Genomic DNA, 57,181 nt, shown 5'->3' on the forward strand with positions numbered 1-57,181 from the left:
ACCCGGAAGCTAAGCCTTACAGCGCCGATGGTACTGCAGGGGGGACCCTGTGGGAGAGTAGGACGCCGCCGAACAATCTTTGGGAAGGACCCCTGGTCACCAGCGTTCAGCTGGGACCAGGGGTCCTTTCGTTTTTACAATGCTTGCGGTACCGAAGACAGGAGCCACCGATGTCCACCAACTCTCCCGACGACCGACCGGAGCGCGACCAGCGGCGACGGGACGGTGGCGACCGCGGTGGCTACCGAGGAGACCGTGGTGACCGTGGCGGCTTCCGCCGCGACAACGACCGTGGTGGCTACGGGCGTCGGGACGATCGACGTGACGATCGCCGCGGTGACGACCGGGGCGGCGACCGCGGTGGCTTCCGCCGCGATGACCGCCGTGACGACCGTCGGGACGACCGTCGCGGTGATGATCGCGGTGGCTTCCGGCGTGACGACAATCGCGGCGGTGGCTACGGCCGGCGCGACGACCGGCGCGAAGGCGACCGGGGCTCCCGTCCCCCGTTCCGCAGGGACGACCGGTCCGGTGGACCTCGCAGGGATGACCGCGACCGTGGTGGCTTCCGGCGTGACGGCGATCGTCCGGCCTACCGCCGTGACGATCGTGGGGAGCGTCGCGACGCCGAGCGCGGAGGCTTCCGGCGCGATGACCGCCGGGACGAGCGCCGGGACGAGCGCCGGGATGACCGTCGCGACGACCGGCGTGGCGATGAGCGGGGTGGCTTCCGGCGCGACGACCGTGACCGTGGTGGCTTCCGGCGTGATGACAGCCGCGGTGGTGGCTACGGCCGGCGTGACGACCACCGGGGCGGGGACCGTCGTGGCGACGACCGTCGTGACGGTGACCGTAGTGGCTTCCGCCGTGACGATCGGGATCGTGAGTACCGCGGCGACGACCGTGACCGTGGTGGCTTCCGGCGTGATGACAGCCGCGGTGGCGGTTACGGCCGGCGTGACGACCGCCGTGACGACCGCCGTGGTGACGACCGTGAGCGTGGTGGCTTCCGGCGGGATGACCGTCGGGACGACCGTGGAGGTTTCCGGGGGCGGGACGACCGTGGCGGTCGTGGGCCCCGTCGAGACGACCGTGGTGGGCGGCCCGGAGGGTTCCGTGGGCGTGATGACCGGCGGGACGACCGACGCGGCGGTGGGCGGTTCCGTGACGAGCGGGACCGGGACCGTGACCGCGATCGGGATCGCGAGCCGATCAAGCGGCTGCCGATTCCCGAGGACGTCACGGGCGACGAGATCGACAAGGACGTCAAGCAGGAGCTCCAGAGCCTGCCCAAGACGCTCGCGGACGACGTCGCCAGGAACCTGGTGATGGTCGCCCGGCTCATCGACGAGGACCCCGAGGGCGCGTACGGCTACTCCAGGGTGGCCCTGCGGCTGGCGTCGCGTGTCGCGGCCGTACGAGAGGCGGCCGGGTTCGCGGCGTACGCGAACCAGAAGTACGGCGAGGCGCTCGCCGAGTTCCGGGCCGCTCGGCGGATGACCGGTCACACCGAACTGTGGCCCGTCATGGCCGACTGCGAGCGTGGGCTCGGGCGGCCGGAGAAGGCGCTGGACATGGCGGGGGCGCCCGAGGTGCAGAAGCTGGACAAGGCGGGGCAGGTCGAGATGCGGCTCGTCGCGGCCGGCGCCCGGCGGGACATGGGGCAGCTGGACGCGGCCATCGTGACGCTGCAGAGCCCCGAGCTCGCCTCCAACGCCGTACAGCCGTGGACCGCGCGGCTGCGGTACGCCTACGCGGACGCGTTGCTGGCCGCCGGGCGGCAGGGTGAGGCGCGTGAGTGGTTCGCCAAGGCTGTCGAGGCCGACAAGGACGGCAGCACGGATGCCTCCGACCGGCTCGCCGAGATGGACGGTGTCGAGTTCGTCGACGCCCTCTCGGAGGACGAGGCCAAGGATGGCCGCGACGGTGACGAGCAGGCCGAGGCCGGCTCGGACGAGAGCGCCGAGGACTGAGCGAAGCCTCAGGTGAGGGGCGGGATCCCGGACTGGGGTCCCGCCCCTTCGGCGTTCACAGGTCGAGGGCGCGCAGCACCAGGCCGGAGGCCGGCTTCGGACCGAACGATGTGGATTTGCGGGGCATCGTGACGCCCTGCCGGGCGAGGTCGCGTACGACGTCCTCGCGGACCGGGTGCATCAGGACGGCCGTACCGCCGTCGCGTTCCGCCTTGCTGACGGTGGCCGCGGTGTCGTGGATGTAGGCGATACGCGTGGGGTCGTCCTCGGGGATGTGCCAGATGTGGGCGAGGAGTGTGGCGTGCAGGACCGTCGCGTCCAGGGTGCGCCACGCGGGGGGCCGGTCGGTGGGGACCGTGCGGGCCAGAAGTCCCGGGTCGGGGTCGTCGACCAGGTGGAAGGCGCCGTCTCCGGCGAGGAGATAGGCGTTGCCCGTGCAGGCGGCGTCGGCCAGCGTCTCCAGGGCCTCGGCGAGCGGGACTTCGAGGCGGCGTACGCGGAACAGTCCGTCGAGGGCGGCCAGGGCGTCCGGTACGGGCAGGTCGTGCAGGAGGCGGTGGATGGCGCGGACGCGCAGGGGGTAGCGGGCCGTGTCGACCAGGAGGACCAGGCCGTGGTCCCAGGGGCTGGGTGAGGGGTGCTCCGCGCGTAGACGGCGATACGTCGCCCAGCGGTGGTGGCCGTCGGCGATCAGGGCCTGGCGGTGGCTCAGGTCGGACTGGACGAGGTCCAGATCGGCGGGGTCGGTGATCGACCACAGGCGGTGGCTGTAGCCGTCCTCGGTGGTCGTCGACAGCAAGGGCGGGCCCTCGGCCGTCCGCTCGATGACGGCTGTCGTGTCGGCTGTCGTGCCGTCGCCGCGGTAGGTCAGGAGCAGTGGTTCCAGGTTCGCGGAGGTCGCGCGCATCAGGGCGGCGCGGTCGGCGACCACATGGGGCATGACGTCCTCGTGCGGCAGCACCAGGCCCTCTGCCGGTTCCGAGACCCGCAGGGCGCCGATGACGCCGCGCTGGAGCATGCCGTCGCCGTCACGTTGCTCGTAGACGTAGAGGCCGGGTTCGGGATCGGCGGCCAGGACGCCTTCGGACAGCCAGTGGCGCAGGGTGGCCGCCGCCTGTTCGTTGCGGGCTCCGGCGGTGGCCGCCTGGGGGAGGATCAGGCGGACGATGTTGTACGGGTCCGCGTCCTGGAGGTGGTGCAGGCCGTCGGGGCGGACGACGACGTCGTACGGAGGAGAGGTGACGGCGGCCAGGCTGCCGACCCGGTCCGGGTCGTAGCGAAGCCCTCGGAACGGGGTGAGTTCGAGGCCTCGGCGCGCCGTTGCTTCCGGGTGACCTGCTGTGTTCATCCCGGCATCGTACGGGTGTCAGTGGCATGGGGGATGATCGGGGAAAGCCGTCGAACGAGGAGCGATGCGTAATGAGCCAGAGCGTCAGGACGAGGCCGGAGGGCAGTGGCCGTGCCCTGAGCGAGGCGTACGACACGGCGCTGCTCGACCTCGACGGTGTGGTGTATGCGGGCGGCAGTGCGATCGAGCACGCCGTGGAGTCGCTCGCCGTCGCTCGTGAGGGCGGGATGCATCTCGCGTACGTCACGAACAACGCCCTGCGGACTCCGGACACCGTGGCCGGGCATCTGACGGAGCTGGGGATACCGACGGGGGCGGACGACGTCATCACCTCGGCTCAGGCGGTCGCGCGGCTGATCAGTGAGCAGATGCCCGCCGGTGCCAGGGTGCTGGTGATCGGCGGGGAGGGGCTGCGGGTGGCGCTGCGCGAGCGCGGGCTGGAGCCGGTGGAGTCGGCGGACGACGATCCGGCGGCGGTCGTGCAGGGGTACGGCGGGCCCGAGCTGCCGTGGGGGCGGTTCGCGGAGGCCTCTTACGCCGTCGCGCGCGGGGTGCCCTGGTTCGCGTCCAACACCGACCTGACGATTCCGAGTGGGCGTGGGATCGCGCCCGGCAACGGGGCGGCGGTCGAGGTCGTGCGGATCGCCACCGGTGCCGAGCCGCAGGTGGCGGGCAAGCCGTTGCCCCCCATGCATCGGGAGACGATCCTGCGCACCGGTGCCGAGCGGCCGTTGGTGGTCGGGGACCGGCTGGACACGGACATCGAGGGGGCGTTCAACGGGGGAGTGGACTCACTGCTGGTGCTGACCGGGGTGACCGACGGCGCGCTGCTGCTCGCGGCGCCGCCCCAGCACCGCCCGACGTATGTCGACGCCGATCTGCGTGGGCTGCTCACCGGGCAGCCGGAGGTCGTCGCGGCCGGGGAGGGGTTCCGGTGCGGTGGCTGGACGGCGACGGCCGGTGCCGAGCGGCTTGAACTCGATGGTGAGGGGGAGTCCTTGGACGGGCTGCGGGCGCTGTGCGCGGCGGCCTGGAGCTCGGCCGGGGAGGGTGTGTGCACGCTGGAGACGGGGAAGGCGCTGGCTCGGCTGGAGCTGTGAGGGGCCCTTACGGCGGGGTCAGGAGCGGGATCGTGGCCGAATGGCAGGGTAGGCTAACCTAACTGCGTGTTGGTCGACAGTCCCCCCGAAAAGCGCGCGGAGCCCGGGTCCGCGCCGTCAACCCGACAGGCGATACGCGCCGTTGGGCTGCTCGTCTCTGTCCTGATCCTGGTGGTCGTCGCATCGGCGAGCATCGCGGTCGGCGCGAAACAGCTGTCCGTCGGCGAGGTCTGGCACGGACTGTTCCAAGCCTCCGGCACCTACGGCGACGTGGTGGTCGACGACCGGATCGCCCGCACCGTGCTGGGACTGCTCGTCGGAGCCGCCCTCGGCCTCGCCGGGGCCGTGCTCCAGGCCCTCACCCGCAATCCGCTCGCCGATCCCGGACTGCTCGGCATCAACGCGGGCGCGTCCGCCGCGGTCGTCACCGCCGTCACCTTCTTCGGCGTCACCAGCCTGCGCGGCTATGTCTGGTTCGCCTTCCTCGGTGCCGCCACGGTCGGCGCCATGGTGTGGTTCCTCGGCGGCAGCCGGGGCGCCACACCGGTACGGCTCGCGCTCGCGGGTACGGCGATCAGCGCCGCGCTCTACGGCTATCTCCAGGCCGTGATGATCATGGACAGTGCCGCGCTGAACAAGATGCGCTTCTGGACGGTCGGCTCGCTGTCTTCGGCGACGGACGCGACCATCGAGCAGGTGCTGCCGTTCCTCGTCATCGGCATGCTCCTCGCGCTCGCGCTCGCCCGGCCGCTGAACGCCATGGAGATGGGTGACGACACCGCCAGGGCCCTCGGCGCCAACCTGAACCGCACCCGCGTGCTGTCGATGCTCGCCGCGACGGTCCTGTGCGGTGCCGCGACCGCGGCCTGCGGACCGATCGTGTTCGTCGGCCTGATGGTGCCGCACGTCGTGCGGTCCTTCACCGGCCCGGACCTGCGCTGGATCCTGCCGTACGCGGCCGTCCTGTCGCCGGTGCTGCTGCTCGGTGCCGACGTCATCGGCCGGCTCGTCGCCCGGCCCTCCGAGCTCCAGGTCGGCATCGTCACCGCGATCGTCGGCGGACCGGTCTTCATCTTTCTCGTACGACGGCGGAGGACGGCCCAGCTGTGAGGACCGTACGGAAGAGCGAGGCGAAGGGCGTCGTGAAGAGCGAAGCACGGGACGAGGCCGTCGAGGGCGCGAAGGACGAGGTGAACGAGGCGAACGGGGCGAACGGGCGCGCGAAGGGTGGGGCGCGGGCCGCGGTGCGGACCGGACGTGGCAGCCGTACCGTGCGGACGCCGGGCGGGCTCTCGGTCCGGCTGGATGTGCGGGCGCTGACCGCCGTCGTCCTGCTGCTCGTCGCCGCGCTCGCGGCGAGCGTGCTGCTGATCGGCACCGGCGACTTCCCGATCACTGCGGGCGACGTACTCAAGACGCTGCTCGGCGACGGGAACGCGGGGCAGGAGTTCATCGTCAAGGACCTGCGGCTGCCGCGGGTCCTCGTCGGGCTCCTGGTCGGCGCCTCCCTCGGCCTCGGCGGCGCGCTGTTCCAGGCGCTGTCCCGCAACCCGCTGGGCAGCCCCGACATCCTCGGCCTCGGACAGGGGGCCACGGCCGGGGCGCTCCTGGTGGTCGTGATCTTCTCCGGGGACGCCAGGCAGATCACGGTCGGTGCGCTCGTCGGCGGACTCGCGACCGGACTCGCCATCTATCTGCTCGCGTGGAAGCGGGGCGTGCACGGTTATCGGCTGGTCCTGGTCGGTATCGGCATGTCCGCGATCATGACGGCCGTCAACGGCTATCTGCTGACCAAGGCCGACCTGGTCGACGCGGCCCGTGCGGTCGTATGGATGACCGGGTCCCTCAGTGGCCGGGACTGGGAGCAGGTCTGGCCGCTGCTCGCGCTGTGCGCCGTGCTCGTGCCGCTCGTCCTCGCCAACGGGCGCGGACTGCGGATGATGGAGATGGGCGACGACGTCTCGTACGCCCTCGGCGTGCGCGTCGAACGCGTACGGCTGCTGCTGATGGTGTGCGCCGTGCTGCTCACCGCCGCCGCCACCGCCGCGGCCGGCCCCGTCAGCTTCGTGGCGCTCACCGCCCCGCAGCTGGCCCGGCGCCTGACCCGCTCGCCCGGCCCGAACCTGCTGCCCTCGCTGTGCATGGGCGCCGCTCTCCTCGTCACCGCCGACTGGATCTCCCAGCGCGTCTTCGGCGCCGACCAGCTGCCCGTGGGCGTGGTCACGGGTGTCCTCGGTGGGGTGTACCTGCTGTGGCTGCTGGTCACCGAGCGCAGGGCGGGCCGGATATGAGCGCCGACAGCCGCATCGGCAGCGCGTCGAAGAACGGACTGAACCATCGAAGGAGCACAAGGAGCACTGTGAACCGCCTGTCCGCCGACAACGTCACCCTCGCCTACGACCAGCGGGTCATCGCCGAGCAGCTGTCGGTGGAGATACCCGACAACTCCTTCACCGTGATCGTCGGCCCGAACGCCTGCGGCAAGTCGACGCTGCTGCGGGCGCTGTCCCGGATGCTCAAGCCCAGCCAGGGCCGGGTCCTGCTGGACGGGCAGACCATCCAGTCGATGCCGGCGAAGAAGGTCGCCCGCACGCTGGGCCTGCTGCCGCAGTCCTCGATCGCGCCCGACGGGATCACCGTCGCCGATCTCGTCGGCCGCGGCCGGTATCCGCACCAGGGGCTCCTGCGCCAGTGGTCCACCGAGGACGAGCGGGTCGTCCAGGAGTCGATGGAGCAGACCGGGGTCGCCGAGCTCGCGGATCGCTATGTCGACGAACTGTCCGGCGGGCAGCGCCAGCGGGTGTGGATCGCGATGGCGCTCGCCCAGCAGACGCCGCTGCTGCTGCTCGACGAGCCGACGACGTACCTCGACATCCAGCACCAGATCGACGTCCTCGACCTGTGCGCCGAGCTGCACGAGGAGCAGGGGCGGACCCTGGTCGCCGTGCTCCACGACCTCAACCACGCCGCCCGGTACGCCACGCATCTCATCGCGCTGCGCGGTGGGCAGGTCATCGCCGAGGGCGCCCCGAACGACATCGTCACGGCCGAGTTGGTCGAGCAGGTCTTCGGGCTGCGCTGCCAGGTGATCGACGACCCGGAGACGGGCACACCGCTCGTGGTGCCGGCGGCGCGGCAGGCACGCAGAGAGGTCGAGAAGGCAGCGGCTGCGAAGGCTTACTGAAGGGCCTTCGGTACGGGGGCTTCCTGAAGGGCTTTCAGTACGAGGCTTCCTGAGCCCGCGGCTACAGCAGCTTCCTTAGGTGCAGCAGATCACGCACGCCCGCGTGCAGTTTCACCCGGCCCGAGCCCCACGCCTTGGCGAAGTGGAGATCGCCGTCGACCAGGGCGATCAGGTCGTCGCCGGTCATGCTGAGTCTGATCTGGGCCTTCTCCCGGGGCGGTCCCTGGAGCGTGTCGTGGACGTGGATCCGGCCGCCCGCCATACGGCCGGCGAACGTCACGTCCAAGTCGGTGATGTGGCAGCTCACCGAGCGGTCCAGCACCGCGGCGTCGCGGACGTCCCCTTCGGCGTTCTGCATGTTGGCGGAGAGCTTCTCGAGTGCGGCGCGGCACTCCTCGGTCGTGGCCATCGAGATCGACGGTACCCCAGGGCTTCGGGGTAGCGTCTGGGCATGAGCGACGCAGTTCCGGAGACGGAGATCCGGGAGACGCAGATCCCGGAGACGGCGATCCCGGCGGCGGAGATCGCGGTGGCGGAGGCCGAGGCCGTGGCGGTGGCGGTGGTCGAACCCGAGTACGACCCCGGCGCCCCCGAGTACGACCCCGGCGCCCCCGCCCCCCTGAGCGTCCCCCGCACCCCCACCGGCCACGCCGATGTCGACGCCCAGCTGGAGCGGCTGGGTGACGCCGACCACCTGGCCACCGACGGGCACATCGAGGTGTACGAGGATGTACACCGGGGGCTGCGCGACGCGCTCACCGCGCTCGACGCCCGCCCGGGACCTCCGGCGCCCTCACCGTCGTACGGACATAGGAGCTGAACCGAACGTGGCAGGAGTCGCACGCCGTCGTCTCGACGCGGAGCTGGTCCGCCGGAAGCTCGCGCGTTCGCGTGAGCACGCCGGCCAGCTGATCGCCGCCGGCCGGGTGACCGTCGGCAAGACCGTCGCGACGAAGTCGGCCACGCAGGTGGAGACCGCGGCGGCCATCGTCGTCACCGCCGACGACAGCGACCCCGACTACGTCTCACGCGGCGGGCACAAGCTGGCGGGCGCGCTAGCGGCGTTCGTGCCGCAGGGGCTGGTCGTCGAGGGGCGGCGGGCGCTCGACGCCGGCGCGTCCACCGGGGGCTTCACCGACGTCCTGCTGCGGTCCGGGGCCACGCACGTCGTCGCCGTCGACGTCGGCTACGGACAACTCGCCTGGACTCTCCGCAGTGATGAACGCGTCACCGTCAAGGACCGTACGAACGTACGCGAGTTGACGCTCGAGGCGATCGATGGGGAGTCAGTGGATCTTGTCGTGGGGGATCTGTCCTTCATCCCGCTCGGACTGGTGCTGCCCGCTCTGGTGCGGTGCGTCAAGCCGGACGCCGACCTGGTGATGATGGTCAAGCCGCAGTTCGAGGTGGGGAAGGAACGGCTGGGCAGCGGCGGGGTCGTCCGCAGCGCCCAGCTGCGGGCCGAGGCCGTGCGCGGCGTGGCCGAGAAGGCGTGGGAACTCGGGCTCGGGGTGAAGGGGGTCACGGCCAGCCCGTTGCCCGGGCCGTCGGGGAATGTCGAGTACTTTCTGTGGCTGCGTGCCGGGGCGCCCGCCCTGGACCCGGCCGACGTTGACCGTGCAGTAGCGGAGGGGCCGCGTTGACACAGGACCGAGCTCGTACTGTTTTTCTGCTCGCCCACACCGGGCGCCCCGCGGCCATTCGCAGCGCCGAGCTGGTGGTCAGGGGACTGCTGCGGTCGGGGATCGGCGTGCGCGTCCTGGAGGCCGAGGCGCAGGATCTGCCGCTGCCGGACGAGGTGCAGCTGGTCAAGGAGGCGACTGCGCAGTGCCTCGACGGATGCGAGCTGCTCATCGTGCTGGGCGGTGACGGGACGCTGCTGCGCGGCGCCGAGTTCGCGCGGGCGTCGGGGGTGCCGATGCTCGGGGTCAACCTCGGGCGGGTCGGGTTCCTCGCGGAGGCCGAGCGGGACGATCTCGACAAGGTCGTCGACCGGGTGGTGACCAAGGCGTACGAGGTCGAGGAGCGGATGACCGTCGACGTCGTGGTGCATCAGAACGGCGACATCGTGCACACGGACTGGGCGCTGAACGAGGCGGCCGTGCAGAAGGCCGGGGCGGAGAAGCTGCTCGAGGTCGTGCTGGAGATCGACGGACGGCCGGTGACGGGGTTCGGGTGCGACGGCATCGTGCTGTCCACGCCGACCGGGTCGACGGCGTATGCCTTCTCCGCGGGCGGACCGGTGGTGTGGCCCGAGGTGGAGGCGTTGCTGATGGTGCCGATCAGCGCGCACGCCTTGTTCGCGAAGCCGTTGGTGACGTCGCCGGATTCGGTGCTGGCGGTGGAGGTGCTGCCGCACATCCCACCGGGGGTGCTGTGGTGCGACGGCCGGCGGACCGTCGAGTTGCCGCCCGGCGCGCGGGTGGAGGTGCGGCGCGGGGCCGTGCCGGTGCGGCTGGCCCGGTTGCATCACGCATCGTTCACGGATCGGCTGGTCGCGAAGTTCGCGTTGCCGGTTTCCGGTTGGCGGGGAGCACCGCATTAGGGCGCCTGCGGGCCTTGCACTCGCCTGGGTGACATGTGCGGCCGGTACACATTCGTCACCTGGACCTTCACAGGACTGGGACCGGGGGGCGTCGCACTCCCGGCCCCTGACCTCGTAAGGTCGTGTCCGTGTTGGAGGAGATGCGGATACGGTCGCTCGGAGTCATCGACGACGCGGTCGTCGAGTTGTCGCCCGGGTTCACCGCCGTCACGGGTGAGACGGGTGCCGGCAAGACCATGGTGGTCACGAGCCTGGGGTTGCTCCTCGGTGGGCGGGCGGACCCGGCGCTGGTGCGGATCGGGGCCAAGAGCGCGGTCGTGGAGGGGCGGATCAGCGTCGCCGCCGACGCGTCGGCCGTGGTGCGGGCCGAGGAGGCGGGTGCCGAGCTCGACGACGGTGCGTTGCTGATCAGCCGTACCGTTTCCGCCGAGGGCCGGTCGCGGGCGCATCTGGGCGGACGCAGCGTCCCGGTCGGACTGCTCGCCGAGCTCGCCGACGACCTGGTGGCCGTGCACGGGCAGACCGATCAGCAGGGGCTGCTGAAGCTCTCCCGGCAGCGGCAGGCGCTCGACCGGTACGCGGGGGACTCCGTCGCCGTGCCGCTCGCCAAGTACACCGAGGCCTACCGGCGGCTGCGGGCCGTCTCCGTCGAGCTCGACGAGATCGTCACACGCGCGCGTGAGCGGGCCCAGGAAGCCGACCGGCTGCGCTTCGGGCTGGAGGAGATCGCCGGGGTCGAGCCCCGGGCCGGGGAGGACGTGGAGCTCGCGGAGGAGGCGGAACGGCTCGGGCACGCCGAGGCGCTGTCGTCCGCCGCCACGGCCGCGCACGCCGCCCTGGCCGGCAACCCGGAGGACCCCGAGGGCATCGACGCCGCCACGCTCGTCGCGGGGGCGCAGCGGGCTCTGGACGCGGTGCGGGCGCACGATCCGGCGCTGGCGGCGCTGGCCGACCGGATCGGGGAGATCGGGATCCTGCTGGGCGATGTGGCCGGGGAGCTCGCGGGATACGCCGACGACCTGGACGCCGATCCGCTGCGGCTCACGGCCGTCGAGGAACGCCGGGCCGCGCTGACCACGCTCACCCGCAAGTACGGCGAGGACGTCGCCGCCGTGCTCGCCTGGGCCGAGGAGAGCAGCAGCCGGCTGACCGAGCTGGACGGCGACGACGAGCGGATCGACGAGCTGACCGCCGAGCGGGACGGGCTGCGCGCCGAGCTGGGCGGGCTGGCGCAGGCGCTGACCGACGCGCGCACCGAGGCCGCCGAGAGGTTCGCCGCCGCCGTGACCGCGGAGCTGGCCTCGCTCGCCATGCCGCACGCGCGCGTGTCCTTCGACATCCGGCAGACCGAGGACCCGCAGGGCGTTCAGGTCGGGGGCCGCACGGTCGCCTACGGGGCGTCGGGTGCGGACGAGGTGGAGTTGCTGCTGGCTCCCCACCCGGGAGCGCCGCCGCGGCCGATCGCCAAGGGAGCCTCCGGTGGTGAGCTCTCGCGCGTGATGCTGGCCGTCGAGGTCGTGTTCGCGGGGACCGACCCCGTGCCGACCTACCTCTTCGACGAGGTCGACGCCGGTGTCGGTGGCAAGGCAGCCGTGGAGATCGGGCGGCGGCTGGCGCGGCTGGCGAGGAGCGCGCAGGTCGTGGTGGTGACGCATCTGCCGCAGGTCGCGGCCTTCGCCGACCGGCAGTTGCTCGTCGAGAAGACCAATGACGGGTCGGTCACCCGGTCCGGGGTGAAGGTCCTGGAGGGCGAGGAACGGATCCGGGAGCTGTCCCGGATGCTCGCCGGGCAGGAGGACTCCGAGACGGCGCGGGCCCATGCGGAGGAGCTGCTGGAGACGGCCCGGGCGGACCGGTAACCGGCACCGCGGCGCCTGGTCGCCGGGGCGGACGACAACCGTCACCTCGGGCTGACCCTGGCCGGCGCTGCGGGCGGTCCGGCAGACGTCCGTGCCGGGCGGGGATGTCAGTGGCGGGCCGTAGGGTGGCCGCATGATCGAACGTGCCCCGAGGTTCCGCTCCTTCGGCCTCTGTGCCGCTCTCACTCGTGCCGCCGTCGCCGGACTGCGTGCCGCGGCTCCCGGTGGTCGTGCGCGCTGGGAGCGGAAGAACTACGCCGGTGGCACCGTGGAGTTGTACGCCGGTGCCGCCTGCGCGCTGGCCGCTGCCGTGGGTGCGGGGCGGATACGGCCGGCCGCCGGGGCCGCGGTCGCCGTCGCGGCAGCCTGCGGGGCGTACGACGACGTCGCCGGGGCCGGGAACCCCCGCCGCGGCTTCCGGGCGCACCTCGGCACTCTGCGGGACGGCGAAGTCACCAGCGGGGCGGTCAAGTTGATCGGGATCTCCGCCGCGGGGCTCGTGGCGGGCGCGTTCCTGAAGGAGCGGCCGGTGGACAAGGTGCTCGCGGGCGTGGTGATCGCCGGGGCCGCCCACTTCGTCAACCTCGTGGACGTACGCCCGGGCAGGGCCGCCGCAGCGGTCCTCGCGCTCGGTGCGCCGGGGCTGCTCCGGGCGGGGTCCGGCGCCGGGATCGCCGCCGCGGCCATGGGTGCCGCGGCTGCAGTACTGCCCGACGACCTCGGGGAGCGGGCGATGATCGGTGACACGGGCGCCCATGCGCTGGGCGCGGCCCTCGGCGCCGCCGTCGTCGCCGGGAACGGCCGGACCGGACTGGCCGTGCATGCAGCGGCCCTCGTGGCCGCCGCGGCGTACGGCGACAAGGTGAGCGAGGTGGCGCGGAGAGGGGGCGGGCGTTGACGTGGGGCGGCCCGACGGGGCGGCGCTGACGGGCGGCGCTGACGGGGGCGGGCAGGGCGGCAGGTCGGCCGAGGCGGGCCCGGTGAAGCAGTGGGTCCGGGCCGCCGGCGTGGCGCGCCTCCGCATTCGAACGGAACCTTGCGGACTTCACCCACGTGGGTGACTCCCCGTGCCGTCTCACCCGCCCCGCGCCCACCCGCTCTCCTCCCGCCGTTCCCTGAACGCCCGCGGCTCCTGGCATCCTTGGCGTAAAGACGTCGTACGCGTAGGGATCCTCGCGGTACACCCCCTCCGCCCGATCCTTCTGTACGTTCTTCGTGACCGCCCGACCCGAACCAGGAGCCCCGGCCACGTGACCCCCGTGAGCAGCCACGCACCGCACGGCCAGTCCTCGCTGCGCACCGTGCAGGTGCTGGGCGGCGGCAACGCCGGCAGCAGCGCGCATGTGCGATCGCTGGCGTCGGGGCTGGTCGCGAGGGGCGTGCGGGTCACCGTGTGCGCCCCCGTCGAGGCCGATCACCGCTACGACTTCAGGGGTACCGGCGCCGACCATGTGCACGTGCCGCGCAGCAGTGACCCCGCCTCGGTCGCCGCCCTGCGCGCCGCCTGCGCCGAAGCCGACCTGGTGCACGCGCACGGCCTGCACGCCTCCTTCCGTACCGTGCTGGCGCTCAGCGGGCGGCGTACCCCGCTCGTCGTCACCTGGCACGACCGGGCGCAGGCCGAGGGCGCCGCCCGCGCCCATCTCGTAGGGCTGTTGGAGCGGCGAGTCGTCAAGACCGCCTCCGTCGTGCTCGGGTCCACCTCGACGCTCGTGGACCGGGCCCGTCGCACCGGTGCCCGGGACGCGCGCCTCGCCGCCGTGGCCATGCCGGCGCCCCGCCGGGTCGTCGAGCCGGACGACCCCGACCGGCTACGCCCCAAGGTGCGTGCCGAACTCGGCTCCACCGGACGCCCGTTGCTGATCGCCGTCGGCTCGCTGGAGCGGCATCGCGGGTACGACGTGCTGCTGGACGCCGCGCGCGCGTGGCTGCGGCTCGATCCCGTGCCGCTGGTCGTGATCGCGGGCGAGGGCGCGCTGCGGGCGGCTCTGCAACGCCGGATCGAGGACGAGGGGCTGCCCGTACGGCTCATCGGGCGGCGCGACGACGTCTGCGAGCTGCTCGCCGCGGCCGACGTGGCACTCCTGACCAGCAGTTGGGAGTCCCGCTCGCTGCTGGCGCAGGAGGCCCTGCACGCGCGCGTGCCGCTCGTCGCCACCGACGTCGGCGGCATCCCGGAACTCGTCGGAGACGCGGCCGAACTCGTGCCGTACGGCGACGCGAAGGCCCTCGCCGACACCGTCGTACGGCTGCTCGCCGACCCCGAGCGGCAGGAACTGCTCAGGGAGCGGGGCGCGCGGCAGGCGGCGACCTGGCCGACCGAGGACGAGACCGTCGCCCAAGTCCTCAGCGTCTACGACGAGTTGACGCAGCCCCAACCCATGATCTGACCGCCCGCTACGGCACGTGCCGACGTGCCCGCAGCGCCAGGCTCAACGCCAGCACCGTCTGCGGGTCGTCGAGGTCCGTGCCCAGCAACTCGCCGATGCGGGCGAGGCGGTTGTAGAGCGTCTGCCGGTTCAGGTGCAGTTCGCGGGCCGTCTCCGCCTTCCGGCCCGCGTGCGCCAAGTACGTCTCGAGCGTGGGCAGCAGCGGCGGCCTGGACCGGTCGTCGTGGTCGCGGAGCGGGCCGATCGCGCGGTCCACGAAGGCAGCGAGGTCCGGATGGTCGCGCAGCCGCCACAGCAGCAGGTCGATGTCCAGGCGCCGGGCGTCGTACCAGGGGCGGTCCGACAGGCCCTGGGCCGCCGTCGCCGTCTCCGCCGCGTGTCTGAGGCCCGCCGAGGCCGCCGTCCAGCCACCGGCCACCCCGACGACCACGACCGGCGGCTGCGCCCCGTGCCGCTGGACCCCGGCACGTTCCACGCCCGCCCGCAGCGCCGTCGCGACCCGGTCCGCGACCGTCGACCGCTCCGACTCCGCGCGCAGCCCCAGCAACACCAGGACCCGGCCCTCCACGGGCCGTACGCCGAGCAGCACCGGAACCCCGACCGAGGCCAGCTCCTCCGCGACCGCGCGCGCCAGCACCGCCCAGCCTCCCCCGCTCTCGGCTCCGCCCGAGCCGCCGGCACCCCCACCGGCCGACAGCACGTCACCCAGCCGCATCACCACCGGCAGCAACGGGCTCCGGCCCGGCTTGAACCCCAGCACGCGCGCCTGCGCCGGGGCGTCCTCGGCCGTGATCCGGCCCTCCGCGAGGTCGGTGAGGAAGTCGCCACGCCCCCGTGCCGCCAGCTCCTCCTCCTGCCGGGCCTGCATCAGCACCACGGCCATGATGCCCGCGGCACGCTCGGCCGCCATCCGGTGAACGGGTGCGAGCGGGCCCCGGACCGGCAGGAGAACGAGCCGGGCACGCACCGAGCCCGTGCCCGGCCCGCCGCCCGGCACATCCACCAGCACTGACCCGACGGGCGGCGGCGCGTTTTTGTGCTGCCCCCGCAGCCCCTCCCACACCTGCAACGGGTCCGCGCCCTCGGGGCCCGCCCCGGCGGCATACAGCAGCAGACCCTCCGTCGTCTCCAGGAAGACCGGGTTTCCGCAGAAGTCGGCCAGGATCCCGAGCACTTGGGGCACCCCACCGCCGCCGAGCAGAGCCTGCGTGCACCGGCGGTGCACCTCCTCCGCCCGTTGCAGCAGTGCGTAGTGGCCGTTGACGATCTCGGTGTGGATCTCCTCGGTGACCGTCACGAACGGCACCTCGCGGTGCAGCTGCACCAGCGGCAGACCCGCCGTGCGGGCCGTGTCGATCAGCGCCGCGGGCAGCCGTGTGAAACGCGGGCCGAGCTCGACGACAAGGGCGGCGATGCCGCGCTCGGCCAGGGTGCGCACGAACGCGCGCTGGTCGGCCGGCCGGGTGCCGAGGCCGTAGCCGGTGGTCAGCAGCAGCTCGCCGCCCTTCAGCAGGGACGCGATGTGGGGCACCTCGCCCGCGTGCACCCAGCGCACGGTACGCCCCAGCCGGTCGCCGCCCGCGAGGATCTCCGGGAGCCCGCTGCGCAGGCCGGGAAGCTCCAGCGCCCGCCGCACGGTGATCCCGGCGCCCTGGGTGCCGAACCCGCTCTCCATACCGCCCGTACCGCCCGTACCGCTGTCCATAGGCGGACGCTACCCGGGGCGTGGCCCGATGACATATCCGGAAGGGGGGAGGGCCCGGGAAGTGCTCGTGAGCGGGGTGTTCGGCGGGCGGAGCGCTCACCCCGGCCGGACCGGGCCGGGGCGCGTGCCTGGCCCCCGGTGCCGCAGGAGAACGGCCGTCGGGCGGGGCATCGCAGAGGCTCTGTCAGCCGCCGTACGCCCCGGACGCCGTCAGTCGCAGTGCGGTGTCGATCAGCGGGACGTGGCTGAATGCCTGCGGGAAGTTGCCGACCTGGCGCTGGCGGACCGGGTCCCACTCCTCGGCCAGCAGACCGAGGTCGTTGCGCAGCGACAGCAGCTTCTCGAACAGCTTGCGGGCCTCGTCGACACGGCCGATCATCGCCAGGTCGTCCGCCATCCAGAACGAGCAGGCCAGGAAGGCGCCCTCGTCACCGGGAAGGCCGTCGACGCCCTCGTCCTCGCCCTCCGTCGGGTAGCGCAGGATGAAGCCGTCCGGCGTCGACAGCTCGCGCTGGATCGCCTCGATGGTGCCGATGACGCGCTTGTCGTCCGGCGGCAGGAAGCCCATCTGAGGGATCAGCAGCAGGGAGGCGTCCAGCTCCTTCGAGCCGTACGACTGCGTGAACGTGTTGCGCTCCTTGTCGTAGCCCTTCTCGCACACGTCCCGGTGGATCTCGTCGCGCAGTTCCTTCCAGCGCTCCAGCGGGCCGTCCGCGTCGCCGGACTCGATGAGCTTGATCGTCCGGTCGACGGCGACCCAGGCCATCACCTTGGAGTGCACGAAGTGGCGGCGCGGGCCGCGCACCTCCCAGATGCCCTCGTCCGGCTCCTGCCAGTGGTCCTCCAGGTAGCGGATCAGCTTCAGCTGGAGCAGGGAGGCGTAGTCGTTGCGGGCCAGGCCCGTCATGTGCGCCAGGTGCAGGGCCTCGGTGACCTCGCCGTACACGTCCAGCTGAAGCTGGTGCGCGGCGCCGTTGCCGACCCGCACGGGGGCGGATTTCTCGTAGCCGGGCAGCCAGTCCAGCTCGGCCTCGCCGAGCTCGCGCTCGCCGGCGATGCCGTACATGATCTGGAGGTTCTCCGGGTCGCCCGCGACGGCCCTGAGCAGCCACTCGCGCCAGGCTCGCGCCTCCTCGCGGTAGCCGGTGCGAAGCAGCGAGGACAGGGTGATCGCCGCGTCGCGCAGCCAGGTGTAGCGGTAGTCCCAGTTGCGGACGCCGCCGATGTCCTCGGGCAGCGAGGTCGTCGGGGCGGCCACGATGCCGCCCGTCGGGGCGTACGTCAGTGCCTTGAGGGTGATCAGCGAGCGGATGACCGCCTCGCGGTAGGGCCCGTGGTACGTACAGTGCTCGACCCACTCGCGCCAGAAGTCCTCCGTCGCCACCAGCGACTGCTCCGGCTCCGGCAGGGCCGGCGGCTGCTTGTGCGAGGGCTCCCAGGAGATGGTGAACGCGATCCGCTCGCCCGGGGCGACCGTGAAGTCCGAGTACGTCGTCAGCGACTTGCCGTACGTCTCGGTCTCCGCGTCGAACCACACGGAGTCCGGACCGGCGACGGCGACCGTACGGCCCTCGTGCTTGTGCACCCACGGCACGACCCGGCCGTAGGAGAAACGCATCCTGAGCGCCGAGCGCATCGGCACCCGGCCGGAGACGCCCTCCACGATCCGGATCAGCTGGGGCGCGCCGTCACGCGGCGGCATGAAGTCGATCACCCGGACCGTGCCGCGCGGCGTGTCCCACTCGGACTCCAGGATCAGGGAGTCACCGCGGTAGCTGCGCCGGGCCGCGGTGGGCGGCGGGGCGTCGGAGGCATGGGCGGGGCCGAGCCGCCAGAAGCCGTGCTCCTCGGTGCCCAGCAGGCCGGCGAAGATGGCATGCGAGTCGAAGCGGGGCAGGCACAGCCAGTCGACTGTGCCGTCCCGGCAGACCAGTGCGGCGGTCTGCATGTCTCCGATGAGTGCGTAGTCTTCGATGCGCCCGGCCACGTGCAACTCCAGTCGAACGGCCACGTCACCCCCTTCTGGCAAGGGGGCTCTCGCTAGTGCGGTCAAGGGGTGGGTTTTGTGATGCGTCGTTGAGCCGTGAAGCAAAGCAGTCGTCTCGGCCGTGAGGCAAAACGACAGTCTCTTCTCGGCGATCTCTGCTCAACGAACTGACGAGCTCTTGTTGTTCCGGTGGTTACGGGCGAGGGGTGGTGCCGTGTTGCCGGCCGGGCTCGGCAGCGAATGTCCGAGCAGGATACGACGCACGTAGATGATCTGCGTGCCGCTCCGGGCAACCCGGGTCGGCCGAACGGGTGAGCAATGGGTGACCGATGCGCGGGAAATCGGTGAAGCGTGCGGATCCGTGCCCACTCGTGCGCGGAGCGTGGCCGGAAGCCATCGGTCCCCGTCGCTGATACCCTGGTAGCCCGTGGACCGGTGGGCGTGAAGACCCCCGAACCGCACTTCAAGATCGCGACCACGGGAGCCCCCTCTTGGCCATGCCGCCCGCTGCTTTTCGAAACAGCACCACGACGACCAAGCACATCTTCGTCACCGGGGGTGTCGCCTCCTCGCTCGGCAAGGGCCTGACGGCCTCCAGCCTCGGCATGCTCCTCAAGGCGCGGGGTCTGCGCGTCGTCATGCAGAAGCTGGACCCGTACCTCAATGTCGACCCTGGCACGATGAACCCCTTCCAGCACGGTGAGGTGTTCGTCACCAACGACGGCGCCGAGACCGACCTGGACATCGGCCACTACGAGCGATTCCTCGACCGCGACCTGGACGGATCCGCGAACGTCACCACCGGTCAGGTGTACAACACCGTGATCGCCAAGGAGCGGCGCGGCGAGTACCTGGGCGACACCGTGCAGGTCATCCCGCACATCACCAACGAGATCAAGCACCGCATCCGCCGCATGGCGACGGACGAGGTCGACGTCGTGATCACGGAGGTCGGCGGCACGGTCGGCGACATCGAGTCGCTGCCGTTCCTGGAGACCGTCCGCCAGGTCCGTCACGAGGTCGGCCGGGACAATGTCTTCGTCGTCCACATCTCGCTCCTGCCGTACATCGGCCCCTCGGGTGAGTTGAAGACGAAGCCGACCCAGCACTCGGTTGCGGCTCTGCGCAACATCGGTATTCAGCCAGATGCGATCGTGCTGCGCTGCGACCGTGAGGTGCCCACCGCGATCAAGCGCAAGATCTCGCTGATGTGCGACGTCGACGAGGCGGCCGTGGTGGCCTGCCCCGACGCCCGCTCGATCTACGACATCCCGAAGACCGTGCACGGCGAGGGCCTGGACGCCTATGTCGTCCGCAAGCTCGACCTGCCGTTCCGCGACGTGGACTGGACGACCTGGGACGATCTGCTGGACCGCGTCCACAACCCCGACCACGAGATCACCCTCGCGCTGGTCGGCAAGTACATCGACCTGCCCGACGCCTACCTCTCGGTCACCGAGGCACTGCGCGCCGGCGGCTTCGCCAACCGGGCCCGCGTGAAGATCAAGTGGGTCACCTCCGACGACTGCAAGACCCCGGCCGGTGCCAAGCAGCAGCTGGGCGACGTGGACGGCATCTGCATCCCGGGCGGCTTCGGCGACCGCGGTGTGCTCGGCAAGGTCGGCGCGATCAAGTTCGCCCGCGAGAACCGGATCCCGCTGCTCGGCCTGTGCCTGGGTCTTCAGTGCATCGTGATCGAGGCGGCCCGCAACCTCGCCGGCATCTCCGACGCCAACTCCACCGAGTTCGACCCGGCCACCGGCCACCCGGTCATCTCCACGATGGCCGAGCAGCTCGACATCGTCGCCGGTGAGGGCGACATGGGCGGCACGATGCGGCTCGGCATGTACCCGGCCAAGCTGGCGGAGGGCTCCATCGTGCGCGAGGTGTACGACGGCAAGGAGTACGTCGAGGAGCGGCACCGTCACCGGTACGAGGTGAACAACTCCTACCGGGCGGAGCTGGAGAAGAAGGCCGGCGTCCTGTTCTCCGGGGTGTCGCCCGACGGCAAGCTCGTCGAGTACGTCGAGTACCCGCGCGACGTCCACCCCTACCTGGTGGCCACGCAGGCCCACCCCGAACTGCGCTCGCGTCCGACGCGCCCGCACCCGCTGTTCGCCGGGCTCGTGAAGGCCGCCGTCGAGCGTCAGCTGGGTGAGGGGGCCCGGCCGCAGGGCGAGGGCGCCGACAAGAATTCGAAGTAACACGAGAGTTGTACGGTGGCCGGGGTGCAAACCTTCAAAGGTGGGCACCCCGGTTTTCCTTTGGCGGGTTCTTTTTGAAAGCGTGTGGAAGGGCAGGGCATGACGATCAAGGACACCCCGCAGGAGTGGGAGATCCGGGCGACGGACACCCCCTTCGTGGGCAACAAGACCTCCGTCCGCACGGACGACGTGGTCATGCCCGGTGGCTCGGTGGTGCACCGCGACTACCAGGTCCACCCCGGCTCGGTGGCCGTCCTCGCCCTCGACGCCGAGGACCGCGTCCTGCTCATCAAGCAGTACCGCCACCCCGTACGGCACAAGCTGTGGGAGATCCCGGCCGGACTGCTCGACGTCCCCGGTGAGAACCCGCTGCACGCCGCCCAGCGCGAGCTGTACGAGGAGGCGCACGTCAAGGCCGAGGACTGGCGGGTGCTGACGGACGTGTACACGACTCCCGGCGGCTGCGACGAGGCCGTACGGATCTTCCTCGCCCGTGATCTGTCCGAGGCGGACGGGGAGCGCTTCGAGGTGGAGGACGAGGAGGCCGACATGGAGCACGCGCGCGTGCCGGTCGACGAGCTCGTCCGAGGCGTGCTCGCGGGCGAGCTGCACAACAACTGCCTCGTCGTGGGCGTCCTGTCACTGGTCGCCGCGAGGAACGGCGACGGCCTCGACGCGCTGCGCCCGGCGGAGGCGCCTTGGCCGGCGCGCCCCTTCGACTCCTGAAGGCGGCCGCCCGAGCCGGCACGTCCGCATCACACTCGGACCGCTGCGCATCGCACTCGACCACCGCGCATCGCACTCGGACGACCCCACATACCCCCTCCGGTGTGAAGATCGGCTGATCCGATCGGGGGACCCGTCCGCCGTGCTCCGCACGGAACGTAGCAGAGCGTGAACTAGGCTCTGAACACGCCCGAACCGGAGTCCCGGCGGGCCGGTGCGTGTGGTGGGACGGGAGCGTGGCCCGTGACGGATCAGGTGGTGGACACAGGCGGCGTAAAGGTGTCGGCGCATTCCTCGGCCGACTACCAATTCCTGGGCCGGACGCGTGAGTTGAAGGAGCTGCGCGCCGACATCGAACGGGCCGGCCTGGACACCCTCTCCGGACGCAAGGCGCCACGCGCGCGCGTCCTGCTCATCGCGGGCCGCCCCGGCTCGGGCCGCACCGCGCTCGCCGAGGAACTCGTACGGCAGGTGGCGGACCGCTACGAGGACGGTGTGCTGCGCGCCCGGCTGAGTGAACCCGACGGCACCCCCGTTCCGGTCGGCCGGGTCGCCCGTGAGCTGCTGGCCGCCCTGGACCGGCCGACCCCGCCCGGCGCCGCCGAGGACGACCTCACGGCGTCCCTGCGCAAGGCCCTGGCAGACCGCCGGGTGCTGCTCCTGCTGGACGACGCCGCCGAGGCGGAGCAGGTCGACGCCCTGTTGCCGGACAGCCCCGGGTGCCTGGTCGTCGCCGTCTCCGGCGGGCCGCTCACCGGGATCTCGGACGTACGGCCCTGCACGCTCGGCGGCATGGACACCAAGTCGGCCGTCGAGCTGCTGTCCCGGCGGGCCGGCTCGGTCCGCATCACCGTCGACCCGCGTTCCGCCGAGGGCCTGGTCGAGGTCTGCCAGGGGCAGCCCGCCGCCCTGGTGCTGGCCGCCGGCTGGCTCGCCGCCCGCCCCAAGTCGACCGTCGCCGACCTCGCCAAGCACCTACGCGCCGAGGGCGAGGAGGGCGCACCGCTCGCCCGGATGTTCCGGCTCGTCCACGGGGCCCTGCCGACCACCGCCGCCCGGATACTGCGCCTGCTCTGTCTCGCCCCGGGCGGCTTCGTCGACCCGCACGTCGCCTCCGCCCTCGCCGGCTCCTCGGTCGACGGCGCCCGCACCACGCTGGACGAACTGGTCCTGCTCGGCCTCCTGCGCGCCGTCGACTCCCCGCTGCCGCAGTACCAGGTGCCGGCCTGCCTCCACCCCCACCTCAAGGCGCTCACCGAGAGCCAGGACCGCCCCGCCGAGCTCCAGCTCGCCTACGCCCGGATGCTGGAGCGCACGGTACGGCTGCTGCAGTCCTGCCGGGCGATCACCGAGACGGACAGCCCCGAGACCCGGCAGAAGCTCCTGGAGATGCCCCGCGCCCTGCGCTTTCCCAACCCCAGGGCCGCCGCGGACTGGCTGAGCATCCGCAGGCCCGCCCTGCTGGCCGCGGCCCGCGCCGCGGTCGCCGACGGGGAGCTGGACACCCTCGCCCGACGCCTGATGTCCCAGCTGGTCAGGGCGCTGGTCGTGCATGTCGGCACCCAGGCCGCCGCCGGTGATCTGTACGACATCCACGGCCTGGTCCTGGACGTGGCCGAGCGGCAGAACCTGCCCCGCGAGAAGGCCGCGGCCCTGCTGAACCTCGGGGACGTCGACGCCCGGACGGGGCGCACCCGGGCGGCCCTGGTGCGCTACCGGGCCGCGCTGGACGCCGGTCGGGAGGCCGAGGACCCCTATGCGGCCGGCCGCGCGATGGAATCCGTAGGCGGTGCCCACCTGGAGCTCGGGGACTACGACCGGGCGGCCGACTGGTTCGGCCGGGCGCTGGCCCAGCGGCTGGCCCGCGGCGAGCGCGCGGACGCCGCCAGGCTGTACGGCCGTATCGCCGCCGCGCACACCTTCGCGGGCCGCTACGGCGAGGCGATGCGCAACTGGCGGGCCGCGATCGCCGGGCACCGCAAGAACGGCGATGTCGCCGGGCATGCCCGGGCCTTGAGTGAGCTGGCGCGGGTCCAGGAGTACGCGGGGCGCCCCGAGGAGTCGCTGCGCACCTGCCAGGAGGCGGTGGACTGGGCGCGGCGTGCCGAGGACCCCCGGTTGCAGGCGGCGCTGTATCTGCGGCTCGCCGACACCCTGGAGCACCTGGGCGATCCCGCGGCGGCGCAGCTGCACCGGAGCGCCGCCGGGCGGATGCTGGGAGAGGAGCCTGAGGAGCTCGATGTGGCCGGGTCCGGGCCCGAGCAAGACGCTTTCGAGCCGGAAGCCGACTCTAACGCCTGCGAAATCCGTAGTGCATCCGCTGAAGATTGATGCAATGAAAGGCTAGACAGCGGGAACACCTTCATTAGACTGGCTCTGCCGCACCTTCTCCTGCGGTGTCTCCTGGTGTGCCCCCGCATGCCTGGATATGTCTTGCAATGCCCCACACCCCCTGAGTCAAGGACCGTGATCGACGTGAAGGTCGGCATCCCCCGCGAGGTCAAGAACAACGAGTTCCGGGTGGCCATCACCCCCGCCGGCGTGCTCGAGCTGGTACGCCACGGCCACCAGGTCGTCATCGAGCAGGGCGCCGGTATCGGCTCGTCCATCCCGGATGCCGAGTACGTGGCCGCCGGAGCGCAGATCCTGCCGACCGCCGACGAGGTCTGGGCCACCGCCGACCTGCTGCTGAAGGTCAAGGAGCCCATCGCCGAGGAGTACCACCGCCTCCGCAAGGACCAGACGCTCTTCACCTACCTGCACCTGGCCGCCTCCAAGGAGTGCACGGACGCCCTCATCGAGTCCGGCACCACGGCCATCGCCTACGAGACGGTCGAGCTGCCCTCCCGCGCCCTGCCGCTGCTCGCCCCCATGTCCGAGGTCGCGGGCCGGCTGGCCCCGCAGGTCGGCGCCTACCACCTGATGCGCGCCAACGGCGGGCGCGGTGTGCTGCCCGGCGGAGTCCCCGGCGTGCTCGCCGGCAAGGCCGTCGTCATCGGCGGCGGTGTCTCCGGCTGGAACGCCGCGCAGATCGCCATCGGCATGGGCTTCCACGTGACCCTGCTCGACAAGGACATCAACAAGCTCAAGGAGGCCGACAAGATCTTCGGTACGAAGATCCAGACCGTCGTCTCCAACACCCTCGAGCTGGAGAAGGCCTGCCTGGAGGCCGACCTCGTCATCGGCGCCGTGCTCATCCCGGGCGCCAAGGCCCCCAAGCTGGTCACCAACGAGCTGGTCTCCCGGATGAAGCCCGGAAGTGTCCTTGTCGACATCGCGATCGACCAGGGCGGTTGCTTCGAGGACTCCCGTCCCACGACGCACGCCGAGCCGACCTTCCCGGTCCACAACTCGGTCTTCTACTGCGTCGCCAACATGCCCGGCGCGGTGCCCAACACCTCGACCTACGCGCTCACCAACGCCACGCTGCCCTACATCGTCGAGCTCGCCAACAAGGGCTGGGCCGAGGCGCTGCGCCGTGACCCCGCGCTGGCCCGGGGCCTGAACACGCATGACGGCAAGGTGGTTTACCGCGAGGTGGCGGAGGCGCACGGCCTGGAGCACGTGGAGCTCACCTCGCTGCTCGGCTGAGCCGTTCCGCTAAGTCACTTTCTGGTAAAGGCGATACGTCAACACGAGTCGTCAACCGTACGCACCCGGCCGGACCTTGCCCGAAAAGGTCCGGCCGGATGTGTGTATGGTCACTTTGCGACTCTCGGTCAACTCGCCTCGAACGCAACCCTTCGACCGATTCGCACACCGGTGAAACCTGCTGTGCGACGGCCGTACGCCCTTGACAGCGGGATGTTTCATTGTCGACACATCTGCCCGGTGTGGCGGATTGTGTTGCTGCGGACCGCCGACACGCCATAGAGTCGCCAACCGTCGGCATGGTGCCACGCTGACCTGTCTAGAAATTTCCTGGTCACCAAGGAGGTAAGACGACTTGTGAATGAGTCGACATTTTCTCCCGGGGGTGGTCAACCAGGAATGCCTGTACGGGGCCAGGGTCCCGCGGGATTCGAGGCTGTCGGCTCCGTCGCTGTCCGAACCTTCGCAGCCCAGCAGAGCCAGACCAGCCCCCACACGGCTCTGTCAGCAAACCAGAGCATGGATGGCCATCACGTGAACGCCATGGCCGGCGACGGAAGTGGCGCGCCCCACAACCACTTCGCCGACTACGACGAACTGCCCGAAGGGCACTTCTACGACCCCGACGCGGAGTACGAGCCCGACCCGGAGTACGCGGCCACGCTCGCGCCCGACGCCGCCCGGCAGCGCCGCGAGCGCGTCGGCCCGACCGGACGCCCGCTGCCGTACTTCCCGATCCCGGGTCCGCTGACCGACCACGGTCCCGCGAAGATCATCGCGATGTGCAACCAGAAGGGCGGCGTCGGCAAGACCACGTCGACCATCAACCTGGGTGCCGCGCTCGCGGAGTACGGACGCCGGGTGCTGCTCGTCGACTTCGACCCTCAGGGCGCGCTCTCGGTCGGCCTCGGCGTCAACCCGATGGAGCTCGACCTCACCGTCTACAACCTGCTCATGGAGCGGGGCATGTCGGCCGACGAGGTGCTCCTGAAGACGGCGGTCCCCAACATGGACCTGCTGCCCAGCAACATCGATCTGTCCGCCGCCGAGGTCCAGTTGGTGAGCGAGGTCGCGCGCGAGTCGACGCTCCAGCGGGCCCTGAAGCCGCTGCTGCCCGACTACGACTTCATCGTGATCGACTGTCAGCCCTCGCTCGGCCTGCTCACCGTCAACGCGCTGACGGCCGCGCACAAGGTGATCGTGCCGCTCGAGTGCGAGTTCTTCGCGCTGCGCGGTGTGGCGCTGCTGACCGAGACCATCGAGAAGGTCCAGGAGCGGCTGAACCCGGAGCTGGAGCTCGACGGGATCCTCGCCACGATGTACGACTCGCGCACCGTGCACAGCCGTGAGGTGCTCGCGCGTGTCGTCGAGGCGTTCGACGACCACGTCTACCACACGGTCATCGGGCGCACGGTCCGCTTCCCGGAGACCACGGTCGCCGGTGAGCCGATCACCACGTACGCCTCCAACTCCGTCGGTGCCGCCGCCTATCGTCAGCTCGCCAGGGAGGTGCTCGCCCGGTGTCACGCCGAGTGAGTCTGCCGGGGGCCGACGAACTGTTCCGCACGACAGGGGGTACGGCGCTCCAGCCGTCCACTCCCCGGCGCCCGGCCAACGGCGAGGCCCGGGTGCCGGCTCCCGCGGGGGAGAGCGACGCCGCTGCCGCCGCCGAGGACGCGCCGCAGTCGGTGCCCGCGCAGGGCGGCGACGGTGACGGCGCGGAACATGTGGCGGCCGACGCGGAGTCCGTCGACGCCGGGGAGTCGCGCAGCCGGGCCGAGCGCTCCGCTCGCCGCCAGGGCGCGCAGGAAGGTTCTGGCGGCCCGTCCGCGGGTGCCGCCGGCGGGCCCGGCTCCGCCGCTCAGCCGCGCAAGCGGGGGCGTTCGGCCTCGCGCCGTCCCAGTGGCCGCGAACGGCACGACGAGAAGATCACCGTGTATGTGTCGGCCGAGGAGCTCATGGATCTGGAACACGCGCGCCTGGTGCTCCGGGGCGAGCACGGACTGGCCGTCGACCGCGGGCGGATCGTCCGCGAGGCGGTGGCCGTGGTGCTCGCCGATCTGGAGACCCGAGGAGACGCCAGCATCCTCGTACGACGGCTTCGCGGGCGGTAGCGGTAGCCTGCGGGGGCTATGACCTCGAACAACGTTCCCGTCCCTGGCGCCGGTACCTCCGGCGGCCGGCGGCGTGCGCTGGGGCGGGGGCCGGGCGCGACGCCGATGGCTCCGCCGGTGGAGCCGGAACTCGAGGTCGCCGTAGCGGAACCCGAGGCCCTCCAAGCGGTACCGAAACGTGTCGTGCCGGAACCGCGCACGGTCGAGCCGGAGCCGGAGCCGGAACCCGAGGTCGCGGAACCGGAGCACGAGGTCGCGGAACCGGAATCCGTCGTACCGGAGCCAGGGCCCCTGGTACCGGAACCCGTCGTACCGGAGCCGGAACCCGTCGTACCGGAGCCGGAACCCGTCGTACCGGACCCGGCGGCTCAGGTCGATGAGCCCGGCGGTGTCTTCAAGGTCCGCCTCTCCAACTTTGAGGGGCCCTTCGATCTGCTCCTCCAGCTGATCTCCAAGCACAAGCTGGACGTCACCGAGGTCGCGCTGTCCAAGGTGACCGACGAGTTCATGGCGCACATCCGGGCGCTGGGGCCGGACTGGGACCTGGACGAGACCACCGAGTTCCTGGTCGTCGCCGCCACCCTGCTCGATCTCAAGGCGGCCCGCCTGCTGCCCGCGGCCGAAGTCGAGGACGAGGGTGACCTGGCCCTCCTCGAAGCCCGGGACCTGTTGTTCGCGCGGCTGCTCCAGTACCGGGCGTACAAGCAGATCGCCGACATCTTCAGCCGGCGGCTGGACGACGAGGCCCGGCGCTATCCACGGACCGTCGGACTGGAGCCGCACCACGCCGAGCTGCTGCCCGAGGTCGTCATCAGCATCGGGGCGGAAGGATTCGCCAGACTCGCGGTCAAGGCGATGCAGCCCAAGCCCAAGCCGCAGGTGTACGTCGACCACATCCACGCCCCGCTGGTGAGCGTGCAGGAGCAGGCGGGCATCGTCGTCGCACGGCTGAAGGAACTCGGCGAGGCGAGCTTCGGCGCCCTCGTCGAGGACACCGACGACACCCTCACCGTCGTGGCGCGCTTCCTCGCGCTGCTGGAGCTGTACCGGGAGAAGGCCGTGGCCCTCGACCAGGAGACGGCGCTCGGGGAGCTCCTGGTCCGCTGGACCGGCGGGGACGGGGACGAGACGCCCAGGGTGACCGACGAGTTCGACCGGCCCCCGGAGCTGCCGAAGGAGGAGAAGAAGGCGTGAGCGAGCAGACCACCGAGCTTCCGGCAGGGCTGCGTACCGTGGCCGACCTCGACCTCAAGCCCGCCCTCGAGGCGATGCTCATGGTCGTGGACGAGCCGGCGACCGAGGAGCGCCTGGCGAAGCTCCTGGAACGTCCGCGCCGGCAGATCGCCGACGCCCTGCGGGAGCTTGCCGACGAGTACGCCGTGCAGGGACGGGGCTTCGAGCTGCGGTTCGTCGCGGGCGGCTGGCGTTTCTACACCCGCCCCGAGTACGCGGCGGCCGTGGAGCGCCTGGTCCTGGACGGCCAGACGGCCCGTCTCACGCAGGCCGCCCTGGAGACCCTCGCGGTGGTCGCCTACCGCCAGCCGGTCAGCCGCAGCCGCGTCTCCGCCGTACGCGGAGTCAACTGCGACGGTGTCATGCGGACCCTCCTTCAGCGCGGACTGGTCGAGGAGGAGGGCACGGAACCCGAAACAGGTGCGATCCTGTACAGGACGACGAACTACTTCCTGGAGCGGATGGGCCTGCGGGGTCTGGACGAGCTCCCGGAGCTCGCGCCCTTCCTCCCGGAGGCGGAGGCGATCGAGGCCGAGACCCAGGAGGGGGTGCCGTCGTTCGACCCGGACGCTCCCGATGACGGTCCGGGCGCCCCGGCCCCCCGGGGCACCGACGACGTAGACGACCAGACGGAACTTTGATGCGAAGCAGCGGCAGCGGCAGCGGCAAGAGCGGCGGGCGCGGTAACCACCGCGGTGCCGGCAACAACAGGGACCAGAAGCAGGGCGGCCAGGGCGGCCGTCCGCGCAAGCCCCGTCCCGAGGAGCGCCGCTACGACGTGGGCCCCGGGGCGACGAAGGACGGCCCGAAGTCGGGGCGGGGCGCCTCCGCGCGCGGCGGTGCCAAGGGCGGGCCCAAGCAGTCCCAGCAGGGCGGTCGCGGCCGTACGGCGCCGGCGCGCTCGCGTGAGTACGAGGCGCGGGCCGAGGAGCGCAACCGCGAGCGGTACGCGGGCAAGGAGGACGTCAAGCTCCCCAAGACCTTCCCCGGCGCCGAGCAGGAGGGCGAGCGGCTCCAGAAGGTGCTCGCGCGCGCGGGCTACGGGTCCCGGCGTGCCTGTGAGGAGCTGATCGACGAGGCGCGTGTCGAGGTCAACGGCGAGATCGTCACCGAGCAGGGCCTGCGCGTCGACCCCGAGAAGGACGAGATCAAGGTGGACGGCCTGACCGTCGCCACGCAGTCGTACCAGTTCTTCTCGCTGAACAAGCCCGCCGGTGTCGTCTCCACGATGGAGGACCCCGAGGGCCGTCAGTGCCTCGGCGACTACGTCACCAACCGCGAGACGCGACTGTTCCACGTCGGCCGGCTCGACACCGAGACCGAGGGTGTCATCCTGCTCACCAACCACGGCGAGCTGGCCCACCGCCTCACCCACCCCAAGTACGGCGTCAAGAAGACCTATCTGGCGGCCATCGTGGGCCCGATCCCGCGCGACCTGGGCAAGCAGCTCAAGGACGGCATCCAGCTGGAGGACGGGTACGCGCGCGCCGACCACTTCCGGGTCGTCGAGCAGACCGGTAAGAACTATCTGGTCGAGGTCACCCTGCACGAGGGTCGCAAGCACATCGTGCGCCGCATGCTGGCGGAGGCGGGCTTCCCCGTCGAGAAGCTGGTGCGTACGTCCTTCGGGCCGATCACCCTCGGCGACCAGAAGTCCGGCTGGCTGCGACGGCTGTCGAACACCGAGGTCGGGATGCTGATGCAGGAAGTCGATCTGTAGTCCCGCCCGTGTACGCACGCGCGTGCAGGCCGGTCCCGGATCCGATCCGGGGCCGGCCGATGTGTTTTCGCCGCCGCGTCGGTCTGTATCGACGACGGAGGGAGCGGGGATGGACACGACCACGGGCATGGACTGCGGGGAGCTGCTGGAACGGTCGCTCGGCTATGCGCTGGGCAGCGTCGCCGGCGTGGAGGCCGCGGGGCTGGGGCGCGGGACGCCATGCGCCCAGTGGGATCTGGGGGAGTTGCTGGGGCATCTCGACGACTCGCTGGACGCCCTGTACGAGGGCCTGACCGGCGGGCGGATCGGGCTGTTCCCCCGCGCCGACCGGGCCTGCGGCTTCCGCACGCGCGCGTGCGCGGTTCTCGGCGCCTGGGCGTCCGGGCCGCGGCAGTCGGCGCTGGTGGGGGATCGGGCGCTGGATGTGCGGACGATGGCCGCCGTGGGTGCCGTGGAGATCGCCGTGCACGGATGGGACGTCGCCCAGGCCGGAGGCCGGCCGCGGCCACTGCCCGACGCGCTCGCGGCCGATCTGCTGCCCGTCGCGCGGTACGCGGTCGGCGAGGCGGACCGGGGCGTGCGGTTCGGTGAACCGGTCGCCGTACCGAAGTGGGCCGGTCCCGATGTGCGGCTGCTCGCCTACCTGGGCAGGCGCGCCTGCCTCCCCGAGTGACAGAAGGTTGCGGCAGGGGGTTGCGGCCGTGCATCCGCCCTATTTATGGTCGAGTTGACTATTAAGAGGGTGGGTTCGCATGGGCCACGACACGAGGGGCCACGACACGACGGCCTACGACGCGATGGACTACGACAAGTACGCGTACGAGCCCTTCGCCGTCACCGCCGACCTCGCCGTCCTCACCATCCGTGAGGGCGTCCTGCACGTCCTGCTCGTCGAGCGCGGACAGGAGCCCTACCGCGGTCACTGGGCGCTGCCCGGTGGCTTCGTGCAGTCGGACGAGTCGGCGGAGACGGCGGCCCGGCGTGAACTGGCCGAGGAGACCGGCCTGTCGGACGTCTCCGGGCTGCATCTGGAGCAGCTGCGGACCTACAGCGAGCCCGACCGCGACCCCCGCATGAGGGTCGTGACCGTCGCCTTCACGGCCCTGCTGCCCCACCCGCCCGAACCGCGCGGCGGCAGCGACGCCGCACAGGCCCGCTGGGTGCCCTACGCCGGGGCCGGGCCGCTCGCCTTCGACCACGACCGGATCCTCGCCGACGCCCACGACCGCGTCGGCGCCAAGCTGGAGTACTCGAGCCTCGCGACCGCCTTCTGTCCGCCCGAGTTCACGCTCGGCGAGCTCCAGCGCGTCTACGAGGTGGTGTGGGGCACGGCCCTCGACCGGCCCAACTTCCGCCGCAAGGTGCTCGCCACACCGGACTTCGTCGAACCCGTCCCCGGCGCCGCCCGCCTCACCGGAGGCCGCGGCAAACCGGCGGCGCTGTACCGCGCGGGCACCGCCACCGCCCTCCACCCACCCTTGCTCCGGCCGACTCCGGAAGGACCCCTCGCATGACCCCGCCCACGACCACCGTCCGCAAGCGCGCCGCCACCGGCTCCCTGATCGGGCTCGCCCTCGGGGACGCCCTGGGGTTCCCGACCGAGTTCGCCGACGTGCCCTCGATCCTCGCCAAGTGCGGGCCGTGGCGCGAGATGGAGCTGCCGGCACCGGCGATCGTCACCGACGACACCCAGATGACGCTGGCGCTCGGGCGAGGGCTGCGGACGGCGATGGACCGCGGGACGCTCGTGCCCAAGCGGCTGGAGCGGCCGGTGCGGGAGGAGTTCGTCGACTGGTACCGGTCACCGGAGAACAACCGTGCGCCAGGCCGCACCTGCCTGGTCGCCTGCAATCTGCTGAAGGACGAGAGCAGGCCCTGGCAGGACGCCAGTCAGATCGGCTCCAAGGGCTGCGGCGCCAACATGCGCGTCGCGCCGATCGGGCTCGTCCCCGGCCTCAGCGACGAACAGCGCGCGGGCGCCGCCCAGTTGCAGTCCGCCCTCACCCACGGTCATCCGACGGCCCTCGCCGCGTCCGACCTGACCGCGCACGCCGTACGCCTTCTCGCGCAGGGCGCCGAGCCGACCGGGCTGGTCGGGCTGCTGCGGTCGTACGCCTACGACAACCGCACCCGCTACCACGAGCGCTGGCTCGGTGACCTGTGGACCCGCAGCCAGGACCCGAGCCCCGGGCACTTCATCGCGCGCGGCTGGGACGAGTGCCTGGGGGTCCTGGACCGTCTCCAGGACGCCGTGCGGTCCGTCTCGCCGGAGACCGACCCCTGTCAGGCCACCGGCGAGGGCTGGATCGCCGAAGAGGCCCTGGCGAGCGGTCTGCTGTGCTTCCTGTGGTTCGTCGACGAGCCGCTGACGGCCCTGCGGCGGGCCGCCTGCACCGCCGGTGACTCGGACTCGATCGCCTGCCTGGCGGGCGCGTTCGCGGGTGCCTGGCTGGGAGCCGACGCCTGGCCCACGACCTGGGCCGACCGGATCGAGTACCGGGGCGATCTGCTGGCCCTCGGCGCACTCTGGGACGCTTGACGGATGATCGACGCCCTCGACATCGACCTCGCGCCCGTCGTCGCCGAGCAGCCCGACCCGGTGCTGTTCGCGACCGTCTCCGGCGCGCATCTGTACGGCTTCCCGTCGCGCGACTCCGACGTGGACCTGCGCGGCGTTCACCTGCTGCCGGCCGCCGACCTCGTCGGGCTGCGCGAGCCCGACGAGACGCGGTCACGGATGTGGGTGCGCGACGGCGTCGAAATGGACTTGGTCACGCACGACCTGCGCAAGTTCGTACGGCTGATGCTGCGCCGCAACGGCTATGTGCTGGAGCAGCTGCTCTCCCCGCTCGTCGTGCACACCACGGACGCCCACCGGGAGCTGGCCGCGCTCGCGCCCGGGGTCCTGACCGGTCATCACGCCCACCACTACCGCGGGTTCGCGGGCACCCAGTGGCGGCTGTTCGAGAAGACCGGGGAGCTCAAACCGCTGCTGTACACCTTCCGGGTGCTGCTCACCGGCATTCACCTGATGCGCAGCCACGAGGTGCAGCCGCATCTGCCGACGCTGATCGGACACGTCGACGCCCCCGCCTATCTGCCGGAGCTGATCGCCGCGAAGGCGGAGCAGGAACACGGGGCCGCCGATGTCGACCACGCGCGTGCGGGCCGACGTCGAGCGGCTGCACGGTGTGCTGGACGAGGCGCAGGCGGCCTCAGCCCTGCCCGACGCCCCGAGCGTCCACGACGCCCTGCACGCCTTCCTCGTACGGAGCCGGCTGGAGGGCTGAGGCACGGCGGACCCGGATCAGGAAGTCCTCGACCCGGCGGCGGTCCGGCCCGGCCGGGAGCGGACTGTGCCGGGCGGCCTCCTCGGCCTCGCCCGCCAACCGGGTCATCCGGGACTCGAACTGAGCCCATGGGACGTCACCGCGCTTGACCTCCAGCAGCGCCTCGCGTTCGACGCCCACGTCGATCGTCAGGCGTCCGGTGCGCAGCAGGTCGCGGGCGCCGGCCAGAAGGCGCAGCAGGTGCATCGCGTGCTTCCAGCGGGGGGCGCCGTGGCGGCGGACGTCGGCCTCGAGCTTCTTGCGCTGGCCGAGCGCATAGCGCGTGAACGTCTCATGGGCCTGGCGGGACAGAAACGCCTCACGCAGGGCGAGCAGCTCACGGCCGGTGTCGTCGACGTACTCCACGATCGGGGAGTGCAGGCACTCCAGGATGTTCGGGTTGGCACGCAGCGCCAGCTCGCAGAAACGCTCCAGTTCCCAGCTGAACTGCTCCGCACGGGGGCCGTCGACATGCGTCGGCGGCTTGTCGAAGCGCCAGAAGAGGGGAGTGGGGGCCAGGAACACGCCCCGGCGGTCGGTGTCGCTGTCGTCCGTCGCCAGACCGAAGGCGCGCGAGCCCATCACACAGGCGTAGATCGTGTGGTCGCGTACCAGGGTCTCGGGATGCATGCCCCGGAGCGTACGCGGCGGATCACGCCAGCCGGATCGAATTTCCCTCCACCACGATGTTCTTCTCGGGCAGCGGCCGGGTCGCCGGCGGGTTCTCCACCGCCCCGTCCGTGATGCTGAACTTGCTGCCGTGGCAGGGGCAGTTGATCGTGCCGTCCGTGACACTGCCCACCGTGCACCGCTGATGCGTGCAGATCGCGGAGAAGGCCTTGAACTGGCCCTGCTCCGGCTGGGTCACCACCACCTCCTCGGCCTTGAAGATCTTCCCGCCGCCCACCGGGATCTCGCTGGTGGTGGTCAGCTCCCGGCCGGGGGTGGCGGTCGTGGGCGAGGCCGTCTCGCCGCTGTCGTCGGAATCGCCGCAGCTCACGATGAACGCCGAGGCGCTCGCCGCGCCCGTCGCGATGAGGATCGTGCGCCGCGTCGGACGGTTGGTCATGTCGTCACTCCGAAGGTGCCGGGCAGTCGCTCCGGACGGAGCAACAGCATCTTCGCATCGAATGCGACCAAGAAGAAGCAAGCTGGGGTGAAGCGCAAGAAAAGGTGCATTTGAGGCGTGCGGGAGCCCGGTGCAGACCGGGTTCCGGCATGCAGGACGGCACCCGGCGCGGCACCCGGCTCTGCACCGGGGCGGCAGCCGTCTCAGCGGGCGGGCGACGTGCGCCGGGCGCCCCCGGGCTGACTAGGCTGGACAGTCGTAGAGCCGATCCGTACTCAGCAAGGAGCAGCGCCGTGGCGGTACGAGCGGTCCGGGGGGCCGTCCAACTGGAGCGTGACGAGGCCGGCCACATGGACGAGCAGGTCGGTGCCCTGCTCACCGCGATCCTGGAGCGCAACGGCCTGAGCGCGGACGACCTGATCAGCATCTGGTTCACGGCCACCCCCGATCTGCACAGCGACTTCCCGGCGGCTGCCGCCCGCAAGCTCGGCATCGTCGACGTCCCGCTGATCTGCGCCCAGGAACTGGACATCGCGGGCGCCATGCCCCGGGTCGTCCGGGTCCTCGCGCACATCGAGTCCGACCGGCCCCGCGCCGACATCGCGCACGTCTACCTCGGTGCCGCCGCCGCCCTGCGCAAGGACATCGCCCAGTGAGAACCGCACTCGTCATCGGCACCGGCCTCATCGGCACGTCCGCCGCCCTCGCCCTGTCCCAGCGGGGCGTCGCCGTCCACCTCGCCGACCACGACGCCGAGCAGGCCCGTACGGCGGCGGCGCTCGGCGCCGGCACCGACGAGGCGCCCGAGGGCCCCGTGGACCTCGCGATCGTCGCCGCCCCGCCCGCACATGTGGCCGGGGTGCTCGCCGACGCCATGCGCCGGGGCGTGGCCCGCGGCTACCTCGACGTGGCCAGCGTCAAGGGCGGTCCCCGCCGCGAGCTGGAGGCGCTCGGGCTCGACCTGTCCTCCTACCTCGGCACGCACCCCATGTCGGGCCGCGAGAAGTCGGGCCCCTTGGCCGCGACCGGTGACCTCTTCGAGGGCCGGCCCTGGGTGCTGACCCCCACCCGGGACACCGACACCGAGGTGCTGAACCTCGCCCTGGAACTGGTCTCGCACTGCCGTGCCGTGCCCGTGGTGATGGACGCCGACGCCCACGACCGCGCGGTCGCCCTCGTCTCCCACATGCCCCATCTGATGTCGAGCATGGTCGCCGCCCGGCTGGAGAACGCCGAGGAGGCCGCCGTCCGCCTGTGTGGCCAGGGCATTCGTGACGTCACCCGGATCGCGGCCTCCGATCCGCGGATGTGGATCGACATCCTCTCCGCGAACCCCGGGCCCGTCGCCGACCTGCTCACCGATGTCGCCGCCGACCTGGAGGAGACCGTGCGAGCGCTGCGGGCCCTGCAGTCGTCCGACGAGGCCAAGCGGCTCGAGGGCACGGCCGGCGTCCAGGACGTGCTGCGGCGGGGGAACGCGGGCCAGGTCCGTGTCCCCGGCAAGCACGGCGCCGCTCCCCGGGTGTACGAGGTCGTGGCCGTGCTCATCGACGACCAGCCCGGGCAGCTGGCCCGGATCTTCGCGGACGCCGGCCGGGCCGGGGTCAACATCGAGGACGTACGCATCGAGCACGCCACCGGGCAGCAGGCGGGTCTGGTGCAGCTGATGGTCGAGCCCAAGGCGGCGCCCGTGCTCAGCGCCTCGCTGCGGGAGCGGGGCTGGGCGATCCGGCAGTAGGGCACCGCGGCCCCCGCGGCCCCCGTGGCGCCGGGGGCCGTCCGGCGGGACCACGCGCGGCCGGACGAGTGACGCGTACCCAGTAACCTTGTGCGGGGCACGTTCGCGCCCCGCACATCCCGCCACACCGCACCAGGAAGGTGTCCCCCCGTGGAAAACGGTGCCGCCAAGCCCGTGATTGTCGCCATCGACGGCCCCTCCGGCACGGGCAAGTCGAGCACGTCGAAGGCCGTCGCCGCGCAGCTCGGGCTGAGCTACCTCGACACCGGCGCCCAGTACCGGGCGATCACCTGGTGGATGGTGAGCAACGGCATCGACCTCGAGGACCCGTCCGCGATCGCCGCCGTGACCGGCAAGCCCGAGATCGTCTCCGGCACCGACCCGGACCACCCGACGATCACCGTCGACGGCACCGACGTCTCCGGCCCGATCCGCACCCAGGAGGTCACCTCCAAGGTCAGCGCGGTCAGCGCCGTGCCGGAGGTGCGCACCCGGATCACCGAGCTCCAGCGCTCCCTGGCGTCCGCGTCGGAGCGGGGCATCGTCGTCGAGGGGCGTGACATCGGCACCACCGTGCTGCCCGACGCCGACCTGAAGATCTTCCTCACCGCCTCGCCGGAGGCCCGCGCCGCCCGCCGCAGCGGTGAGCTGAAGGGCGCCGACGTCCACGCGACGCGGGAGGCGCTGATCAAGCGTGACGCGGCCGACTCCAGCCGCAAGACCTCGCCGCTCGCCAAGGCGGACGACGCGGTCGAGGTGGACACCACCGAGCTCACCCTGTCGCAGGTCATCGAGTGCGTCGTCACGCTCGTCGAGGAGAAGCGGGCCGGGAAGTGAGCGAGCTGCCTTCGGCGCGGGGTGCCGAGGTCGGACGGCGCATCGGCGTCGGCCTGATGTACGGGCTGTGGAGGCCGCGGGTGCTGGGCGCCTGGAAGGTGCCCGCCACCGGTCCGGTGATCTTCGCGGTCAACCACTCCCACAACATCGACGGGCCGATGGTCATGGGCGTGGCACCCCGGCCGACGCACTTCCTGATCAAGAAGGAGGCGTTCGTCGGCCCGCTGGACCCGTTCCTGACGGGTATCGGCCAGCTCAAGGTCGACCGCGACACCACCGACCGTACGGCGATCACCCGGGCGCTCGGCGTCCTCGCGGCCGGCGGTGTGCTCGGCATCTTCCCGGAGGGCACCCGCGGTGAGGGCGACTTCGCCTCGCTGCGCGCGGGGCTCGCGTACTTCGCGGTGCGCGGCGGAGCCCCGGTCGTGCCGGTCGCCGTGCTGGGAAGTTCCGAGCGGCGGGGACGGTTGATAAAGGGGCTGCCTCCGCTGCGCAGCCGGGTCGACGTCGTCTTCGGCGACCCCTTCGAGGCGGGCGACGGCAGCGGACGACGCACCCGCAAGGCGCTGGACGAGGCGACCGAGCGCATCCAGAAGCAGCTCACCGCACACCTGGAAAACGCCAGGCGACTGACCGGTCGCTAGGCGACACTGAGTAGTGGATCAGACCGGCACAAAGGCTCCGGCAGGTCCACCGATCACCACGATGAACGAGGTACGGACTTCATGAACGACCACATCCACTCCGACGGCTCGGGCGAGGAGCACGACCACGGAGAGCTTGGCGATGCCGAGTACGCGGAGTTCATGGAGCTCGCCGCGGAAGAGGGCTTCGATCTCGCCGACGTCGAGGGCGCCATCGAGGCGGCCGGGCACGGGCCGTTGCCCGTCCTCGCCGTCGTGGGGCGCCCGAATGTCGGCAAGTCGACTCTCGTCAACCGCATCATCGGGCGCCGCGAGGCCGTCGTCGAGGACAAGCCGGGCGTCACCCGCGACCGTGTGACCTACGAGGCCGAGTGGGCGGGCCGCCGCTTCAAGGTCGTCGACACCGGCGGCTGGGAGCAGGACGTCTTCGGCATCGACGCCTCCGTGGCCGCGCAGGCCGAGTTCGCCATCGAGGCCGCCGACGCCGTCGTGTTCGTCGTCGACGCCAAGGTGGGCGCCACCGACACCGACGAGGCCGTCGTACGACTGCTGCGCAAGGCCGGCAAGCCCGTGGTGCTGTGCGCCAACAAGGTCGACGGCCCCAGTGGCGAGGCGGACGCCACGTACCTGTGGTCGCTCGGCCTCGGTGAGCCGCACCCGGTCTCCGCCCTGCACGGCCGTGGCACCGGCGACATGCTGGACGCCGTCCTGGAGGCCCTGCCGGACGCGCCGATGCAGTCCTTCGGCGGCGCCGGCATCGGCGGGCCGCGCCGTATCGCCCTGATCGGCCGCCCGAACGTCGGCAAGTCCTCGCTGCTGAACAAGGTGGCCGGCGAGGAGCGCGTCGTCGTCAACGAGCTGGCCGGCACGACCCGCGACCCCGTCGACGAGATGATCGAACTCGGCGGTGTCACCTGGAAGTTCGTCGACACGGCGGGCATCCGCAAGCGCGTCCACCTCCAGCAGGGCGCCGACTACTACGCCTCGCTGCGCACCGCCGCGGCGGTCGAGAAGGCCGAGGTGGCCGTCGTCCTGATCGACGCCGCCGAGAGCATCTCCGTGCAGGACCAGCGCATCGTCACCATGGCGGTGGAGGCGGGCCGTGCGTTGGTGATCGCCTACAACAAGTGGGACACCCTCGACGAGGAGCGCCGCTACTACCTGGAGCGCGAGATCGAGACGGAGTTCGGCCAGGTCGCGTGGGCGCCCCGGGTGAATGTCTCGGCGCGCACCGGGCGGCACATGGAGAAGCTGGTCCCGGCGATCGAGACGGCCCTCGCGGGCTGGGAGACCCGGGTCCCGACCGGCCGGCTCAACGCCTTCCTGGGCGAGCTGGTCGCCGCGCACCCCCACCCCATCCGTGGTGGCAAGCAGCCTCGCATCCTGTTCGGCACCCAGGCCGGCACCAAGCCCCCGAGGTTCGTGCTGTTCGCCTCCGGGTTCATCGAGGCGGGCTACCGCCGCTTCATCGAGCGCCGGCTGCGTGAGGAGTTCGGCTTCGAGGGGACGCCGATCCATCTCTCGGTGCGGGTGCGAGAGAAGCGCGGCAAGAAGAAGTAGGCGGCAGGCGGCGGACATGACGTGAGGGCGGCCCCGGGTCCGGGGCCGCCCTCACCTGTGTTCAGCCTCTGCGTGCCGGTGGCAGCGCGGCCGGGACATGATGCATCCCGTTGCCCTGCTGGACGTGGCCCACGCGCTGCCACTGGGGCTGCTGGCCGCTGCCGTGGCGGGCGCTGTGGGCACCGGCGCTGTAGGCGGTGTACGAGCTGCTGAACGACCCCGGGCGGTGCCCGCCGTACGAGCCCGTACTGCGCTGGATGTTCCCGAACGCGGTGAACCCCAGATCCTCCTCCCCACTGCGGTCACCCGGCAGTGAGCGGAAGGACTTGACGTACTCGGCGTAGAGCGCGTCGTAGATGGGCGTGGCCGAAGGGCCGCCCTGAAGGCGGGGAACGTCGTATGCATGCACGTATGTCCAAACGACCCGGCACCGGAAGGGATGCGGCCGACGCGAGGGATCGCCTGCTCAGCGGGCTGTGGGCAGCGCGCCGGGGTGCTCAGGTCCCCGCGAGGGGCAGTGCCGCCGCGACCAGCTTCCCGTTCGCCGCGGCCTTGTCCAGCGCGTCCCGCAGCAGGTCCTCGCGCGGCTGGCGCCCGATGGAGCCCACCGGCGCCGCGAACATCAGCACCTGCTGGTGCTTGTTCGCCGCGGCCCGCCAGCCCTCGGTCACCTGAAGCGGCTGATGCGCCTGCCACCACGCGACCGGCTGCCCCCCGGCCGGCCCCGGCTGGAGCACCGCGTGCAGCTGCCCCATGGCCAGCAGCACGGACCAGCCGTGCAGCACCGGCGGCACATCGGCCAGCTCCGTCGCCGGCATGAAGCCCTGCTCGATGAGCAGCGGCAGGAAGTCGTCGCCGGCGCCGACCGCACCGGGCCGGACGATGGGCCCGGTCGGCTCGACGACCAGGGCGGGGTGCAACTCCCCGGCGATCAGGACCAGTCCGCTGGTCACGCCGAGCACGGCCTGCTCCGGCACGATCGACTCCGGTTCCAGGTCGACCCGGTCGCCGGTGATGGACTTCACCGCGCCCTGGAGCTGGGCCTCGGTGACCTGGACGACCTGCGAGGGCAGGCAGGTGGCGTGGGCGAAGGCGAGGACGGCGGTCTCGTCCCCGATGAACAGGACGGTGCTGGTGCGCTCCTGTTCGGAATCGCCCGGGGTCCGGCAGGACGTGCAGTCGTAACTGCCGGGGGCGTTGTCTCCGGCGAGCAGCCGGTCGGCTTCCTCGTCGCCGATCTCGGCACGTACCTCGTCGCTGACGTCGAGCATGCGCGGCACGGGTGGCTCCCTCGGGATGTGGTGCGTGGCGGGGCCGGGTGGCTCCCGGCCCGTGAACCGGGCGGCTCCCGGGCTCATGAAGGAGACAACGGAGGATCTGTGGCGGGAGTCACGCACGACACCGAACGGAATCGAACCATCCGACGCGCACCGTCACGAGACGTCCGGAACCGGCCACTCACCGTCAACTTCCGGAAAGCGCAAGCGAGTTGGTGGCGTGAAGTGGGTCACAGGTCGTCACGGTGACTGGTCGACAAATCCGGAAATCAGCGAATGAAGTGGGTGGCTGAAAATCGCCGATACCGACGGTAACTGCGAACTGGCCTGGCGTGACAAGGAGTTGGTTGATGACAGCCGGTGCCCCTCCCTAGATTCCTCGGCCGTGTGCAACGAGCACCGCTCGGGTACGTCCGCCGTACCACCGACAGGCAAGCAGTACGGCCTCGGGCGGACGGGGCGAGCGCGACGCCCGCGCTCCATGGCGCGGGCCGTGGCGTTCCGCCCAGGGGGACCCCGGGTCCTTGGAGAGGGAACTACATGTCCGAATGTGCCGATACCACGCACGACAACGTTCGTAAGGCGCCGAAGGCTCCGCAAGGGAGCCTGACTCGTACGACGGCGGCCCTCGCCGGGGCGGCACTGCTGGCCCCGCTCGGGCTGCTGGCCGCGACCGGCAACGCCGCAGCGGCGGACAGCGGAGTGTGGGACCGCATCGCACAGTGCGAGAGCGGCGGCAACTGGCACATCAACACCGGCAACGGCTACTACGGCGGGCTCCAGTTCGCCGGCTCCACCTGGCGCGCGTACGGCGGTACGGCCTACGCGCCGACCGCCGACCGAGCCACCAGGGCCCAGCAGATCGCCGTGGCCACCAAGGTCCAGCGCGCCCAGGGATGGGGTGCGTGGCCCACCTGTTCGGCCCGGGCCGGAGCGAACGGGAGCGCACCCGCGGCACCGGCCGGCTCGGCCCCGTCCTCCTCGACGCCCGAGGCGACCCCGTCGGCCCCGGCTCGCACGCCGGAGCGTTCGACGGGCCGTACGACGCGCAGTTCGTCCCGTGGTGACTACACCGTCCGTACGGGCGACACGTTGAGCGGTATCGCCGACCGGCACGGAATCACCTGGCGGCAGCTCTACGCGGCCAACAAGTCCGTCATCGGCGGCGATCCCCATCTGATCGTGCCGGGGCAGCGACTCGAACTCTGAGCGCCGCTCCACGCCCCGGCAGGGGCCCCGTCCGGTCCGCCGACCGGGTGGGGCCCCGGCGTTCGTCGGACGTGCCGCGACGGTCGGCCGCAACAAGCTGCCTAGCGTGCTCATATGAAATGCACACCGCTCACGATGACCCTCGTTGCCGCTCTGCTGACCGCCGTCGCGCCGGGCGCGGCGCACGCGGCACAGACGACGACGCCCGCAACGCGCCCGATCCATATGGCGCCACCACGACCGGCCCCCGGACCCCCGCCCAAACACACGAGCCATGCCTGCGCCAAGGATCAGTGGCCGTGGGGCTGTGTCGCCAAGTGCGAGAGCGGCGGCAATTGGCACATCAACACCGGCAACGGCCACTACGGCGGGCTTCAGTTCTCCCAGCAGACCTGGGAGGGCTTCGGCGGGGGCAAGTACGCCCCGCGCGCGGATCTCGCCAGCCGCAAGGAGCAGATCGCCATCGCCCGCAAGGTCGTGGCGGTCCAGGGCTGGGGCGCCTGGCCGCACTGCTCCAAACGGTACGGGCTCTACGGCCGTACGGATCCGGGGAAGCCCAGCGTCACGGACCGCCTGGCCTCCAGTACTTCGAGGCTGCTGCGGAAGGGGTCGACCCGGTTCGGCGCGCTGCACGGCGCTCCCATTCGCCGGTCTCCCCGCTGAACACGACGGCGCCACGGCGCAGTTCGTAGACGAGCGCCGCCCGTGCGCGCAGCACGGGCGGCAGCCGTTGCTCGGCCACGACCACGCAGGCGTCCAGTTCGCTCAGCAGTTCGTACGTGCGGGCGGCGACCGGGGGCGACATGCCCTGCGCCGGTTCGTCCACGAGCACCACGCGCGCGCGTGCCAGCAGCGCGCGGGACAGCGCCAGCATGCGCTGCTCGCCGCCGGAGAGGGTGCCGGCCCGGCGTGCGAGTAGGGGTTCGAGCGCGGGGTAGGCCGCGAGGGCGATGTCGTACGGGGCAGCCGCGAGTTCGAGGTTCTCGCGCACGGTGAGGGAGCCGAACACGGCCTGCCGCTCGGGGACCAGGCACAGTCCGCGGCGGGCCCGTTCGTGCGCGGGCACCCAGGTCACGTCGGCGCCGTCCCACACCACGGCGCCGCCGGACAGGGCCACCGTGCCGGCCAGGGCGCGCAGGGCGGTCGTACGGCCGGAGCCGTTGCGGCCCAGCAGGACGGTGAGGCCGGGGCCGGGGGCGGCGAGGGTGACGCCGTGGAGGGCCTCCAGGGGGCCGTAGCGCACGCGCGCGTGGCGCAGGGAGATCGTGGTCATGCGGGGGCCTCCTGGGGGCCCGCGGCGTCGAGCACGTGGTCGGGCGGGCCGGAGGCGACGATGCGGCCCGCCGTCATGACGTGCACGGTGTCCGCGAGGTCGGCGACCAGGTCGAGGTCGTGCTCCACCACCAGCAGGGCCATGCCGTCGGCGGCGAGGGCCTTCAGGACGCGGGTGAGCGCGGTGACCTCCGCCGTGTCGAGGCCCGCGGCGGGCTCGTCGAGCAGCAGCACGCGCGGGCTGCCGGCGAGGGCTCTGGCCAGTTCCACGCGTCGCAGGGTGCCGGTGGGCAGGCCGGCGGCGGGGAGGGCTCGTACGGGGCCGTCGAGGGCGAGGAGCCTGAGGGTGCGTTCGACGGCCGACGGGTCCGGGACGCGGCCCTGCTCGGCGCCCACGCGGACGTTCTCGGCGACGGTCAGGGAGGGGAAGACGGACAGCTGCTGGAAGGTGCGGGCGATGCCGAGGCGGGTGCGGGTGTGGGCGGGCAGGCGGGTGATGTCCCTGGCGCCGAGGAGGACTTGGCCGCGGGTGGGGCGACGGGTGCCGGCCAGGCAGTGGAACAGGGTGGACTTGCCCGCGCCGTTGGGGCCCACGACGGCGGTGATGTGACCCGGGCGGACGGCGAGGGTGACGTCGGACAGGGCCGCGAAGCCGTCATAGCGGACGTGCAGGTGCTGTGCGGACAGCACCGGCGGGCGGGGGTGCGCCCGGCGGTCGGAGGGTGCGGCGGGGCGGGGCGGGGCCGGAGACGAGTCGCCGTGGGCACTGCCCGGGCTGCTTCCCGCCGCACCGGGCCGCCTGCCCTGGTGCCGACCGCCGCCCTGATCTCCGTCCCGGTCGCCGTGTCGGCCGTCGTTCCGGTCGTCGTGTGGGCCGCCGTCCCGATGCCCGCTCCGGTCGTCGTGTGGGTCGTCGTCCGGGTCGGGGCGCTGGTCGTCGTGCTGGTCGTCGTGCGGGCGGCCGTTCTGATCCTCGCTCCGGTCGACGTGCGGGCCGCCGTCCCGATGCCCACTCCGGTCGTCGCGCAGGTCGCCGTCCGGGTCGGGGCGCTGGTCGCCGTCCGGGTCGTCGTGCGGGCGGCCGTTCCGATCCCCGCTCCGGTCGTCGCGTGGGCCACCGTCCGGGTCGCCGGGCTCGTGGTGCCGGTCGCCGTCCTGATCTCCGTCCCGGTCGCCGAGGTGGTCGTCGTCCGGCTCGTGGCGCTGGTCGTCCTGCCGGTCGCCGTCCCGGTCGTCGTGTCGGCCGTCGTTCCGGTCGCCGTGTGGGCGGCCGTCCCGATGCCCGCTCCGGTCGTCGCGCAGGGCGCCGTCCGGGTCGGGGCGCTGGTCGTCGTGCTGGTTGTCGTGCGGGCGGCCGTCCCGATGCCCGCTCCGGTCGTCGCGCAGGGCGCCGTCCGGGTCGGGGCGCTGGTCGTCGTGCTGGTTGTCGTGCGGGCGGCCGTCCCGATGCCCGCTCCGGTCGTCGCGCAGGCCGTCGTCCGGCTCGTGGCGCTGGTCGTCGTGCGGGCGGCCGTTCTGATCCTCGCTCCGGTCGTCGCGCGGGCCGCTGGCCGGGTCGGGGCGCCGGCCGACATGCCGCTTGCCGTCCCGGTCGTCGTGTGGGCCGCCGTCCCGATTTCCGCTCCGGGAGTCGTGCGGGGCGCCGTGCCGGTGGTCGTGGTGATCCTCGCCCTGGTCGTCGTGCCCGTCGCGGTGCAGCGGTGTTCGTACGGGCCCGCGCCGCTCGGTCCGGTGGTTCGGGGGTCCCGCTGCCGTCACCCCCGCCAAGGCGGGGCGGGGCGTGGGCGCGGGCTCCCGTTCTGCCGGGCGGAGTCGTCGCCGCACCCGCGTTCCCGACTCCGTGAGCCTCGCCTCCCGTCGCCACCAAAGCCTTCCCGTCGCCGTTCGCCACGCCTCGTACGGGCCCTCGGGGAAGCGGCCCACCAGAACCGCCAGCAGTCCGATCAGGGCCGCCGCCACCCCGCCCCGGGTGCCCGCGTCGAGGCCCACCAGGAGGGCGGCGGCGGCCAGCGCGCCGAGGGTGCTGTCGGCGCCCAGGACCACCACGGCGGCGAACCACAGAAGGCCGCGGACGGGGTCGTAGGCGGCCGGATCGAAGGCACGCAGGCCCATGCCGAGCATGCCGCCGCCCAAGGCAGCCAGGGCGGCGCCCGAGACGAAGGCCAGGAGCTTGAGGGACGGCACCCGCACGCCCGCCGCCGACGCCCCCGACTCGTGGTCCCGCATCGCCGCCAGGGCCCGGCCCGTGCGGCCACGGCGCAGCAGCCAGGTCGTCAGCAGGGCCACCGTCAGGAGTGCCAGCTCCAGGACGTAGTACGCGCGGTCGCCGTCGAAGCCCGCCGGGCGGCCCAGGGACAGGCCCGCGATCGCGTACGGCTGGGCGAAGACGAAGCGGCTCACGCCGACGCCCACCGCGAACGTCGCCAGCGCCAGGGCCAGGCCGCGGCGGCTGATCGCCGGCCAGCCCGTGAGCAGGCCCAGGGGAGCGACCAGGACGACCGCCAGCGCCAGCGCCACGAGCTCCGGCACGCGCGGCAGGCCGGGGAAGCGGCCCGCCGCCAGCAGGGCCGTGAACAGGGCGCCCAGGCCCGCGTACGCCGCCTGCCCCAGGGAGATCTGGCCCCCGCGGCCCGTGACGACGACCAGGGACAGCAGCACCACCGCCAGCGCCGGCACCTGCACCGACGTATGCAGGTCCGAACCGGCGAAGCCCAGGGGGATCAGGAAGAGCACGCCCGCCACGATCCACGCCCCCGAAGGCGTCGGCACGCGCGCGGCGGCCGGGCGGGGCAGGGCGTCGCGGGTGCCGACGCGCGGGAGCGCCAGGGCGGCGATCAGCAGGGCCACGACGAAGAGGTTGGTGCCGGCGGCCTGGAGGAGCGGGGCGCCCCAGCCCGACGGGTGCAGACGCGTCAGCTGGCTCTGGGCCACCCCGATGGCCAGCGCCACCACCACCGCGACCGGCAGGCTGCGCATCCGCGCCGCCACCGCGACCGCCACCACCTCCATGACCAGCAGCGGCATGCCGTACGGGTCCAGCCGCACGTACGGCGCCAGCAGCACGCCCGTCAGACCCGCCGTGAACGAGCCGAACGCCCAGCCCGCCGCCGCCACCCGGTCCGCGTCGATGCCCCCGAGCACGGCCAGCCGGCGATCGTCCACCACGGCCCGCAGCTCCCGCCCGAAGCGGGTCCAGCGGATCACCGCCCCGACGCCGGCCGCCAGCAGCACCGCCACCGCCAGCTGACCCCAGGGGTCAGCCGACAGCAGCTGCGGCGCGTCGTCGCGCGCCCCCTGACCCCACAGCAGGGCGGCGCCGCCCACCAGCAGCACGAACACGCCGATGGACGCCACCAGCGTCTGCGCGGGATCACCGCCGAGGACCGACAGCGGCCGGAAGACGAACCGTTCCAGCGCCATCCCGATGCCGGGCGCGAGCACCAGCAGCGTCACCGCCGCGCCCGCCCACAACGGCCAGTTCCACTCCACCACGCACTGCCGCAGCGCGTACGCGCACACCATCGCGATCGCCCCGTGCGCGAAATTCAGCACGCCGGTCGCGCGATACGTCACGATCAGGCCGATCCCGGTGAGCGCGGCGGCGCTGCCGACCGACAGACCGGCCAGCGTGAGCTCGTACGTCAGGGAGGACATCAGTCGTCCGCTTCGGGGGGCTCACAGATCGGGCACGGGCCCAGTTCGCCACTTGTGACCAGCTTCGCGTCCACGGGCACGGCCTCGGCCTTCCCGGCGACCAGCGGGCAGTCCGCGCGGTGCCGCAGCGTGCCCCCGGGCACCATCAGCAGGTCCGGGCTGACCGCGAGCGGCGCCGCGGCCGACGGCCCGGACTCGGCGGCGTCGGCGGGCTCCGCGGCCACCAGAAGGCCGTACAGCTCCTCCACGCGCGCGGCAGCGAGCGCGCCCCGGCCCTGGGCCAGCAGCACCGCCCCGGCGATGATCAGCGCGGCGCCGGGCACCGTGCAGGACGCGAGATACGGCAGCTGCCGCTCGGCGAACCGCTCGCCGGAGACGCCGTACCAACCGAGGACGCACAGCACCGCGCCGGCCGCGAGCGCGGCCCAGCCGGCCCACAGGACGGGGTGCACGGATCGCAGTCGGGCTGTCCGCATCGCTGGCTCCCACACGCCGGTCTCGGGTGCACGCACGTCGGGATTCGGTGCGTGCGCCTGTCCATGTCAGCCAATGGCTTGCACTATGCCTCCTGCAAGCTGACCCTGAAAGCACCGGGCGTACACGGCCCGGATCGACACCCGGCGGTGAGCCAGATGGTTCTCGGGAGCGACCTCAGGCGGAGCAACGCACACACGACGCACGGCCCACGGGCGACCGGACGGGGTACCGCACTCGCGGCGGCCCTGCTCCTCTTCCTCGCCCCGGCCCTCGCGTCCTGCACCGACGACGAGGGCGGCGGCGGCAACGAGTCGCCGCCGGCACCGACCGTCGAGCGGACCGAGTCACCGGCGACGGCCCCCGCCGACGCGGGGGCGGCCGAGACGGAGATCAAGCAGAACTGGCAGAAGTTCTTCGACCCCGAGACGTCCCTGGAGGACAAGCAGGCCGTCCTGGAGAACGGCGATCGGATGGGACCGGTCCTCCAGGCGTTCAGCGGCGACGAGCGCGGGGGACAGGTCCAGGCGAAGGTCTCCAAGGTCGAGTTCACCTCGCCCACCGAGGCGAACGTGACCTACGACCTGACACTGAAGGGCGCGACCGCCCTGCCGAACGCCTCCGGAACCGCGGTCGAACAGGACGGCACCTGGAAGGTGTCCGCCAAATCCCTGTGCGCGCTGGTCCAGATGAGCGGCAATGGGTCGCCGATCCCGGGGTGCTGAGGCGGCGATCGCCGTGCTGGTGCTGGCTCTGAGTACGGCGTGCGGCAGCCGGCTGCCGGAGGGCGACTTCGAGCACCGCGACCGTGGCACCCCCTCGGCACCCGGCGGTGACCGCACGCCGATCCGCGTCGGCATCATCACCAGCGCCACCAGCCCGGTCGGCGGCAACGCCTTCACCGGGCCCCGCGACGGCGCCAAGGCGTACTTCGCCCGCCTCGACGCGCGCGGCGGCATCGACGGCCGCCGTGTCGAGGTGCGCGAGTGCGACGACGGCGGCAGCGGCGTCGGCAACAACGAGTGCGTGCACAAGTTGATCGACGAGGAGAAGGTCGTCGCCCTCGTCGCCACCACCGCCCTGGACTACGCGGGCGCCGCCCGCGTCTCCCGCGCGCGCGTGCCCGACATCGGAGGCCAGCCCATCGGGGCCGCCTACGACACCTATCCGCACCTGTACGGCATCTACGGCAGCCTCGCCCCGCGCAACGGCACCACCGGCTGGGACGGCGAGCAGTACGGCGGCACCGAGGTCTACCGGTACTTCAAGCGCGAGCACGGCGCCCGTACGGCCGCCGTCGTCTCGTACAACCAGCCCGCGTCCGCCGCCTACGCCCGGCTCGTGGAGCGGGGACTGAAGGCCGAGGGCTACCAGGTCGTCACCGAGCAGGTCGACTTCGCGCTGCCCAACTTCCGCGCGGTCGCGGCCGATCTCAAGGAACAGGGCGCCGACCTCGTCTTCGACGCCATCGACGGACACGGCAACGCCCGGCTGTGCGAGGCGCTGGACGACGTCGGCGCCGAGATCACCGCCAAGGTCACGAACGTACAGAACTGGACGTCCACCGTCACCGAGGACTACAAGGACGCCCCGCGCTGCCGCAACGCCCTGTGGGCGACCGGATCCTCCCGCAACTACGAGGACACCGAGCACGACGCCGTACGGGAGTTCCGGGACGCCACCAAGGCACTCGCGACCCACTCCCAGTGGCAGCTGGAGGGCTGGGCCGCGGCGATGTGGTTCACGGACGCGGCGAAATCCTGCGCCGACGCGGGCATCACGCGCGCGTGCGTCGACGACTACATGAACCGCAGCCAGGGATACACCGCCGACGGCCTGCTGATCCCGGTCCGCTTCGAGCGCCTGGCCGAACCGCCGAAGAGCCGCCGCACCTGTCTGTCGGCGGCCCGCTGGGAGGACGGCCGCGGCTGGATCTCCCAGGGGGACATGAACACCACGTGCTTCGAGGTGCCGCAACTGGCCTACCGGCCCTGACGGGCAACCAAAGGACATCGTCGCCGGTCGAATTGACAGAGCAGCGAACCGAAGGAGGAACCGCAGCGCATGACGCCCGTGCCGCAGGCCGCACCGCTGCGCGCCGACTGCATCGCGGATTCCGCCGGCGGTCTGACCTTCGACGTGACCGCCGCCGGGGCAGCCGACGAGGCCCACCTCGTCCTGCGCCACCGCGAGGGCCACGAGGAGGTCACCCTCCCGCTCACCCCGGCCACCAAGGGCCGCCTGCGCGCCGCCCTGCCCAGCAGCGTCGCCCTGCCCGAGGGCCACTGGGACGCCTACGCGGCCGTACAGGAGGGCGCCCCGCACCGACTGATGCCGGGTGCCATGGAGGTGCATTCCCTCGCTTCCCGGGTCCCGTACGAGACACGGCAGGGCAACCTCAGCGTCGAATGCCGTTTACCGGCAACGCCCTCAGGGGCGCGCGCCCCCGCGCCGTCACGGCCCACGAACCCGCACCCGTACCCGTACGCGCTCACGATGCCCGTCCACCCGGGGCCGTAGGCGACTGGCAGACTCGGATCATGCTGGACACCTCCGCCAGGCTGCTACGGCTGCTCTCCCTCCTCCAGGCCCACCGCGAATGGTCCGGTGCCCAACTCGCCGAACGTCTCGGCGTCACCCCGCGCACGGTCCGCCGGGACGTCGACCGGCTGCGCGAACTCGGCTACCCCGTGAACGCCAGCCCCGGCACCGGCGGCGGCTACCAGCTGGGCGCCGGAGCCGAGCTGCCGCCCCTGCTGCTGGACGACGACGAGGCCGTCGCCGTCGCCGTGGGCCTGCGCACCGCCGCCGGCCACGGCATCGAGGGCATCGGCGAGACCTCCGTACGAGCCCTCGCCAAGCTGGAACAGGTCCTGCCGAACCGGCTGCGCAGGCGCGTCGGCGCCCTGAACGCCTTCACGGTGCCGATGCTGCGCGGCCCCCAGCCCTCCGCCATCGACCCGGCCGTCCTCACCGAGCTCGCCAACCTCTGCCGGGACTCCGAGCGGCTGCGCTTCGACTACCGCGACCACGACGGCGCCGCCAGCCGCCGCAGCGTCGAACCGCACCGCCTGGTGTGCAGCGAGCGCCGCTGGTACCTGGTCGCCTGGGACCTCGAGCGGGACGACTGGCGCACCTTCCGCGTCGACCGCATCACCCCCAGGCCCCCGCACGGCCCGCGCTTCACCCCGCGCACCCCGCCCGCCGAGGACCTCGCCGCGTACGTCTCCCGAGGCGTCTCCACGCGCGCGTACGCCGCGCACGCCGTCGTCCGGCTGCTGGCGCCGCTGCACGAGGCCGCAGAGCGGATCTCACCCTCGGACGGAGTGCTGGAGGCCGACGGCGACGACGCCTGCATCCTGCGCACCGGGGCCGGCAGCCTCGAGGTGATGGTGATTCATGTGACGCTGATGGGCTTCGAGTTCGAGGTGCTGGATCCGCCCGAGCTGATCGAGGAGATCAGGAGGACTCACGCCCTGCTTGCTCGCTCGCTGGCTCGGGCTGGGAAGTCAGCGCCGCGTACTGCGGATGGTGCAGATCGAACGCCGGGGACTCGGAGCGGATCTTCGGCAGCGTCGTGAAGTTGTGCCGCGGGGGCGGGCAGGAGGTCGCCCACTCCAGGGAGCGGCCGTAGCCCCAGGGGTCGTCGACCTCGACCTTCTCGCCGTACTTGGCGGTCTTCCAGACGTTGTAGAGGAACGGCAGCGTCGAGAGGCCGAGCAGGAACGCGCCGATCGTCGAGACCGTGTTCAGCGCGGTGAAGCCGTCGGTGGCGAGATAGTCGGCGTACCGGCGTGGCATGCCCTCGGCGCCCAGCCAGTGCTGCACGAGGAACGTGGTGTGGAAGCCGACGAACAGCGTCCAGAACTGGATCTTGCCGAGCCGCTCGTCGAGCATCTTGCCGGTGAACTTGGGCCACCAGAAGTAGAAACCGGCGAAGATCGCGAAGACGACCGTGCCGAAGACGACGTAATGGAAGTGGGCGACCACGAAATAGCTGTCCGTGACATGGAAGTCCATCGGCGGGGACGCCAGGATCACCCCGGTCAGACCGCCGAACAGGAAGGTCACCAGGAAGCCCACCGCCCACAGCATGGGCGTCTCGAAGGACAGCGAGCCCTTGATCATGGTGCCGGACCAGTTGAAGAACTTCACGCCCGTCGGCACCGCGATCAGGAAGCTCATGAAGGAGAAGAACGGCAGCAGCACCGCGCCCGTGGCGAACATGTGGTGCGCCCACACCACGATCGACAGACCGGTGATCGCCATCGTCGCCCCGACCAGCGTCAGATAGCCGAACATCGGCTTGCGCGAGAAGACCGGGATGATCTCGGTGATGATGCCGAAGAACGGCAGCGCGATGATGTACACCTCGGGATGGCCGAAGAACCAGAACAGGTGCTGCCACAGAAGTGCCCCGCCGTTGGCCGCGTCGAAGACCTGTGAGCCGAACCGCCGGTCCGCCTCCAGCACCAGTAGCGCCGCCGCGAGGACCGGGAACGCCATCAGGATCAGGATCGACGTGAACAGCGTGTTCCAGACGAAGATCGGCATCCGGAACATCGTCATGCCGGGGGCGCGCATCCCGATGATCGTGGTGATGAAGTTGACCGCGCCGAGGATCGTGCCGAAGCCCGCCAGCGCGAGACCCATGATCCACAGGTCGGGCCCGACGCCGGGGGAGCGCTCCAGGCCGTTGAGCGGCGCGTAGGCGAACCAGCCGAAGGAGGCCGGGCCGTTCGGTACGACCAGCGAGCCCATCACGATCAGACCGCCGAACAGGAAAAGCCAGTACGACAACATGTTCAGCCGCGGGAAGGCGACGTCCGGGGCGCCGATCTGGAGCGGCATCAGCTCGTTGGCGAAACCCGCGAAGGTCGGCGTCGCGAACAGCAGCAGCATGATCGTGCCATGCATGGTGAACAGCTGGTTGAACTGCTCGTTGCTGACCAGCTGCATGCCCGGCCGGGCCAGCTCGGCCCGCATCAGCAGGGCCATCACACCGCCGGCCAGGAAGAAGACGAACGACGTGATCAGGTAGAGATGGCCGATCTTCTTGTGGTCGGTCGTGGTCAGCCAGTCGACGACCACCCGGCCACCGGGCGGTTTGCTCCCCATGGGCCGTGCCGTCGCCTGTACGGTCTGCGTCCCCATCGCTCGCTCGCCCCTTCGCTCGTCGCGCCCCGGGCCCGCTGAAGCCCGCGTCGCACGTGCCGACGCGGGCACAGGCCATGATGCTCGCGTCGTCAGCGCGCCGACAGAGGGCGTGCGGAGGTTGTGTGCCGGAGCCATGTATTTCCTGTGCGGCACCGGCTTCCGCGGCCCGCGCGGAATTGGGAGAAAAAGGCGGCCAGGGCAGTTCCCCCGGAACTTTTCCGCCGGGCTGTCGGCAGCGCCGTCACGACACGCGGTAATTACGATCGAATGCCTGCGGAAGGCCTATGGAACCGCTCGTCCGTGTGACGGAGCGGAGTCGAAACGCGTGTCGTGATCCTGTGACAGAAGCGTGACCGCAGGGGGACGTGTGACCCGGGTGGCCACTACAAGGGGTTCCCGTCCGCTCTGGCCCGATCCTTCCCGCAGGCTCTAGCGTGGCGGCATGGCTCCCATTCCGAATCCCCCCGCCGAACCCCAGGACAGCCCGGACGCGTATGTAGGACTCGACGCCGACCGGGCCGAGCGACTCGCCCGTGACCGCGGCTGGTCGACGGTCCGTTCGCTGCCGCCCGGGGCGATCATCACCATGGAGTACCGGAGCGGTCGCCTGAACTTCGAGGTCAAGGACGGCCACGTCGCCAGGGCTTGGAAGGGCTGACACGGCCGACACAGGCCGACACGGCCCGATGCGGGCCGAAGCGGGCCGACCCAGAGCGACGGCCCCGGTTCCTGGGAGGAACCGGGGCCGTCGTCGTGCGGGAGCGGGCAGCGGAGGTGCGTACCGGCCTGCTGTCCGTGGGCCGTTCAGCCGCCCGCGAGGGGGCGGGCGGAGGGCGCCGCGCCGCGTGTGATGCGGTCCGGGTGCGGCGGACGGCGGCTGCCGGCCGGCGTGACCGGGATGCGCTCGCCGCGGGCCGAGTGCGGGCCGGGGGCCAGGTAGACGGGGGCCCGGGGCGAGCGGGCCGTGCGGGCCGACTCGCGGGCCGCCACCTCGTCGTCGGCGGGCGTGGGACGCGGGCCGAGCAGTACCGGGGCCTGAACCGGGGCGGGTGCGGGTGCCGTACCGGCTCGACGCTCGCGCACGTGGTCGCGCAGCGCGAAGATCCAGCCCTCCGCGCGGGCGATCAGCGGCTCGAACCAGGGCAGGGCGAGCAGGATCAGCAGTCCGGCGGCCCAGCCGAGCAGGACGTCGCTCAACCAGTGCGTACCGAGGTAGACGGTGGACAGACCGACGCCCAGCGAGGTCACCGCCGACAGGGCCGACAGCCAGCGGCGCGCCCTCGGGGTGGAGGCCAGATAGGCCAGGATTCCCCAGGTCACCACGGCGTTGGCGGTGTGGCCGCTGGGGAATATATCGCCGCCCAGCCACATCTCGTTGGAGCCGACGCTGGTCGCGTAGTGCGGGCCGAGCCGGCCCATGCCGATCTTCGCGGCGCCGACCGTGACGTTCAGCAGCAGCAGCGAGACGCCCAGCGCGAGCAACGGCCGCAGCGTGTGCTGCCGCCAGGAGCGCCAGCCCAGCCAGGCCGCCACCATCACGGCGGTCGGGCCGCGCTGGCCGAGCACCACGTAGTAGTCGACGAACGCGTGGATCTCCGACCACTGCTGGTACGGCCGGAAGAACATGACCTGCCAGTCCAGCCGGACCAGCCAGGAGGTGATGACGACGGCCCACACGATCGCCACGTAGAAGGCCAGGGTCGCGCCGAGGAGCACGATCCGGTGGCGGCTCATCGTCGGCACACTGATGAGAGCCGGACGTTCCGGCTCACGATCCAGCCTGGCGAACACCCGGTCCAGACGGGTGGGCTTCGGTTTGGTACGCACCCAATCGACGTTACAGCGAGTGAGCTCGGATCCCCGTCGATTCACCTGGTTTGTGATGACGATGTGATGTGGGATTCCTCTCAGGAGGCGGTCTATTTCCAGCGAATCCGCAATCTCCGGAGCCTGCGGCCTTCAATTCTTTTGATCATTCCGGGGCAAGGGTTTATCGCGCTTTTGGATTTGTTCACCGGCGCATAATGCGGAATTCTCCCCGGCGCTCACCGACGGTCAGGGCGGACCGCTGCCGTTCAGCCAGAACCCCCCATAGGCCGCCGCGACCACGGCCAGAGCGCCCACCAGCAGCGCCGACCTGCGCGTGGGCAGGCCGGCCAGGGACCGGGCGAGTGGCAGGAGCAGCGGGAAGGCCGGCAGCAGCAGCCGCGGTTTCGAGCCGAAGTAGCTCGACGCGCACAGGGCGAGCGCGGTGACGACCCCCGCGTACACCAGCAGCGGCAGCGGCTGACGCTGCCGTACGCAGACGACGTACAGCCAGACCACCAGGCCGACGCCGACCAGCAGCCCCACCCCGGCCAGGGCCGACGGGAACGACGTGAACTTTTCGGCGATGAACCGGGCGAACGCGTATCCGCCGTCGAAGCCGTTGCGCCAGCCCGCCTGGACGTCGAGATAACCCAGCGGGCCCTTGCCGGTGCGATGACCCACCCACAGGACGTAGCCGGCGGCGCCGAGCGGTGCGAGCAGCATCCCGAGCACACGGCGCGCAGCGATGCCGTGGGCATCCGAGACGTCCGCGTCCGGCGCCCGGTCCGTCCCGCCCGCCCCGTCCGCACGTCGCTCCCGTACGAACGAGGCGATGCCCGCCGCCCACACCGCCGCGACCACGGCCAGCCCCACCGGGCGGGTCAGCCCGGCCAGCATGGCCAGGGTGCCCGCCGTGATCCAGCGGCCGGTCAAAACCGCGTACAGCGACCACGCGGCCAGCGCCGTGAACAGGGACTCGCTGTACGCCATCGACTGGACGATCCCCACGGGCAGGACGGCCCACAGCAGCACGGCGCAGACCCCGGCGCGGCGGCCGTACACATGCTCGGCAACCGCGAAGATCCCCCAGGCCGCGGCGAGGGAGGCGAGCAGGCTGACGACGAAGCCGCCGTCGGCCGGCGACAGCGGCGACACCTCCGCGACCAGCCGCTCCAGCCAGGGCAGCAGCGGGAAGAACGCGAGGTTCGAGTGCACGTCACCGTTGGGCAGCCGCACCTCGTAGCCGTACCCCAGCTCCGCGATCCTGGAGTACCAGAGCGCGTCCCAGCGGGCGGTCAGCAGGGTGTACGCGTCCTTGTCGCGCGCCGCGCTCCACAGGGCCAGGGCGAGCAGGCCCAGGGCGCGCACGGCCGCATACCCGAGCAGCGCCGGGGCGGCCCGGCGCAGCGCTTCGGAGCGGGCCGCGGTCGCGCGCATCGCAAGATCGGTCACGGGCCCGATTATCGGCCCGCCGCTGACGGGGAAGTCGGCCGGACCGCCATCGCGGGGGGCGTGAGTGGCGTACGCCACACGCACAGCGCGGACGGGTGAGAGGTCCGCCACTCGGCACCGACCAGGACTCGCGTACCCTGACGAGTCACTCGCCTTTCGTTGCGCGGGCCGGAGACCACCGCTCCTCTCCGGCCGAGTCACGGGGAGTCCCCGCCCCGTTGGACCGCCGAGGGCGAGGGAACATCTGGGAGGTACGTACATGTCCGGGACGACCACGGCCGCCGCTGCGCTGCGCCGTAGGGCGGCCGGGGCCGGTGCCAACCGCTGGGTCGTGCTCCTCGTCCTCTGCGTCAGCCTGCTGCTCGTCGCGGTCGACGCGACCGTGCTGCACGTGGCGGTGCCCGCCGTCACCGAGGACCTCAGGCCCGGCGCGATAGAACTGCTCTGGATCGTCGACATCTACCCGCTCGTCTGCGCCTCGCTGCTGATCCTCTTCGGCACGCTCGGCGACCGGGTGGGCCGCAGACGGGTCCTGCTCCTCGGCTACGGCCTCTTCGGCCTCGCCTCCGGCCTCGCCGCCCTCGCGCACGACCCACAGGTGCTGATCCTGGCCCGGGCGCTGCTCGGCGTCGGCGGCGCGATGATCATGCCCGCCACCCTGTCGATCCTGCGTCAGGTCTTCCCCGACCGGCGTGAGCGTGCCCTCGCGATCGGCATCTGGAGCGCGGTCGCCGCGGTGGGCGCGGCGGTCGGGCCGCTGATCGGCGGCTTCCTCCTGGAGCACTTCTGGTGGGGTTCGGTCTTCCTCGTCAACATCCCGCTGATGCTGATCAGCCTTCCGGTGGGACGGCTCCTGCTGCCCGAGTCCAAGGGCGACGGCCGGGGCCCCTGGGACGTCGTCGGCGCGCTGATGGCGGCGGCGGGTCTCTTCGGTGTCGTCCTGGGCGTGAAGCGGCTCGGCGGCGGGGAGTCGGTGGCTGGCCTGCTCACCCTGGTGCCGCTGGTGGCCGGCGCCACGCTGCTGGTCCTGTTCGTACGACGGCAGAAGCGCCGGGCGTATCCGCTGGTGGACCTGAAGATGTTCGCGCGACCGGCGTTCAGCACGTCCGTCGGATGCATCGTGCTGGCCATGCTCGCACTGGTGGGGCTGGAGCTGATCGCGGCCCAGTACCTCCAGCTCGTCCTGGGCCTGTCACCGCTGGAGACCGGGCTGCGGCTGCTGCCCCTGACCTTCGCCGCCATGGCGGCCGGGCTCGCGGGGGCACGGATGCTGCGGCGGTTCGGGCCGCGGAGCATGGTGTGCTTCGGGTTCTGTCTGACGGCCGGCGCGGTGGTGCTGCTGACGGCGATGGGCCGGACCGACAACTGCGCGCTGATGCTGTCCGGCTTCGTGCTGCTCGGCTTCGGACTGGAGACGACGCTGTTCGGCGCGTACGAGTCGATGCTGAGCGAGGCCCCCCAGGAGCAGGCCGGTGGGGCGGCGGCGATCGGTGAGACGTCGTACCAGCTGGGGGCGGGGATCGGGATCGCGCTGCTGGGCAGCGTGATGAACGCGGCGTACGCACCCGGGCTCTCGGGCGTGCCCGGGGTGCCGAGCTCCGCCGCCACGGCGGCTTCGCACTCGGTGGGTGAGGCGTACGAGGTCGCCGCTCAGCTGGGCGGGCCCGCCGGGGTCGCCCTGCGGGCTGCGGCCCGGGACTCCTTCGTGCACGGCCTGCATGTGACGCTGCTGGTGAGCGCGGCGTTGTTGCTGCTGGGCGCGGCGATGGCGCTGCGGCTGCCGCGGGCCATGCAGTGCGAGGCGCCCGCGGTGGAGCTGCCGAAGCCGAGGGAAGTCGCCGAGACCCGCGTCTCCGCCTGACGAGATCCGCGTCTCCGCCTGACCGCGCCCGCTCTGACCGGCGGCTCCTCGGGTCGTACTGGACGTGTGGTCCACCGCGCCGTAGCGTCTGCCTCGTAATTAGCGGTGCTAGTTTTCCGTGCTGCCGGAGGGTGCCCCATGTCCGCGTCCGCGAAGTTGC

General features: G+C 71.9%; 50 protein-coding genes and 3 pseudogenes (1 of these 53 cut by a window edge). 39 read left to right on the forward strand and 14 right to left on the reverse strand.

Annotation, left to right across the window (positions count from 1 at the left end):
* Positions 1-143 precede the first annotated feature (143 nt).
* Positions 144-986 (forward strand): annotated as a pseudogene (locus tag ACHBTE_RS32580) (hypothetical protein); the annotation flags it as partial.
* Between the two features lie 234 nt (positions 987-1,220).
* Positions 1,221-1,973: a hypothetical protein gene (locus ACHBTE_RS32585; protein WP_394728847.1), complete on the forward strand. Its 753-nt coding sequence runs from the start codon at positions 1,221-1,223 to the stop codon at positions 1,971-1,973.
* Between the two features lie 55 nt (positions 1,974-2,028).
* On the opposite strand, the gene ACHBTE_RS32590 is transcribed toward ACHBTE_RS32585, so the two are convergent.
* Positions 2,029-3,321, reverse strand: coding sequence for a DUF1015 domain-containing protein (locus ACHBTE_RS32590; RefSeq protein ID WP_394728755.1), 1,293 nt, complete (start codon positions 3,319-3,321; stop codon positions 2,029-2,031).
* A 71-nt stretch (positions 3,322-3,392) separates the two neighbouring features.
* Here ACHBTE_RS32590 and ACHBTE_RS32595 point away from each other — a divergent pair, with 71 nt between their 5' ends.
* The 4 genes from ACHBTE_RS32595 to ACHBTE_RS32610 all read left to right on the forward strand — a co-directional run bounded on the left by ACHBTE_RS32595 (position 3,393) and on the right by ACHBTE_RS32610 (position 7,605).
* Positions 3,393-4,421, forward strand: coding sequence for an HAD hydrolase-like protein (locus tag ACHBTE_RS32595; protein ID WP_394728757.1), 1,029 nt, complete (start codon positions 3,393-3,395; stop codon positions 4,419-4,421).
* Positions 4,422-4,487: 66 nt separating this feature from the next.
* On the forward strand, positions 4,488-5,531 hold the full coding sequence (locus tag ACHBTE_RS32600; protein ID WP_394728759.1) for a FecCD family ABC transporter permease: 1,044 nt from the start codon (positions 4,488-4,490) through the stop codon (positions 5,529-5,531).
* 134 nt (positions 5,532-5,665) lie between these two features.
* Positions 5,666-6,712, forward strand: coding sequence for a FecCD family ABC transporter permease (locus tag ACHBTE_RS32605; RefSeq protein WP_394728849.1), 1,047 nt, complete (start codon positions 5,666-5,668; stop codon positions 6,710-6,712).
* Entirely contained in the window at positions 6,709-7,605 is an 897-nt protein-coding gene (locus ACHBTE_RS32610; protein WP_394728761.1) for an ABC transporter ATP-binding protein, read from the forward strand. Before ACHBTE_RS32605 ends, ACHBTE_RS32610 begins: the two co-directional genes overlap by 4 nt.
* A gap of 61 nt (positions 7,606-7,666) precedes the next feature.
* Here ACHBTE_RS32610 and ACHBTE_RS32615 read toward each other — a convergent pair whose 3' ends face one another.
* The gene (locus ACHBTE_RS32615; RefSeq protein WP_394728763.1) at positions 7,667-8,014 is read right to left on the reverse strand and encodes a sterol-binding protein; all 348 of its coding nucleotides are present in this window, start codon (positions 8,012-8,014) and stop codon (positions 7,667-7,669) included.
* A 42-nt stretch (positions 8,015-8,056) separates the two neighbouring features.
* On the opposite strand from ACHBTE_RS32615, the gene ACHBTE_RS32620 reads away from it, so the two are divergent.
* The 6 genes from ACHBTE_RS32620 to ACHBTE_RS32645 all read left to right on the forward strand — a co-directional run bounded on the left by ACHBTE_RS32620 (position 8,057) and on the right by ACHBTE_RS32645 (position 14,399).
* Entirely contained in the window at positions 8,057-8,425 is a 369-nt protein-coding gene (locus ACHBTE_RS32620) for a hypothetical protein (protein WP_394728765.1), read from the forward strand.
* A gap of 7 nt (positions 8,426-8,432) precedes the next feature.
* Positions 8,433-9,248, forward strand: coding sequence for a TlyA family RNA methyltransferase (locus tag ACHBTE_RS32625; protein WP_394728767.1), 816 nt, complete (start codon positions 8,433-8,435; stop codon positions 9,246-9,248).
* Positions 9,245-10,150 (forward strand): NAD kinase, encoded by a 906-nt coding sequence (locus ACHBTE_RS32630; protein WP_394728769.1) that lies wholly within the window; start codon positions 9,245-9,247, stop codon positions 10,148-10,150. The genes ACHBTE_RS32625 and ACHBTE_RS32630 overlap by 4 nt, the downstream gene beginning before the upstream one ends.
* 140 nt (positions 10,151-10,290) lie before the next feature.
* Positions 10,291-12,009, forward strand: coding sequence for a DNA repair protein RecN (gene recN / locus ACHBTE_RS32635; protein WP_394728851.1), 1,719 nt, complete (start codon positions 10,291-10,293; stop codon positions 12,007-12,009).
* A gap of 133 nt (positions 12,010-12,142) precedes the next feature.
* A complete protein-coding gene (locus ACHBTE_RS32640) occupies positions 12,143-12,907 on the forward strand; it encodes a hypothetical protein (protein WP_394728771.1) in 765 nt (254 codons plus the stop codon).
* Between the two features lie 352 nt (positions 12,908-13,259).
* Positions 13,260-14,399: a glycosyltransferase family 4 protein gene (locus ACHBTE_RS32645; RefSeq protein ID WP_394728773.1), complete on the forward strand. Its 1,140-nt coding sequence runs from the start codon at positions 13,260-13,262 to the stop codon at positions 14,397-14,399.
* Between the two features lie 7 nt (positions 14,400-14,406).
* Here ACHBTE_RS32645 and ACHBTE_RS32650 read toward each other — a convergent pair whose 3' ends face one another.
* Entirely contained in the window at positions 14,407-16,104 is a 1,698-nt protein-coding gene (locus tag ACHBTE_RS32650; RefSeq protein ID WP_394728775.1) for a PucR family transcriptional regulator, read from the reverse strand.
* Between the two features lie 184 nt (positions 16,105-16,288).
* On the reverse strand, positions 16,289-18,091 hold the full coding sequence (locus ACHBTE_RS32655) for a glycoside hydrolase family 15 protein (RefSeq protein ID WP_394728853.1): 1,803 nt from the start codon (positions 18,089-18,091) through the stop codon (positions 16,289-16,291).
* Between the two features lie 497 nt (positions 18,092-18,588).
* Between ACHBTE_RS32655 and ACHBTE_RS32660 the strand changes: the two genes are divergently transcribed.
* From ACHBTE_RS32660 to ACHBTE_RS32720, 13 genes and pseudogenes are all read left to right on the forward strand, one after another.
* Entirely contained in the window at positions 18,589-20,295 is a 1,707-nt protein-coding gene (locus ACHBTE_RS32660) for a CTP synthase (RefSeq protein ID WP_394728855.1), read from the forward strand.
* Positions 20,296-20,394: 99 nt separating this feature from the next.
* Positions 20,395-21,021: an NUDIX domain-containing protein gene (locus ACHBTE_RS32665; RefSeq protein ID WP_394728777.1), complete on the forward strand. Its 627-nt coding sequence runs from the start codon at positions 20,395-20,397 to the stop codon at positions 21,019-21,021.
* A 243-nt stretch (positions 21,022-21,264) separates the two neighbouring features.
* Positions 21,265-23,352 carry a tetratricopeptide repeat protein gene (locus tag ACHBTE_RS32670; protein WP_394728779.1) on the forward strand — a complete coding sequence of 696 codons (2,088 nt, stop codon included), beginning with the start codon at positions 21,265-21,267 and terminating at the stop codon, positions 23,350-23,352.
* 135 nt (positions 23,353-23,487) lie between these two features.
* Positions 23,488-24,612, forward strand: a complete 1,125-nt coding sequence (gene ald, locus ACHBTE_RS32675) for an alanine dehydrogenase (protein WP_394728781.1) — start codon at positions 23,488-23,490, stop codon at positions 24,610-24,612.
* A 399-nt stretch (positions 24,613-25,011) separates the two neighbouring features.
* The gene (locus ACHBTE_RS32680) at positions 25,012-26,148 is read left to right on the forward strand and encodes a ParA family protein (protein WP_394728783.1); all 1,137 of its coding nucleotides are present in this window, start codon (positions 25,012-25,014) and stop codon (positions 26,146-26,148) included.
* Complete coding sequence (locus tag ACHBTE_RS32685) at positions 26,133-26,726, forward strand: hypothetical protein (RefSeq protein ID WP_394728785.1); 594 nt, start codon at positions 26,133-26,135, stop codon at positions 26,724-26,726. Before ACHBTE_RS32680 ends, ACHBTE_RS32685 begins: the two co-directional genes overlap by 16 nt.
* Positions 26,727-26,744: 18 nt before the next feature.
* The gene (locus ACHBTE_RS32690; RefSeq protein ID WP_394728787.1) at positions 26,745-27,920 is read left to right on the forward strand and encodes a segregation and condensation protein A; all 1,176 of its coding nucleotides are present in this window, start codon (positions 26,745-26,747) and stop codon (positions 27,918-27,920) included.
* Positions 27,917-28,600: an SMC-Scp complex subunit ScpB gene (gene scpB, locus ACHBTE_RS32695; RefSeq protein ID WP_394728789.1), complete on the forward strand. Its 684-nt coding sequence runs from the start codon at positions 27,917-27,919 to the stop codon at positions 28,598-28,600. The genes ACHBTE_RS32690 and scpB overlap by 4 nt, the downstream gene beginning before the upstream one ends.
* Positions 28,600-29,679, forward strand: a complete 1,080-nt coding sequence (locus tag ACHBTE_RS32700; RefSeq protein ID WP_394728791.1) for a pseudouridine synthase — start codon at positions 28,600-28,602, stop codon at positions 29,677-29,679. Before scpB ends, ACHBTE_RS32700 begins: the two co-directional genes overlap by 1 nt.
* Positions 29,680-29,788: 109 nt before the next feature.
* Positions 29,789-30,352 carry a TIGR03086 family metal-binding protein gene (locus tag ACHBTE_RS32705; RefSeq protein ID WP_394728793.1) on the forward strand — a complete coding sequence of 188 codons (564 nt, stop codon included), beginning with the start codon at positions 29,789-29,791 and terminating at the stop codon, positions 30,350-30,352.
* Between the two features lie 124 nt (positions 30,353-30,476).
* Positions 30,477-31,193 carry an NUDIX domain-containing protein gene (locus tag ACHBTE_RS32710; protein WP_394728857.1) on the forward strand — a complete coding sequence of 239 codons (717 nt, stop codon included), beginning with the start codon at positions 30,477-30,479 and terminating at the stop codon, positions 31,191-31,193.
* Complete coding sequence (locus ACHBTE_RS32715) at positions 31,190-32,218, forward strand: ADP-ribosylglycohydrolase family protein (RefSeq protein ID WP_394728795.1); 1,029 nt, start codon at positions 31,190-31,192, stop codon at positions 32,216-32,218. The genes ACHBTE_RS32710 and ACHBTE_RS32715 overlap by 4 nt, the downstream gene beginning before the upstream one ends.
* A 3-nt stretch (positions 32,219-32,221) precedes the next feature.
* Positions 32,222-32,969: pseudogene (locus ACHBTE_RS32720) on the forward strand (DNA polymerase beta superfamily protein).
* On the opposite strand, the gene ACHBTE_RS32725 reads toward ACHBTE_RS32720, so the two are convergent.
* Both ACHBTE_RS32725 and ACHBTE_RS32730 read right to left on the reverse strand, forming a co-directional pair.
* The gene (locus tag ACHBTE_RS32725; RefSeq protein ID WP_394728797.1) at positions 32,895-33,638 is read right to left on the reverse strand and encodes a DNA polymerase beta superfamily protein; all 744 of its coding nucleotides are present in this window, start codon (positions 33,636-33,638) and stop codon (positions 32,895-32,897) included. The pseudogene ACHBTE_RS32720 and the gene ACHBTE_RS32725 sit on opposite strands and share 75 nt — an antisense overlap.
* 22 nt (positions 33,639-33,660) lie before the next feature.
* Entirely contained in the window at positions 33,661-34,077 is a 417-nt protein-coding gene (locus tag ACHBTE_RS32730) for a Rieske (2Fe-2S) protein (RefSeq protein WP_394728799.1), read from the reverse strand.
* 293 nt (positions 34,078-34,370) lie between these two features.
* On the opposite strand from ACHBTE_RS32730, the gene aroH reads away from it, so the two are divergent.
* From aroH to der, 5 genes are all read left to right on the forward strand, one after another.
* Positions 34,371-34,733: a chorismate mutase gene (gene aroH, locus ACHBTE_RS32735; protein ID WP_394728801.1), complete on the forward strand. Its 363-nt coding sequence runs from the start codon at positions 34,371-34,373 to the stop codon at positions 34,731-34,733.
* Positions 34,730-35,815: a prephenate dehydrogenase gene (locus ACHBTE_RS32740; RefSeq protein ID WP_394728803.1), complete on the forward strand. Its 1,086-nt coding sequence runs from the start codon at positions 34,730-34,732 to the stop codon at positions 35,813-35,815. The genes aroH and ACHBTE_RS32740 overlap by 4 nt, the downstream gene beginning before the upstream one ends.
* A gap of 150 nt (positions 35,816-35,965) precedes the next feature.
* Positions 35,966-36,652: a (d)CMP kinase gene (gene cmk / locus ACHBTE_RS32745; RefSeq protein WP_394728805.1), complete on the forward strand. Its 687-nt coding sequence runs from the start codon at positions 35,966-35,968 to the stop codon at positions 36,650-36,652.
* A 56-nt stretch (positions 36,653-36,708) separates the two neighbouring features.
* Positions 36,709-37,296 carry a lysophospholipid acyltransferase family protein gene (locus tag ACHBTE_RS32750; protein WP_394728859.1) on the forward strand — a complete coding sequence of 196 codons (588 nt, stop codon included), beginning with the start codon at positions 36,709-36,711 and terminating at the stop codon, positions 37,294-37,296.
* Between the two features lie 81 nt (positions 37,297-37,377).
* Entirely contained in the window at positions 37,378-38,856 is a 1,479-nt protein-coding gene (gene der, locus ACHBTE_RS32755) for a ribosome biogenesis GTPase Der (protein ID WP_394728807.1), read from the forward strand.
* Positions 38,857-38,917: 61 nt separating this feature from the next.
* Here the strand turns inward: der and ACHBTE_RS32760 are convergent, their stop codons facing one another.
* Both ACHBTE_RS32760 and ACHBTE_RS32765 read right to left on the reverse strand, forming a co-directional pair.
* The gene (locus ACHBTE_RS32760) at positions 38,918-39,265 is read right to left on the reverse strand and encodes a hypothetical protein (RefSeq protein ID WP_394728809.1); all 348 of its coding nucleotides are present in this window, start codon (positions 39,263-39,265) and stop codon (positions 38,918-38,920) included.
* A gap of 88 nt (positions 39,266-39,353) precedes the next feature.
* Positions 39,354-40,136, reverse strand: a complete 783-nt coding sequence (locus ACHBTE_RS32765) for a hypothetical protein (protein WP_394728811.1) — start codon at positions 40,134-40,136, stop codon at positions 39,354-39,356.
* Between the two features lie 537 nt (positions 40,137-40,673).
* On the opposite strand from ACHBTE_RS32765, the gene ACHBTE_RS32770 reads away from it, so the two are divergent.
* The gene (locus tag ACHBTE_RS32770; protein WP_394728813.1) at positions 40,674-41,342 is read left to right on the forward strand and encodes a transglycosylase family protein; all 669 of its coding nucleotides are present in this window, start codon (positions 40,674-40,676) and stop codon (positions 41,340-41,342) included.
* Between the two features lie 114 nt (positions 41,343-41,456).
* Positions 41,457-42,005, forward strand: coding sequence for a transglycosylase family protein (locus ACHBTE_RS32775; RefSeq protein WP_394728815.1), 549 nt, complete (start codon positions 41,457-41,459; stop codon positions 42,003-42,005).
* On the opposite strand, the gene ACHBTE_RS32780 is transcribed toward ACHBTE_RS32775, so the two are convergent.
* From ACHBTE_RS32780 to ACHBTE_RS32790, 3 genes are read right to left on the reverse strand one after another with little or no spacing between them, the layout of a single operon-like run.
* On the reverse strand, positions 41,905-42,615 hold the full coding sequence (locus tag ACHBTE_RS32780; protein ID WP_394728817.1) for an ABC transporter ATP-binding protein: 711 nt from the start codon (positions 42,613-42,615) through the stop codon (positions 41,905-41,907). The genes ACHBTE_RS32775 and ACHBTE_RS32780 overlap by 101 nt on opposite strands.
* Positions 42,612-46,268 carry an ATP-binding cassette domain-containing protein gene (locus ACHBTE_RS32785; protein ID WP_394728819.1) on the reverse strand — a complete coding sequence of 1,219 codons (3,657 nt, stop codon included), beginning with the start codon at positions 46,266-46,268 and terminating at the stop codon, positions 42,612-42,614. The genes ACHBTE_RS32780 and ACHBTE_RS32785 overlap by 4 nt, the downstream gene beginning before the upstream one ends.
* Positions 46,268-46,744, reverse strand: coding sequence for a hypothetical protein (locus tag ACHBTE_RS32790; RefSeq protein WP_394728821.1), 477 nt, complete (start codon positions 46,742-46,744; stop codon positions 46,268-46,270). The genes ACHBTE_RS32785 and ACHBTE_RS32790 overlap by 1 nt, the downstream gene beginning before the upstream one ends.
* Before the next feature lie 156 nt (positions 46,745-46,900).
* Between ACHBTE_RS32790 and ACHBTE_RS32795 the strand changes: the two genes are divergently transcribed.
* The 4 genes from ACHBTE_RS32795 (at position 46,901) to ACHBTE_RS32810 (ending at position 50,323) form a co-directional block, all read left to right on the forward strand.
* Positions 46,901-47,467 carry a hypothetical protein gene (locus tag ACHBTE_RS32795; protein ID WP_394728823.1) on the forward strand — a complete coding sequence of 189 codons (567 nt, stop codon included), beginning with the start codon at positions 46,901-46,903 and terminating at the stop codon, positions 47,465-47,467.
* Complete coding sequence (locus ACHBTE_RS32800; protein ID WP_394728825.1) at positions 47,442-48,737, forward strand: ABC transporter substrate-binding protein; 1,296 nt, start codon at positions 47,442-47,444, stop codon at positions 48,735-48,737. The genes ACHBTE_RS32795 and ACHBTE_RS32800 overlap by 26 nt, the downstream gene beginning before the upstream one ends.
* Positions 48,738-48,806: 69 nt before the next feature.
* Positions 48,807-49,262, forward strand: a complete 456-nt coding sequence (locus ACHBTE_RS32805) for a hypothetical protein (RefSeq protein ID WP_394728827.1) — start codon at positions 48,807-48,809, stop codon at positions 49,260-49,262.
* A gap of 20 nt (positions 49,263-49,282) precedes the next feature.
* Entirely contained in the window at positions 49,283-50,323 is a 1,041-nt protein-coding gene (locus ACHBTE_RS32810) for a helix-turn-helix transcriptional regulator (protein ID WP_394728829.1), read from the forward strand.
* Between the two features lie 40 nt (positions 50,324-50,363).
* Here the strand turns inward: ACHBTE_RS32810 and ctaD are convergent.
* Positions 50,364-52,034: pseudogene (ctaD, locus tag ACHBTE_RS32815) on the reverse strand (cytochrome c oxidase subunit I); the annotation flags it as partial.
* A 307-nt stretch (positions 52,035-52,341) separates the two neighbouring features.
* Between ctaD and ACHBTE_RS32820 the strand changes: the two are divergent.
* Entirely contained in the window at positions 52,342-52,557 is a 216-nt protein-coding gene (locus ACHBTE_RS32820) for an I78 family peptidase inhibitor (protein WP_394728831.1), read from the forward strand.
* Between the two features lie 146 nt (positions 52,558-52,703).
* Here the strand turns inward: ACHBTE_RS32820 and ACHBTE_RS32825 are convergent, their stop codons facing one another.
* Complete coding sequence (locus ACHBTE_RS32825; protein ID WP_394728833.1) at positions 52,704-53,726, reverse strand: phosphatase PAP2 family protein; 1,023 nt, start codon at positions 53,724-53,726, stop codon at positions 52,704-52,706.
* A gap of 228 nt (positions 53,727-53,954) precedes the next feature.
* Positions 53,955-55,160 carry a mannosyltransferase family protein gene (locus ACHBTE_RS32830; RefSeq protein ID WP_394728835.1) on the reverse strand — a complete coding sequence of 402 codons (1,206 nt, stop codon included), beginning with the start codon at positions 55,158-55,160 and terminating at the stop codon, positions 53,955-53,957.
* Between the two features lie 259 nt (positions 55,161-55,419).
* On the opposite strand from ACHBTE_RS32830, the gene ACHBTE_RS32835 reads away from it, so the two are divergent.
* Both ACHBTE_RS32835 and ACHBTE_RS32840 read left to right on the forward strand, forming a co-directional pair.
* A complete protein-coding gene (locus ACHBTE_RS32835; RefSeq protein ID WP_394728837.1) occupies positions 55,420-57,021 on the forward strand; it encodes an MFS transporter in 1,602 nt (533 codons plus the stop codon).
* A gap of 138 nt (positions 57,022-57,159) precedes the next feature.
* On the forward strand, positions 57,160-57,181 hold the beginning of the coding sequence (locus tag ACHBTE_RS32840) for an acyl-CoA dehydrogenase family protein (RefSeq protein WP_394728839.1). The gene runs 1,169 nt beyond the window's last position; 22 of the gene's 1,191 nt are visible here — the first part of the coding sequence; it begins with the start codon at positions 57,160-57,162; the stop codon falls past the right edge of the window.

Origin of the sequence: Streptomyces sp. M41 (genome assembly GCF_043673425.1) — a bacterium.
Lineage (GTDB): Bacteria > Actinomycetota > Actinomycetes > Streptomycetales > Streptomycetaceae > Streptomyces.

Bases quoted from the DNA above. Each gene is read 5' to 3' on its own strand.
- ACHBTE_RS32590 (WP_394728755.1), bottom strand. From the start codon at position 3,321: ATGAACACAGCAGGTCACCCGGAAGCAACGGCGCGCCGAGGCCTCGAA.
- ACHBTE_RS32595 (WP_394728757.1), top strand. From the start codon at position 3,393: ATGAGCCAGAGCGTCAGGACGAGGCCGGAGGGCAGTGGCCGTGCCCTG.
- ACHBTE_RS32610 (WP_394728761.1), top strand. From the start codon at position 6,709: ATGAGCGCCGACAGCCGCATCGGCAGCGCGTCGAAGAACGGACTGAAC.
- ACHBTE_RS32615 (WP_394728763.1), bottom strand. From the start codon at position 8,014: ATGGCCACGACCGAGGAGTGCCGCGCCGCACTCGAGAAGCTCTCCGCC.
- ACHBTE_RS32620 (WP_394728765.1), top strand. From the start codon at position 8,057: ATGAGCGACGCAGTTCCGGAGACGGAGATCCGGGAGACGCAGATCCCG.
- recN (WP_394728851.1), top strand. From the start codon at position 10,291: ATGCGGATACGGTCGCTCGGAGTCATCGACGACGCGGTCGTCGAGTTG.
- ACHBTE_RS32640 (WP_394728771.1), top strand. From the start codon at position 12,143: ATGATCGAACGTGCCCCGAGGTTCCGCTCCTTCGGCCTCTGTGCCGCT.
- ACHBTE_RS32650 (WP_394728775.1), bottom strand. From the start codon at position 16,104: ATGGACAGCGGTACGGGCGGTACGGGCGGTATGGAGAGCGGGTTCGGC.
- ACHBTE_RS32660 (WP_394728855.1), top strand. From the start codon at position 18,589: ATGCCGCCCGCTGCTTTTCGAAACAGCACCACGACGACCAAGCACATC.
- ACHBTE_RS32665 (WP_394728777.1), top strand. From the start codon at position 20,395: ATGACGATCAAGGACACCCCGCAGGAGTGGGAGATCCGGGCGACGGAC.
- ACHBTE_RS32680 (WP_394728783.1), top strand. From the start codon at position 25,012: ATGCCTGTACGGGGCCAGGGTCCCGCGGGATTCGAGGCTGTCGGCTCC.
- ACHBTE_RS32690 (WP_394728787.1), top strand. From the start codon at position 26,745: ATGACCTCGAACAACGTTCCCGTCCCTGGCGCCGGTACCTCCGGCGGC.
- ACHBTE_RS32700 (WP_394728791.1), top strand. From the start codon at position 28,600: ATGCGAAGCAGCGGCAGCGGCAGCGGCAAGAGCGGCGGGCGCGGTAAC.
- ACHBTE_RS32705 (WP_394728793.1), top strand. From the start codon at position 29,789: ATGGACACGACCACGGGCATGGACTGCGGGGAGCTGCTGGAACGGTCG.
- ACHBTE_RS32710 (WP_394728857.1), top strand. From the start codon at position 30,477: ATGGACTACGACAAGTACGCGTACGAGCCCTTCGCCGTCACCGCCGAC.
- ACHBTE_RS32715 (WP_394728795.1), top strand. From the start codon at position 31,190: ATGACCCCGCCCACGACCACCGTCCGCAAGCGCGCCGCCACCGGCTCC.
- ACHBTE_RS32725 (WP_394728797.1), bottom strand. From the start codon at position 33,638: ATGCATCCCGAGACCCTGGTACGCGACCACACGATCTACGCCTGTGTG.
- ACHBTE_RS32730 (WP_394728799.1), bottom strand. From the start codon at position 34,077: ATGACCAACCGTCCGACGCGGCGCACGATCCTCATCGCGACGGGCGCG.
- ACHBTE_RS32750 (WP_394728859.1), top strand. From the start codon at position 36,709: ATGTACGGGCTGTGGAGGCCGCGGGTGCTGGGCGCCTGGAAGGTGCCC.
- der (WP_394728807.1), top strand. From the start codon at position 37,378: ATGAACGACCACATCCACTCCGACGGCTCGGGCGAGGAGCACGACCAC.
- ACHBTE_RS32770 (WP_394728813.1), top strand. From the start codon at position 40,674: ATGTCCGAATGTGCCGATACCACGCACGACAACGTTCGTAAGGCGCCG.
- ACHBTE_RS32775 (WP_394728815.1), top strand. From the start codon at position 41,457: ATGAAATGCACACCGCTCACGATGACCCTCGTTGCCGCTCTGCTGACC.
- ACHBTE_RS32780 (WP_394728817.1), bottom strand. From the start codon at position 42,615: ATGACCACGATCTCCCTGCGCCACGCGCGCGTGCGCTACGGCCCCCTG.
- ACHBTE_RS32785 (WP_394728819.1), bottom strand. From the start codon at position 46,268: ATGTCCTCCCTGACGTACGAGCTCACGCTGGCCGGTCTGTCGGTCGGC.
- ACHBTE_RS32790 (WP_394728821.1), bottom strand. From the start codon at position 46,744: ATGCGGACAGCCCGACTGCGATCCGTGCACCCCGTCCTGTGGGCCGGC.
- ACHBTE_RS32795 (WP_394728823.1), top strand. From the start codon at position 46,901: ATGGTTCTCGGGAGCGACCTCAGGCGGAGCAACGCACACACGACGCAC.
- ACHBTE_RS32800 (WP_394728825.1), top strand. From the start codon at position 47,442: ATGGGTCGCCGATCCCGGGGTGCTGAGGCGGCGATCGCCGTGCTGGTG.
- ACHBTE_RS32805 (WP_394728827.1), top strand. From the start codon at position 48,807: ATGACGCCCGTGCCGCAGGCCGCACCGCTGCGCGCCGACTGCATCGCG.
- ACHBTE_RS32810 (WP_394728829.1), top strand. From the start codon at position 49,283: ATGCTGGACACCTCCGCCAGGCTGCTACGGCTGCTCTCCCTCCTCCAG.
- ACHBTE_RS32820 (WP_394728831.1), top strand. From the start codon at position 52,342: ATGGCTCCCATTCCGAATCCCCCCGCCGAACCCCAGGACAGCCCGGAC.
- ACHBTE_RS32835 (WP_394728837.1), top strand. From the start codon at position 55,420: ATGTCCGGGACGACCACGGCCGCCGCTGCGCTGCGCCGTAGGGCGGCC.